Here is a 57,671-nt window from a genome sequence, read left to right as displayed (position 1 = left end):
ATCCCTCCCCCGACTCCGAGGACTATGCGCACGTGACCTCCGTCAACAGCACGTCAGGCGGCAGGTATTACTCTGCAGCTTCGATCGGCGTGGAAACCAGTTTGCCTTCGTTGATCTCGCGCAGTGCGATCGAGAGCGACTTTTCGTTTAGCTTGGTGTCTACCAGCGGGCCGACGTATTCGAAGAGGCCCTCGTGCAGCTGGGCGTAGTAAGCGTTGATCTGCCGAGCACGCTTGGCACCGAAGATCACCAGGCCGTACTTGGAATCTGCTGCCTCGAGCAGCGAATCGATCGGCGGGTTGATGATGCCTTCAAGGTTCGTGGACACGAATTCTCCAAAATTCTAGCGGGCTGACCGTTCCGGCGTCCCGTGCGGATGCGGGGTCAGCCCCATGAGTGAAACAAGCTCGTCCGCTGCCCGGCGAACGTCGTCGTTGATGACGGTATGGTCGAACTCCGGTTCAGCAGCAAGCTCCAGTTTAGCGGTTTCCAGCCGGCGCTGCTGTTCCTCGGGCGTTTCCGTGCCCCGGCCCACGAGGCGGCGGACCATTTCGTCCCAGCTCGGCGGCGCGAGGAAGACAAACTGGGCGTCAGGAACAGCAGCCTTGACCTGGCGCGCACCCTGCAGGTCGATCTCCAGCAACACCGACCGGCCTTCGGCGATGGCCTGGTTCACGGTGCTCTTCAGCGTTCCGTAGGTGTTCTGGCCGTGCACGACTGCCCACTCGAGGAACTCACCTTCGGCGACAAGCCGCTCGAAGTCCTCCTTGGCCTTGAAAAAGTAGTGGACACCGTCAACTTCGCCCGGCCGGGGTGCCCGGGTAGTGGCTGATACGGAAAGCCAAACCTCGGGGTAGTTGTCCCGGATGAAGGTGGACACGGTGCCTTTGCCAACAGCCGTCGGACCAGCGAGGACTGTCAGTCCAGGTTTTTTAGTCACGTATTCCTTTGTGCCGGAGTTCGGGGATAGCGGGGAGGTATCCGCGCTAGTTTTCGTCTATAAAATCTACCAGCGCCCGGCGCTGGTGGACGCCCAGGCCGCGGAGCCTGCGGGAGGCCGCAATGCCCAGTTGCTTCATGATGGCGGCGGCCCGTACTTTGCCAACGCCCGGCAGCGCCTCCAGCAGCTCCGAAACCTTCATCCGCGCCATGGCTTCATCCTCCGTGGCCGATTTGATGATGTCGGCCGCGGATTTGGCGCCGTTCTTGAGGCTTTCCTTGGCAGCCGCCCGGGTTGCCCTGGCTGCTGCCGCCTTGTTCAAGGCCTCAGTTCGTTCCGACGCGGATAAGGGTTTCAGCACCATCGTGGGACACCCCCGGATCTGGGTGGTTACGTCCAAGGGCGGCCGCCGTTGGACATGTCCTGAAACTACCCTTCTGTGCTGCCCGAATCAATGCATCGGAGCGAAACGGCAGCTATTCGCCCCGCAACCCGTCAAGCGTCCGCTGGGCGGCCTCCCGCAAAGCCCGCGGCTGCGGGCCTGCAGAAAGGATGTCCCGGCTGGACGTTCCCAGCACCTGCGGATAGGCGCCACCGAAAGTGGCACGCAGGTGGGCCGGCGTGGCACCCTGCGCTCCCAGGCCCGGCGCCAGGATCGGCCCGCGCATGGCGGCGAGGTCCATATCGAGGTCCGAGAGGGCGGAGCCCACGGTTGCACCCACCACGAGGCCCACTGAGCCGAGTTCCCCCGGGTAGCGGCGGTTTTCCCCTCCGGCTGCCAGGGCGATCCGGCGCGCCACCGAGTCCGCTCCCCCGACGTGCTGTACCGAGGGTCCTTCGGGATTGGACGTCAGGGCAAGGACAAAGACGCCACGTCCCGTGTCGGCTGCCAGGTCAAGGGCCGGACGCAGCGACTCGAAGCCAAGGTAGGGGCTCAGCGTCACCGAGTCAGCGGCCAGCGGCGAACCGTCACGGAGCCAGGCGTCGGCGTAGGCCGCCATGGTGGAGCCGATGTCCCCGCGCTTCGCATCGGCAATGGTGAGCACGCCCTCGTCACGGGCTACGGCAAGAAGTTCCTCCAGCACAGCCATCCCGGCGGAGCCGTGGCGCTCGTAAAGCGCCACCTGCGGCTTCACCGCGGCAGCGAGGGAGGCGACTGCCTCGAGGACTGTCAGGGAGAACGCGCGCAGGCCCTCGACGTCGTCGTTCAACCCCCAGCCGGCCAGCAGGGACGGATGCGGGTCAATGCCCACGCACAAGGGGCCGCGGGCGGCCATGGCGGCGCCGAGCCGGGAGCCAAAGGACTCCCGGCCGGCGCCTGCTACCTGCTCAGGCATGCTGCAGGGCCGCCTTCTGGGACTCGGCAAGGGCTGCGGCGTGCTCCTGCAGGCTGGTGACGGACCATTCGTAGGTGCGCATGGCCTCGATCGCCTGGACGGCGGCGTTGAACTCGGCCACCGTGGTGATGCAGGGGATGCCGATGGACGTGGCTGCGGCACGGAGTTCGTAGCCGTCGCTGCGGGCTTCGCCGCCCGAGGGGGTATTGAAGACCATATCGATCTCCCCTGCGATCACGAGGTCGGCGATGGTGCCTTCACCTTCGGCGCTGCTGCCTTCCGCCACCTTGCGGACCGGGGTGGCCTGGATGCCGTTGCGGCGCAGGACATCGGCGGTGCCGCCGGTGGAGACGATTTCAAAGCCGAGGTCGGAGAGCCGCTTGACGCCCATGATCACAGAACGCTTGTCGCGGTTTGCCACGGAGACGAAGATCTTGCCTTCGGTGGGCAGCGCGTTGTTGGCCGCTGCCTGGCTTTTGGCAAACGCGGTGTCGAAGTGCTTGTCAATGCCCATGACTTCGCCGGTGGAGCGCATTTCCGGTCCGAGCAGGGAGTCAACCACCTTGCCCTCCACGGTGCGGAAGCGGCTGAACGGCAGGACAGCCTCCTTGACGGACACCGGGGCGTCCAGGGGAAGTGTTGAGCCGTCGCCCACCTCGGGCAGCATCTTGTAGGCGCTGCGCAACTGGTTGATGGTGACGCCAGTGCCGATCAGGGCCGCAGCCTTGGCCATCTGCACGCCGGTGGCCTTGGACACGAACGGTACGGTGCGGGAGGCGCGCGGGTTCGCTTCGAGGACGTACAGCACGTCCGAGGCCAAGGCGAACTGGATGTTGATCAGGCCGCGGACACCCACGCCTTCGGCGATGGCCCGGGTTGCCGTCCGCACCCGCTCCAGGACGTTGGTGCCCAGGGTGATGGGCGGCAGGACGCACGCCGAGTCGCCGGAGTGGATGCCGGCTTCCTCGATGTGCTCCATGATGCCACCGAGGTACATGTCCGTGCCGTCGAAGAGGGCGTCGACGTCGATTTCGACGGCGTCCTCCAGGAAGCGGTCGATCAGCACCGGGTGGTCCGGGGTGATTTCCGTGGCGTTGGCGATGTAGCGGGACAGGTTGGGCTCGTCGTAGACGATCTCCATGCCGCGGCCGCCGAGCACGTAGGACGGCCGGACCAGGACGGGGTAGCCGATCTCGTCGGCGATCTTCTTGGCGTCCTCGAAGGACACGGCGGTGCCGTTCTTCGGGGAGATCAGGCCGGCTTTGTCCAGGACCCGCGAGAACGCACCGCGGTGCTCGGCGAGGTCAATGGCTTCCGGGGAGGTGCCAAGGATGGGCACGCCCGCGTCCGCCAGCTGCTGGGCAAGCTTGAGGGGGGTCTGGCCGCCGAGCTGGACGAAGACGCCCATCACTCCGCCGGTGCGTTCCTCGGCCGCGATGACCTCCAGCACGTCCTCGAGCGTCAGCGGCTCAAAGTACAGGCGGGTGGAGACGTCGTAGTCCGTGGACACCGTTTCCGGGTTGCAGTTGACCATCACCGTCTCGTAGCCGGCCTTGCGCAGCGCCATGGAGGCGTGGACGCAGGAGTAGTCGAACTCGATGCCCTGGCCGATGCGGTTGGGCCCGGAGCCGAGGATCAGGATGGACGGCTTGGAGTGCAGCGCAACCTCGTCCTCCTCGTCGTAGGCCGAGTAGTGGTACGGGGTGTAGGCGGCAAATTCCGCGGCGCAGGTGTCCACGGTTTTGTAGACGGGACGGATGCCCAGCGCCTGGCGGACACCGCGGACCACTGCTTCGGAGTTGTGCGTGAGCGCTCCGATCTGCTCGTCGGAGAAACCGTGCCGCTTGGCGCGCTGCAGCATGTCCGCCGTCAATGCCCCGGCCTGGCGGATTTCGCGGGAGATCTCGTTAAGCAGCTGGAGCTGGTCCAGGAACCAGGGGTCGATCTTGGTGGCCTCGAAGAGGTCCTCCACGCTGGCGCCGCCCAGCAGGGCGCGCTGGACCTGGTGCAGCCGGTCCGTCGTGGGGCGCTTTGCCTTTTCGATGAGCTCAGCGACTTCCCATTCCGGGACGGAGCTGAAGTCCAGCTGGGAGCCCTTCTGCTCGAGCGACCGCAGCGCCTTCTGCAGCGCCTCGGTGAAGTTGCGGCCCATGGCCATGGCCTCGCCCACCGACTTCATGGTGGTGGTTAGGGTGTTGTCCGCTGCCGGGAACTTCTCGAAGGCGAAGCGCGGTACCTTCACCACAACGTAGTCCAGCGTCGGTTCGAAGGACGCGGGGGTCTTCTGGGTGATGTCGTTGGGGATCTCGTCCAGCGTGTAGCCCAGGGAGAGCTTGGTGGCGATCTTGGCGATGGCGAAGCCGGTGGCCTTGGAGGCCAGCGCCGAGGAGCGGGACACACGGGGGTTCATCTCGATGACCACCACGCGGCCGGTGGCCGGGTCGATGGCGAACTGGATGTTGCAGCCGCCGGTGTCCACGCCCACTTCGCGGATCACGGCGATGGAGATGTCGCGCAGCCGCTGGTATTCGCGGTCCGTCAGGGTGAGGGCCGGTGCCACTGTGATGGAGTCACCGGTGTGGACGCCTACGGGGTCGAAGTTTTCGATGGAGCAGACCACAACGACGTTGTCGTTCTTGTCCCGCATCATCTCGAGCTCGTATTCCTTCCAGCCGAGGATGCTCTCTTCGAGGAGCACCTCGCTGGTGGGGCTGTACTGCAGGCCCTGGCCCACGATGCGGCGGAGGTCATCCTCGTTGTAGGCAAGGCCCGAGCCCAGGCCGCCCATGGTGAAGGAGGGCCGGACCACCATGGGGTAGCCCAGGTCGTCCGCGGCCTTCAGTGCTTCGTCCATGCTGTGGATGATGTGGCTGCGCGCGGATTCGGCGCCGCAGCGCTCCACCACGCCCTTGAACTTTTCGCGGTCCTCGCCGAGTTCGATCGCGGCGATGTTGGCGCCGATGAGCTCTACGTTGTACTTCTCGAGCACACCGTTCTTGTCCAGCGCGATGGCCGTGTTCAGCGCGGTCTGACCGCCCAGGGTGGGCAGCACGGCGTCCGGGCGTTCCTTGGCGATGATCTTCTCCACCACCTCCGGGGTGATGGGTTCGATGTAGGTGGCATCGGCAAACTCGGGGTCGGTCATGATGGTGGCCGGGTTGGAGTTGACCAGGATGACCCGCAGGCCCTCCTCCTTGAGGACACGCAGCGCCTGGGTGCCGGAGTAGTCGAATTCGGCGGCCTGGCCGATGACGATCGGGCCCGAACCAATGACGAGGACGCTCTTGAGATCTGTACGTTTCGGCATTACTTCTTGTCCTCAGTCTTGTTGTCGTTTTTGTGGTCCGCGACTGCGTTCTCCGCGTTCGCGGGATGCGCAGAGTCCACCGGGTCCTTTGACAGGTTGGCGGTCCTGCCGTCCCGGGTCCCTTCCATCAGGTCGATGAAGCGGTCGAACAGATAGGCGGCGTCGTGCGGGCCGGCTGCTGCCTCGGGGTGGTACTGCACGGAGAAGGCGGGGATGTCCAGGCAGGCGAGGCCTTCCACCACGTCATCGTTCAGGCTGACGTGGCTGACCTCGACGCGGCCGTACCGTTCCTCGGGGGCCTGGGTGGCGCCGTCGAGCGGAGCATCCACCGCGAAGCCGTGGTTCTGGGAGGTGATCTCCACCTTGCCGGTGCGGCGGTCCATCACGGGCTGGTTGATGCCGCGGTGGCCGTAGCGCAGTTTGTACGTGCCGAAGCCAAGCGCGCGTCCCAGGATCTGGTTGCCGAAGCAGATACCAAAGTAGGGCAGTTTCTCGTCCAGCACGGAGCGGAGCAGCGTGACCTGGGCGTCGGCCGTGGCGGGGTCACCGGGGCCGTTGGACATAAAGAAGCCGTCAGGGTTGACGGCCTTAACGTCCTCCAGGGTGGCGGTGGCCGGGAGCACGTGGACGCGGACGCCGCGCTCGGCAAACCGGACGGGGGTCATGGCTTTGATGCCGAGGTCGACGGCGGCGATGCTGAAGCGCGGTTCGCCGTCCCAGCCGTGGTCTCCGGGTTCAACGACGTATGCCTCGTCAACGCTGACTTCCTCGGCCAGCCGTGCACCTTCCATCGGGGCGCTGGCCAACACGGTGTCCACCAGTTCCTTGTCCGTGGCCTGCGCGGCGTCACCGGAGAAGATACCGGCGCGCATGGTCTTGTGTTCGCGCAGGTGGCGGGTGATCGCGCGGGTGTCCACACCCTGGATGCCTACGATGCCGTGCTCCACCAGTTCCTCGTCCAGCGAACGCTCGGAGCGCCAGTTGGACGGGCGGCGGGCGGCGTCGCGGACTACGTAGCCGGCCACCCAGATGCGGCGCGACTCGGCGTCGTCATTGTTTACGCCGGTGTTGCCGATGTGGGGGGCGGTCTGCACCACCAGCTGGCGGGCGTAGGAAGGGTCCGTGATGGTTTCCTGGTAGCCGGTCATGCCGGTGGCAAAGACTGCCTCGCCCAATGCGGTTCCGGTGGCTCCGTAGCTGCTTCCGCGGAAGATGCGGCCGTCTTCGAGGACCAGCGCAGCGGGAACTGATACCGGAGCGGAAACTGGGGCTGTTACTGCTGTATTTGTTGTCACTGTCTTACTTTCCACTATTGGCGTCAGCCGCGGGGGCCGAAGAAATCAATTCCTGAAGTGCTGCGAACAGGACGTTCCTGTCCTCTGCGCGGCGGGTCCGGAAACCGGTGTCCAGCTCGTGGCTGCCGTGCGTCCACGACAGCACCAGCAGGCCGTCCTTCTCTACAAATTTGCCGGCCATGCCGCTGTCCAGACGCACCCCGGTGAGGGACGCGGCGGGAACGTACAGCGCCGGCGCTCCGGCGCGGTCAATGAGGACACCGTGCGGGTACGCCGCCAGCGTGGCATTGGTCCGGATTCCGAGCCCGTGCACCGCGATCCGGTCCAGCCAGTCACCGCCGGTGGTGGACGCGACGTACTGCCCCTCGGCGGTGGTGAGCGGCTCCCCCGGCGCCGCGGGCACCACAGGAAGCTGCTCGACGTCGGCCTGGCGCTTTAGGCGGTTCCGCCAGCCAACCCAGATGAGGCCGAACGCTGCGGCGATGAGCGCCAGCGTAATGACCAGCGAAAGCAGCTGGGTATCCATCAGGCTGCGCCCACCGAAGCGGCGTGCGGGTACGGGGTGTTGAGTTCACCGTCGAGGACAGTGGGGTGTCCCTTGAAGAACGTAGCCACAACCTTGCCGGGCAGTTCCATGCCCTTGAACGGGGAGTTCCGGCCCATCGTTGCCATCTTCGAAGGCTCGACTGTCCAGCGCGCGGCCGGGTCCACCAGGATGACGTTGGCGGGCTCCCCTGCCTCCAGCGGACGGCCCTGGTCTTCGAGGCGGCCGATCCTGGCGGCGGCCGCGGAGGTCACGCGTGCAAAGTCTGCCCAGGTGAACAGGCCGGTTTCGATCATGGTGTGCTGCACCACGGACAGCGCAGTTTCCAGTCCGGTCATGCCCATGGCCGCCTGCGCCCACTCGCATTCCTTGTGTTCGCTGGGGTGCGGCGCATGGTCAGTACCTACGACGTCGATGGTGCCGTCCGCGAGGCCCGCACGCAGGGCCTGGACATCAGCGTCGGTACGCAGCGGCGGGTTGACCTTGTACACGGGATCGTAGCTGCGGACGAGGTCATCGGTGAGCAGCAGGTGGTGCGGGGTGACCTCTGCGGTGACGTTGATGCCGCGCTCCTTGGCCCAGCGGATGATCTCCACCGAGCCTGCCGTGGAGACGTGGCAGACGTGCAGGCGGGAACCGACGTGCTGGGCCAGCAGCACGTCGCGGGCGATGATGCTTTCCTCGGCCACGGCGGGCCACCCTGCGAGTCCAAGCACGGCTGAGACTTCGCCCTCGTTCATCTGGGCGCCGGCGGTCAGCCGGGGTTCCTGCGCGTGCTGGGCCACCACGCCGTCGAACGCCTTGACGTATTCCAGCGCCCTTCGCATGAGGACGGGATCGTGGACGCAGATGCCGTCGTCGGAGAACATCCGCACCCTCGCCCGGGAGTCCGCCATGGCGCCGAGCTCCGCGAGCTGCTCGCCGGCCAGCCCCACTGTCACAGCACCTACGGGGCGCACGTCCACCCAGCCGGCCTTCCGGCCCAGGCTGTACACCTGCTCCACCACTCCGGCGGTATCGGCAACCGGCGTGCTGTTGGCCATGGCGTGGACGGCGGTGTACCCGCCCAAGGCAGCGGCGCGCGTCCCGGTTTCAACTGTTTCCGCGTCCTCGCGGCCGGGCTCGCGGAGGTGCGTGTGCACGTCCACCATGCCGGGCAGCGCCACCAGGCCGGCGGCGTCGATGACGATGGCGCCTTCAGCTGAACCTTCGGCGGTAAGGCCGGTTCCGGTTTCGGCGATGACTCCGTCGCGGATCAGCAGGTCGGCCGGTCCGCCGCCCAGGATCGAGGCCCCGCGGATCAGATAGGTTCCGGTGTTGGCTGACATCAGTTGCTCTCCTTGGTGGATTGGGTGCCGGTGTACGCCAGGGCGGGGGTGGCGGCTGGTTCGCGGGTGTCCCCGGAGAGCAGCAGGTAAAGGGCGGCCATGCGCACGGACACGCCGTTGCGCACCTGGGCCAGGACGGTGGAGCGGGGGGAATCGGCGGCGGCAGCGGAAATTTCCAGGCCCCGGTTCATGGGGCCCGGGTGCATGATGATGGTGTCCTTCATGCCCAGGGTGTCCAGCGCCCGCAGCCGGTTGTCGTCGAAGCCCCACCTTCGGGAGTATTCCCGGGTGCTGGGGAAGAAGGAGGCGTTCATGCGTTCGCCCTGGACGCGGAGCATCATCACGGCGTCAACGCCCTGCGCGATGGTCTCGTCCATGTTGTAGCTGACCTTGCAGGGCCACTTTTCGACGCCGATGGGCAGCAGGGTGGGCGGCGCCACGAGGGTGACGTCGGCACCGAGCGTACGCAGCAGCCAGACGTTGGAGCGGGCGACGCGTGAATGGAGGACGTCGCCGGCGATGGCCACGCGCATTCCTTTGAGGTCTGCGCCCTCGGAGCCGGTTCCGGACAGGCGTGCCCAGTGCCGGCGCATGGTGAACGCGTCCAGCAGTGCCTGCGTGGGGTGTTCGTGGGTGCCGTCACCGGCGTTGATGACGGCGGCGTCGATCCAGTCCGTGGCAGCCAGCCGGTGCGGTGCACCTGAGGCCCAGTGCCGGATCACCACGGCGTCCGCTCCCATCGCGGACAGCGTCTGGGCGGTGTCTTTGAGGGACTCCCCCTTGGAGACTGAGGAGCCCTTGGCGGCGAAGTTGATGACGTCCGCGGACAGGCGTTTGGCGGCAGCTTCAAAGGAGATGCGGGTGCGGGTGGAATCCTCGAAGAAGAGGTTGACCACGGTGCGCCCGCGGAGGGCGGGCAGCTTCTTGACCTCGCGGTCCCCCACGGCAGCCATTTCCTCGGCGGTGTCGAGGATGCGGATGGCGTTGGCCAGGCTGAGGTCTTCAGTGGAGAGCAGGTGCTTCACGAGCGGCCCTCGATCACAACTTCGTTGACGGGGGTGCCGCCGGGGGCGGTGTCGGTTTCCTCGAGCCGGACCCGAACCTTCTCGGCAGATGACGTGGGCAGGTTCTTGCCTACGTGGTCTGCGCGGATGGGCAACTCACGGTGGCCGCGGTCGATCAGCACGGCGAGCCGGACGATACGGGGCCGGCCCAGGTCCACAAGGGCGTCGAGGGCGGCACGGATGGTGCGTCCCGAGTACAGGACGTCATCAATGAGGACAACCACCTTGTTATCGATGCCCGTGCGCGGGAGCTTGGTGGGGTATGGCGGGCGCGTGCCCTGGTGCGAAAGGTCGTCCCTGAACATAGTGACGTCCAGCTGGCCGACAATCGCCGCGGCGTCCACGGTGGGATCTGCGGCGGCAATCTTCCCGGCAAGCCTGACGGCCAGGGGATAGCCGCGGCGGGGAATGCCGAGCAGGACGAGGTCCCGGGAACCTTTGTTGGCTTCGAGGATCTCATGGGCGATACGAGTGAGGGCCCGGTCTATGTCCGCCTGGCTAAGGACTACCCTGGCTGGAACCGGTGCGCTGGTGACAGAAGTCAACGCTCGTCTCCCCTTTCCCCGCCTCACAGGACGGAATTAAAAAAGGATTATGTGCGCTCCAAAATTACCACACGGGCCCGGCGGGACCCGTGCCGGGAAGACGCGTTGATGGTCACACCGCCGAGGCTCGTGCGGGGACTAATTGGACGTGTGGCGGGAGCCACCTAGGCTTTCGGGTATGTCGATGCATCCCCGCTACCCTGCGTCCGGACCACCCGAAGATCCGCTTCGTGGAGCGGGCACACCGCTCCCCCGCGATGCCAACCCGAGCTGGATGGGGCACGTACAGCCGGAGAACTACCGTTCTGCGCCCGGGCACCAGGGCCGCCCCGTGGCTACCGTGGTGCCGCCGCAGTTGCAGGGGACGGTGGTCAAGGCGGGCCGGACCCGCAGCGGCGGGTTGCTGGGACTAACCATCGGCGGCAGTGCCCTGGCTTTCCTCAGCCTTTTCCTGGTGGTCCCGTTCCTGCTCTCGAACACGGGCCCGGCCGGGTTCCTGGTGGGATTCCTGGCCTCGCTCATTCCCCTGTCGGTGGTGCTCCTGGCGGTGTACGTCATCGACAAGTGGGAGCCCGAGCCAAAGCGGCTCCTCTACTTCGCGTTCACTTGGGGCGCTGCGGTGTCCATCGCCGTCACCCTGCTCATCCAGCCGCTTTTTGTGCTGGGCTTCCAGTTATCCGACGGAGCCGACCTGCAGACCTACATGGCCACGGTGCAGGCACCGATTGTTGAGGAGTTCGCCAAGTCGCTGGGGCTGCTGCTGCTGCTCCTGCTGGCCCGGAAGCACTTCGACGGGCCCGTGGACGGGGTGGTCTTTGCGTTCACCATCGCTGGCGGCTTCGCCTTCACCGAAAACATCCTGTACTTCGGCCGGGCAATCGCGGAATCGGCGGACCCGGCCGGCGACTTCGCCCAGGTGTTTTTCCTCCGCGGCGTGATGTCCCCATTCGCCCATGCGATCTTCACGGGCACCACCGGACTGATAATGGGCTTCGCCGCCAGGCGCTGGCACGCGGGGGCGTCGGTAGCCGCTTTCTTTGTGGGGCTGCTCCCGGCCATGTTCCTGCACAACCGCTGGAACAGCATGGGCCAGGGCTTCCTGCTGGATTACATCCTGGTACAGGTTCCCATCTTCGTCCTGGCCGTAGCGGGCATCATCCTCCTGCGCGTGGCGGAGAAGCGGCTGACACGACAGCGCCTGCTCGAATACTCCGCCGCCGGCTGGTTTACCCCTGCCGAGGTGGAGCTCCTCGCCACGTTGGGCGGCCGCCGGACCGCGCTGAACTGGGCGGGCAGCTACGGCAAAAAGCGGCAGATGAAGGAGTTCCTGAAAGCGGCGACGCAGCTGGCCAACACCCGGCAGCGCATCCTCAGTGGCCGCGACGTGCAACTGCACCAGGCTGAGGAGCGCCGGCAGCTGCAGCGGGTGCTGGCCCTGCGGGCCACCGTCGCCGGCTGACCAGGCTGCTTAACTGCGAAAGGGCTGGCCTCCACCGTGGTGGAGGCCAGCCCTTTTTGCGTTTCTGCCAGCTAAGCGAGCAGGGAAGGCTTCAACTGCTGCAGCCGGCCTAGGAGGCCGTTGATGAACTGCGGCGACTCGTCGGTGGAGAGCGTCTTGGCCAGCGCCACTGCTTCGCTCACCGCCACCCCGTCCGGGACGTCGTCGTTGTACAGGAGCTCCCAGGTGCCGATCCTCAGGATGATGCGGTCCACCGAGGGCATCCGCTCAAGGGTCCAGCCCTGTGAGTACGTTTCGAGGAATTCATCGATGGCGGCCTGCTGGGACAGCACACCCTCAACGATTTCCAGGGTGTAGGGATTGACGATCTGGTCCGTCTTCTCCCGGCGTGCCCGGAGTACATCGAACGCTGAAACCGAGCGCTGCTCGGCTTCAAAAAGAACATCCAGCGCCCTGTTACGGGCTTTACCGCGTGCGCTCACTACTCGGTGACCCGGCCGAGGTAGCTGCCGTCACGGGTGTCAACCTTGACCTTGGTGTTGTTCTCGATGAACAGCGGAACCTGGATCTCGTAGCCGGTTTCCAGGGTTGCGGGCTTGGTGCCGGCGGACGAGCGGTCGCCCTGCAGGCCCGGCTCGGTGTAGGTGATCTCAAGGACCACGCTCGGCGGCAGTTCAATGTACAGCGGGTTGCCCTCGTGGATGGCGATGTTGACCATCTGGTTCTCAAGCATGAAGTTGGTGGCGTCGCCAACGGTTGCCCCGGAAACCGTGATCTGGTCGTAGTCCGAAGTGTCCATGAACACGAAGTCCGCGCCGTCCTGGTACAGGTACTGGTAGTCGCGGCGGTCAACGGTAGCAGTCTCGATCTTCAGGCCGGCGTTGAACGTCTTGTCCACGACCTTTCCGGACATCACGTTGCGCATCTTCGTACGCACGAAGGCGCCGCCCTTGCCCGGCTTGACGTGCTGGAATTCGATGATGTTCCAGAGCTGGCCCTCGAGCTTCAGGACCGTTCCGTTCTTGATGTCGTTAGTGGTTGCCACTGGTTTCCTCTGGTTTCTTTGTCTGGTCGCGTTGTCAGACGTTGTATGCCGGGCCGGCCTGCCGAAACGGCCTGCCTGCGCGTGTTTGTCAAAAATCCAAGAACCATTCTACCGGTAAATCGGCATGGCCCTCTGTCCGGTCCCGGAGGACGGCGTCAGCAGGCCAGGTCCAGGACGTCCCGCGCCCGCTGCAGGGCCACCGTTGATGAGTAGATCAGCGACGCGTCAGCTGACTCTGCAACCCGAAGATCCAGGGCCCGGGCGAAGGATTCCACTGCCGCCGAAGTCTGCCCGGCGGCGTACTGGGTCTTTCCCAGGAACTGCAGCACCAGCGCCTCGCGGGGCGTCCCCTGCACTTCAGCGAGCAGCTGGCGGAACAGCTCCACGGCACGGTCCGAGCGGTTGGAGACCCGGAGGACTTCAGCCTCGAACGCGCGCAGCCTAAAGGATTCCGGATCCCTGAACCGCGCTTCGGCCAGCAGCTCAGCCGCTTCGGCGGCATGCCCTTCAACCAGGAGGACAAAAATGTGGTCTGCGGGGTCGGCGGAGACCGCCAGCGCTTCCCTGCAGGCGTCCTCGTTCACGATTTGCGGGAGCAGGGTTTCGGGGTTGATGCGGATTCCGGGGAACCCGGCCTCCGGCCAGTCAGCTGTGCCTTCCATGTCGCCCTGCATCAGGAGGCGATTTCCTGGTAGGCGGCGAACAGCAGCGAGGTGTCCGGGACGTCAAGGATTCCGGGCTTGGCCACTCCGTCGAGGACAACAAAGCGCAGCAGGTCGCCACGGGATTTTTTATCGCGGCGCATGCCGTCCAGCAGGCCCTGCCACCGGTCCCTGCGGTAGGTAACGGGGAGTCCCAGTCCATCGAGGATGGTGCGGTGACGGTCGGCGTCTGCGTCGCTGAGCCTGCCAACGCTCCGGGCGAGTTCGGCGGCAAACATCATGCCCACGGACACGGCCGCGCCGTGGCGCCAGGAGTAGCGTTCCACCAATTCGATGGCGTGGCCAAGCGTATGTCCGTAGTTCAGGATTTCGCGGAGCCCGGATTCCTTGAGGTCTTCGGAGACAACCCTTGCCTTGACCGCGATGGCACGTTCAATGAGTTCCCGGAGGACGGCGGACTGCGGGTCCACTACCCCTTCCGGGTCCTTCTCGATGAGGTCGAGGATGGCGGGATCTGCGATGAAGCCGCACTTGATGACCTCTGCCATTCCGGAGATGATCTCGTTTCTTGGCAGGGTGTTCAGCGTGTCCAGGTCCGCCAGCACGGCCGCGGGCGGATGGAACGCGCCCACCAGGTTCTTGCCTTCGGCGGTGTTGATGCCGGTCTTGCCGCCCACTGAGGCGTCCACCATGCCCAGAAGGCTGGTGGGCATGTGGATGACCTTGATGCCGCGCAGCCAGGTGGCGGCGACGAAACCGGCGAGGTCGGTGACGGCGCCTCCCCCGACGGCCACAATGGCGTCCGAGCGGGTGAAGTCGTTCTGCCCGAGGACCTGCCAGCAGAAGGCTGCCACCTGGATGTGCTTGCCTTCTTCGGCGTCGGGAATTTCGGCAGTGAGGGAGGTGAAACCTGCTGCCGCGAGCTCGTCGCGGACGGTGTCGCCGGTGAGCCGCAGGGCACGCGGGTGGATTACCAGGACCCGCCGGACGCGCTCACCGAGCAGGCCGGGAAGGTCCCCCAGCAGCCCCCGTCCCACCACGACGTCGTAGTTGTTACCGGCGGATTCGCCCGTGACCTTGATGACTGTTGATTCGGCGCTCACTTTTCAACTTCCTGTTTGGCAGCTGCGTAGTCCCGCAGTGCTGCTTCCAGCCGGCGTCCCAGCTCGGAAACCGAGCCGTGGCGCACGTCCAGGGTTATGTCTGCCAGCCGTTCATAGACGGGCTTGCGGGTGGCGAACATGGCCGTCCAGCGGCCCATCGCGTCTCCCGCCAGCAGCGGCCGCCCCGAATTCCGGGCAATGCGGCCCGCAACGGTGCTGGCGTCGCATTCCAGGTACACCACGGTGCACCGGCTGATGAGCTGCTGGGTTCCGGAATCAAGAACTGCACCGCCGCCCAGGGAGATGACTGTGGCCGTGCCTTCCGCTGCCTCGACCACGTCCGCCACCGTCCGCGCCTCTATTTCACGGAATGCGTGTTCGCCGCGGCCGGCGAAGATGTCCGAGATGGATCCGTGGGCTGCCACAATGACGGCGTCGGTGTCCACGAACGGGGCACCGAGCTGGTGGGCCAACTGCAGCCCGATTGCGGATTTGCCTACGGCCATGGGCCCGATGAGAACCACCGGACAGCCCATGGGCGGGGTTTTGTTGCTGTGGGGCACTTACTGGCCGATCGAGTCCAGGGAAGCCGGGATGCTGTCCAGGTAACCCTTGATGTTTCGTGCGGTCTCCGCCACGGAATCACCGCCGAACTTTTCGGTTACCGCTTCGGCCAGGACCAGGGCCACCATGGCTTCTGCCACCACGCCGGCGGCCGGGACGGCACAGACGTCGGACCGCTGGTGGTGTGCCTTCGCGGCTTCTCCGGTGCTGACGTCGATAGTCTTCAGCGCGCGGGGCACCGTGGCTATGGGCTTCATGGCCGCGCGGACGCGCAGGACGTCACCGATGCTCATGCCCCCTTCAATGCCGCCGGCCCGGTTGCTGGTGCGGACAATGCGGCCGTCGGCGTCCCTGACGATTTCGTCATGGGCGGCCGAGCCGCGGCGTGCGGCAGTGAGGAAGCCGTCGCCCACCTCCACGCCCTTGATCGCCTGGATGCCCATCAGGGCCGCGGCGAGCCGGGAGTCCAGCCGGCGGTCCCAGTGGACGTAGCTGCCGAGTCCCGGCGGGAGCCCGTAGGCAAGTACTTCAACCACGCCTCCGAGGGTCTCGCCTTCCTTGTGCGCGGCATCCACTTCGGCCACCATGGCGTTCGAGGTTTCCCGGTCAAAGCAGCGCAACGGATCAGAGTCCAAGGCCAGCACGTCTGTGGGAACAGGCAGCGGGCGCCCTTCGGGCACCGTGACGGTTGCGATGGAGACCGTGTGGCTGACCAGTTCGATGCCCAGGTGCTTCAGGAACTGCGCGGCGACGGTGCCCATGGCCACCCTTGTGGCAGTCTCGCGGGCACTGGCGCGTTCAAGAACGGGGCGGGCTTCGTCGAAGCCGTACTTCTGCATGCCGGTGAAATCGGCATGGCCGGGGCGCGGACGCGTCAGGGGTGCATTGCGGGCCTGGTCGGCAAGCAGTTCGGCGTCAACGGGATCGGCAGACATGATCTGCTCCCATTTGGGCCATTCAGTATTACCCACCTGGATGGCCACGGGACCGCCCTGGGTGAGTCCGTGCCGGACTCCGCCGAGGATGGACACGACATCCTGTTCGAACTTCATGCGTGCGCCGCGGCCATAGCCCAGGCGGCGGCGGGCCAGTGAATCGGCGATGTGCCCGCTGGTGATTTCGACACCGGCGGGGACGCCTTCAATAATTCCCATCAGGGCCGGACCATGGGATTCACCGGCAGTCAACCAACGCAACATATTTTCCATCCTGCCACGTATGGCGGTTACAACGCCCGTCGGGGAAGGCCGACTGCGTCACACATCACATCTATGACGGATGCGTTAACTTCCTTTTCGAGCCGGCTGAACAGGCGCACCTGTTCCACGGCCTGGTACAGCAGCATTTCAAGGCCGGGAACCACCGCGCCGCCGCCGGACTGCCATACAGAGGCGATCAGGCTGGGCCAGGGATCGTAGGCCACGTCCAGCAGAACGCCGGGCGTTGAAGCTTTGAGCGCGGCGATGTCGGCAGCCAGCCCGTCCGCAGCGCGTGGTGGCAGGGTCGAGATCACGACGTCGGCAGCGGCAGTTGGCGCCGCGGCCTCCACCATGGGCCGGATGTCCAGGGAGAAGCCAAGGCGTTCTGCCGCGGCCCGGACTTCGTCGGTACGGGAGGTGTCGCGGACGAAGAGCAGAGCGGAACCGGCCCCGAGTTCTGCCAGGGCTGCAACGGCAGCCCCCGCCGTCCCGCCACCACCGAGGATAACGGGCGCCGCGGGCGTCCGTCCCCCCGCATGGCGTACCGCGTTGACGATTCCCCTGACGTCTGTGTTGAATCCGATGGCCCGAAAGCCGTTCCCGTGCTCCTCAAAGGCCACGGTGTTCACTACCCCCAGGGTCCGGGCCACGCCGCGGACTTCGTCCACTTCCCTGACCATGGCGGTCTTGAGGGGCATGGTGACCGAGAGGCCGCGCCAGCCCGGCTGGTCCCGGAGCTGCCGCATCAGTGAGGGCAGCAATTCTTCGGTGACGTCGATGGCCGTGTAGCTGATGCCGATGCCCAGCTGGCTGTACGCCGCGTGATGCAGTGCCGGCGACTTCGAGTGGCTGATGGGGTGGCCCAGGACGGCTGCCCGCAGGCTCATGTGCAGCGGCCGACGTTTGCCATGCACCAGGCGTTGTACTGGTCAACGTAGCTGTTGTGTTCCGCCAGGGTCCGGGAGAACTTCGTTTCCTTGGTGTCCAGGTTGATGGTCACCCAGTAAAGGAAGTCGTTGGACTTGGGCTTGGCGGCAGCATCGATGGCTGTCTTACCCGGAGAACCGATCGGCCCGGGGGGCAGGCCCGGATTCGCATAGGTGTTGTACGGGTTCGACTTGTCCTGGCGCTGTTCGTCAGTGAAGTTGTAGCTCTTGGTTCCCAGGCCGTAGGTGACAGCCGAGTCCACCTGCAGGAAGCCCCCGGTCTGGTCATTGGGCTTAAGCCGGTTGTAGATTGCCCCGGCCACGTCACCGTACTCGGCCTGGCCCCCTTCGGCCTGCACGATGCTGGCAACAATGACGGCCTCATACTGCTTGGCCGGGTCCGTAATCCCCTGGGACTCAAGTTCGTCAACGGTGGTGGTGACCAGCGATTGGAGGATGTCTTTTGCCGGTGTCCCCAGCGGGTAACGGTGTTCACCCGGGGCGAGGTAGCCTTCCAGGTTCTTGGCCGTTTCGGGAAGGCCGAACTGGGCCGGCTGGTTGCTGAGGGCCTGCAGGTCCTGGATGGACACGCCGGAGCCTTCGGAAATCGCCTGCAGGGACTCACCAATGCGGAGGCCGGCGCTGAGTGCGAAGTAGATGACCTTCGCCTGGTCCTTGCCGAGCAGGACGTTGACGGCGTCGGAGTTCTTCATTTCCGTCTTGAAGGTGTAGTCGCCCGGGGCCAGTACCCCGCCGGACGCGGTGAACTCCTGGAGGAAGGTGTCGGAGTTCGCTACTACGCGTTCGCCCTCCAGCTTGCTGGCCACAGAACGGGTTCCTTCCCCGTTCTCGACCGTTACCAGAACCTCGCCCGAACCCGGGCCCGGGTAGTCGCTGGGCTTGTCGTTGCCAAGCAACGGCTTCAGGAACTGCGCACCGACGGCGACAGCAGTAACAAAAACGGCAAGGGTGAGGGACAACGCCAGCAACCTCCGGCGCCTGCGGACCTTCTTGGACGGTTTGGCCACTACGGGCGTTGCCGCAGCAGGCAGGAACCCGTGGTGCCCGGCGTCGTCGTGCTCATCCTCGTAATGCCCCTGGTCATAGTGTTCCCCGTGATGGAGGGCGTCGTCGTGCACGTCCTCCTGGTAGTGGTGCCCCTCGGTGTAGCGGGCATCGTCGTCGTAGTTCACATAGGCGGCGTGGGGGTGCCCGGCGAGGGCGGGCCCGGGGTGGGAATCCTCAGCGTCCCCGTGGTGAACGCCGTCATGGTGAATCCCGGCATGCTGCACATCGGGACGGCGCTCATCCTCATGATGCACGTCAACGTGCTGCACGTCGGTGTACGCCTCGTTTTCCGGCTGCTGCCCTGTGGACTGCGGCTCGTGAACGTGCTGGATGGACGGCGGACCCTGCGGGGCGGCCGGAACAACCTGCTCTTCCGGCACCGGCGGAACAGGCGATGCGGCGGTTGGCGGCGCGGAGGGCGGCGGCGGAACGTCGTGTCCCGTTTCGTAGGCCTGCTCGGGCACGGCGCCCTGGAGTCCGGTGTCGGAGGTCTTTTCGCGGGCCCGGATTTCCTTGCGGGTCAGCGGCGGCCTCGCTGCCCCGGCGTCCAAGGGGCCGGAGGCGTCGTCAATATTGGCAGGACTCACTGTTGCCTTCCATCATTTGAAGATTGGTCCGTGTCCGGGGTGGCGTGGACGGTTTCTTCCACTTCGCTGAACCCCGGTTCCACGGAAGGGGAGGGCGCGGTCACGCGTCGGCCCACATCCGCTCCCCTGGCTTTCTGCATGTCGAGGGCGTGCTGAAGGATGCCTGCGGCGGCGACCTGATCAACTACTTTACGGTGATTCCGGCTGCTCATGCCAGCTTCATGCAGGTTGCGGTGGGCTGTAACGCTGCTGAGGCGCTCATCCACCAGGTTCACCGGCACGGCCAAAGACCGTGCCGACAGCTCTGCAGCGAGCAGCTCCGCGTACTCCGTGGCCATCCTCGCGGACGCGTGCTCTTCGCCCCTCATGGTCCGGGGCAGGCCCACAAAAACCTGCACCGCCCCCAGTTCCTGCACCAGGTTTGCAATGACCCGGACGTCCGAGTTTTTCCTGGCGTTGCGGTCCAGGGTCTTGTACGGCGTGGCCAGGATCGAGTCGCGGTCGCAGATGGCCACGCCTACCCGGACAGTGCCGACGTCGACCCCCAGTTTAATGCCCTGGGGGCTGGCGCCGGCTGCAGATGGATTGGTCATGGAAGGTTTATCGCCCGGAAATGGCGTCCACAACAGCGGCCAGGGCCGGGGCCACCTTGCCGGCGTCCGTTCCACCGCCTTGGGCAACATCGTCCTTGCCGCCACCGCCGCCCCCGAGGATCCCTGCGGCGACCCGCACCAGGGCGCCGGCTTTGACGCCCGCTTCCCGCGCGGCTTCATTCGTGGCCACCAGGATCACGGGGCGCTCGTTGGCAACGCCGGCAACTGCCACCGTGGCGGCTGCCGAGCCCAGGCGGTTCCGCAGGTCCAGTGCCAGGCCGCGGAGGTCGTCCGCACCGCTGACTTGGCCGGCGTCGTGGGCGATCACACTGACCCCGGCGGCATCCCTGGCACTGCCCAGGAGCTGGGCGGCGGAAGCGGCCAGCTGTTCCTTGCGGAGCCTGTCGAGCTCCTTTTCCGTGGCTTTGAGCTTGGCGAGGGTGCTTGCGATCCTGTCGGCCAGCTGTCCGGACGGGACCTTGAGCAGGTCTGTCAGTTCGGTCACCAGGGCGCGCTCGGCGGCCAGGTGACGGAAGGCGTCCATGCCCACGAAGGCCTCAACGCGCCTGTTTCCTGAGCCCACCGACTGTTCGCCGAGCAGCGAGAGGCTGCCGATCAGCGAGGTGTTGGCCACGTGAGTTCCACCGCACAGCTCACGCGACCAGGCGCCGTCGATCTCCACAACGCGGACTTCACTGCCGTAGTTCTCGCCGAAGAGGGCCATGGCGCCCAGGGCCTTGGCCTCGGCCAGCCCCATCACCTTGGTTTGCACGGAGAAATTGTTTCGGATGGCGAGGTTGGATACTTCCTCAATTTCCGAACGGGTGGCGGTGCTCAAGCCCTCGCCCCAGGCGAAGTCGAAGCGCAGGTAGCCGGCCTTGTTGTAGGACCCGCGCTGGGTGGCCTCCGGCCCGAGGATTTGATGCAGTGCGGCGTGCACAATGTGCGTGCCGGTGTGGGCCTGCTCGGCGGCGTGGCGGCGTTCGCGGTCGACGGCGGCGCGCACCAGTGAGTCGGCGCCGATTTCGCCCTCCCGGACGATCGCCTTGTGGACGCTCAGACCCTTCAGCGGACGCTGGACATCGAGGACCTCGACGACGAACCCGTCGCCGGTGATCAGGCCGGTGTCGGCCGCCTGTCCGCCTGCCTCTGCGTAGAACGGGGTCTCGGAGAGCACGAGCTCGATCTCGTCGCCCGTGGACGCCTGGTGTACCGGCAGTCCTCCGGTGAGGATGCCGCGGACGCGCGCTTCGCCGTCGAGCTCTGTGTAGCCGGTGAAGACGGTCTCACCCTGGGCGAGGATCTCCTGGAAAGCGCTCAGATCGGCGTGGCCGCCCTTTTTGCCCTTCGCGTCGGCCTGGGCACGCTTGCGCTGCTCCTGCATGAGGCTGCGGAACGCTGCCTCATCCACCTGGAGCCCGGCCTCCTCGGCCATTTCCAGCGTGAGGTCAATGGGGAAGCCGTAAGTGTCGTGCAGCGCGAAGGCGTCGGCCCCGGAGAGCGGCTTGTTGGCGGCCTTGGACTCCTTCACGGCGTCCTCCAGCCGGGCTGTGCCGGAGGCGATGGTGCGCAGGAACGCCTTCTCTTCGGCGTAGGCAATGCGGCTGATGCGGGCAAAGTCGGTGTCCACCACCGGGTAAACGCCCTTCATGGCGTCCCGTGAGGCGGGCAGCAGCTCCGGCAGGCAGGCCTGCTCCACGCCCAGGAGGCGCATGGAACGCACCGCACGGCGGATGAGCCGGCGAAGGACGTAGCCGCGGCCCTCGTTGGAGGGAGTCACGCCGTCGGAAATCAGCATCAGTGCCGAGCGGATGTGGTCGCCCACCACACGCATGCGCACGTCGTCGGTGTGGTGCGGATCGTCCGGCGTTTCAGCTGACGTGTATTCCTTCCCCGAGAGCGCGGCGGCCTTGTCGATGACGGGACGGACCTGGTCGGTCTCGTACATGTTTTCGACGCCCTGCAGGATCATGGCCAGGCGCTCCATGCCGAGGCCGGTGTCGATGTTGCGCTTGGGCAGCTCGCCCACAACGTCGAAGTCTTCCTTGGAACGGACGTTCTCGATCTGGTACTGCATAAAAACGAGGTTCCAGATTTCGATGTACCGGGTCTCGTCAGCCAGCGGGCCGCCCTCGATGCCGTAGGCAGGGCCGCGGTCGTAGTAGATCTCCGAGCAGGGACCGGCGGGTCCGGGCTGGCCGGTGTGCCAGTAGTTGTCCGACTTGCCCATTTTCTGGATGCGCCCGGCCGGAACACCGGTGTTCTTGAGCCAGAGTTCCTTGGCTTCGTCGTCCTCTTCGTAAACCGTCACCCACAGCAGTTCAGGCGCGAGGCCGTAGCCGCCGTCGTCCACGCTCTTGGTCAGCAGTTCCCAGGCGAACTTGATGGCGTCTTCCTTGAAGTAGTCGCCAAAGGAAAAGTTTCCGCACATCTGGAAGAAGGTGCCATGCCGGGCAGTTTTGCCCACTTCCTCGATGTCACCGGTGCGGATGCATTTCTGCACGCTGGTGGCGCGGGAGTAGGGTGCTTCCTCGCGCGCGGTGAGGTAGGGAATGAACGGAACCATGCCGGCAACCGTGAACAGCAGCGAGGGGTCGCTGGAGACCAGCGATGCGGAGGGAACCGCGGTGTGGCCCTTGCTGACAAAAAAGTCAACCCAGCGCTTAGTGATCTCCTGCGACTTCATGAGCTGTTTACTTACCCTTCTTGGTCCACGCGAATGCGTGGAAGTTCGTTCGCTTGGCAGTTCCGCAGGCACGGTTGCTGCCGGTTTGGTTCTGACGTGCTGCCAGGCCGGAGTGCGGCCTTGGCTGGTGCCGGTCAGCGGCGGTCCAGTTCTCCGGACTCCACCCCGAGGGCGGCGCGGAGATCCGTTTCCCGTTCCCGCATTCCGTCCCTGATGGCGTCGGCGAAGTCATACACACCGTCAGCGAGCCGGCCTACGGCCCGGTTGAGTCCCTGGGGGCCAAGCGTGGACTGCATGCTGGCCTGCGCTTCGGTGACCTTGCGGAAGGCGATGACTCCGATCGCCACGCCGATTCCCATCCAGACAAGTCGTTTCATTCTAGGTTCTCCGGGGGTTCAGCGGCTGCGGCGGCCGGCAGCGGGTTTTTTGCGGTTGGCCAGTGCGGTGCGAACGCCGTAGCTGAACGCGGCCACCTTGATGAGCGGGGAACCAACGGTGGCGGCAACCAGCGAGGACAGCGCGGACAGGTTCGCGGACGCGTCCGAGACGTTCGAAGAGATGCCGTCCACCTTCTTCAGCTGCTGGTTGGTGGTGGACACCGTGGCGGTGACCTCATCCATGAGGGGCGTGGCGCCGTCGCTGATGGACCTGATGGAGGTGCGGACTTCGTCAAGGACTTTGCCCAGCTTCAGGATGGGCACCGCAAGCAGCAGCACCAAGAGCGCAAATACTCCGGCAGCGATCAGGCCGGCAATATCGCCACCAGACATAGACGTTCATCTCCTAGAAATTCTGTGGTTCGTGCCACCCTGCGGATGCTGTGTGAAGCGCATTCCGCGGATGTCCCCCAAGTACCTTACATACAAAGAAGCCCGCGGCGCTTGCCACGGGCTTCTTTGGATACGCTGCTGAAATCTAGCGTGCGTAGAATTCGACGACGAGCTGCTCTTCGCAGGTCACGGGGACCTCGGAGCGCTTGGGGCGGCGGACCAGGCGTGCCTGGAGGGCCTCCAGCTTGACGTCCAGGTATGCCGGAACGGTGGGCAGGACGTCGCGGTGGGCGCCGGCTGCTGCAACCTGGAGCGGAACCATGGTTTCGCTGCGGGTGTGGACGTGGACCAGCTGGCCCTCGCCGACGCGGAACGACGGGCGGTCAACGCGGACTCCGTCAACCATGATGTGGCGGTGCACAACAAGCTGGCGGGCCTGGGCGATGGTGCGGGCGAAGCCGGCGCGCAGGACCAGGGCGTCAAGGCGCATTTCGAGCAGTTCGATGAGGTTTTCACCGGTCAGGCCCTTGGTGCGGCGGGCCTCTTCGAAGGCGCGGGTCATCTGTGCTTCGCGGATGCCGTACTGGGCGCGCAGGCGCTGCTTTTCGCGCAGACGTACGGCGTAGTCGGAGTCCTGCTTCTTGCGGGCACGGCCATGCTCACCGGGGCCGTACGGGCGGCGCTCCATGTACTTGGCGGCCTTGGGGGTCAGAGCGATGCCGAGGGACCGCGAGAGGCGGGCCTGACGGCGAGCACGAGTGTTGTTAGCCACTTGTGTCCTTCCAATATCTGCGGTGTGTCAGTGTTACTGGCCTCCATCATGGAGAGCATCGGCCAACCGCTGCCTTTTGCTACTGGGTTCAGGGCACAACCAAGCGGATAAACTCCAGTGATTGGGCGCCCGGACCTTGCCAGACAAACATCAATCCTAGCACGGGGCTTACTTGCCCCGGACGATCTTCCGCAGCCGCTCCAACCGCACCGCGATGTCCCGCTCCGCGCCGTTGCCGGTGGGCTGGTAATAGTCCTTCCCCACCAGGTCGTCCGGCGGGTACTGCTGGGCTGCCACGCCGTGGGGAGCGTCGTGCGCGTACTTGTAGCCGAGGCCGTGGCCCAGCTGCTTCGAACCCGGATAGTGCGCGTCCCGCAGGTGGGCGGGAATACCGTTCCCCAGCCCTGCGCGGACATCGGCGATGGCCTTGTTGATGCCCATGTAGGCGGCGTTGGATTTCGGCGCCGTGGCCAGGTGCACCACAGCCTCGGCCAGGATAATCCGCCCCTCGGGCATCCCTATAAGCTGCACGGCCTGGGCTGCCGCCACGGCCGTCTGCAGGGCGGTGGGATCAGCCATTCCCACATCCTCGGCCGCCGAGATCACGATCCGGCGGGCGACGAAACGCGGGTCCTCCCCCGCTTCGAGCATCCGCGCCAGGTAATGGAGGGCGGCGTCCACGTCGGATCCGCGGATGGACTTGATGAAGGCGCTGGCCACGTCATAGTGCTGGTCTCCGGCGCGGTCGTAACGGACCGCGGCCACGTCAAGGGCCCGCTCGGTGTGCTTCAGCTCCACCTTCACCAGGCCGTCGCCGGCGTCGTCCGCATCCCCGAACGCTACGCCGGCAGCGGCCTCCAGCGCCGTCAGGGCCCGCCGGGCGTCACCGCCGGAGAGCCGGACAAGGTGCGCCAGGGATTCGTCGTCGAGCTCCACCTTGCCGCCGAGCCCGCGGGAGTCCGCCACCGCCCGCAGCAGCAGCCCCTCGACGTCGGCGTCGGTCAGGGGCCTGAGGGTCAGCAGCAGGGAACGGGACAGCAGCGGCGAGACCACGGAGAACGACGGGTTCTCGGTGGTGGCAGCCACCAGGACCACCCACCGGTTCTCGACGCCCGGCAGGAGGGCGTCCTGCTGCGCCTTATTGAAGCGATGGATCTCGTCCAGGAACAGGACGGTGGTGGTTTTATAGAGGTCGCGTGCAGTCAGGGCATCATCCATCACCCGCCGCACATCCTTGACCCCGGCGGTGATGGCGGAGAGTTCCACGAATTTCCGGCCCGGCCCCCGGGCGATAACGTGCGCCAGGGTGGTCTTCCCTGTGCCGGGAGGGCCCCAAAGGATCAGCGAACTGGGCCCGGCGGGTCCGGCAGCGTCCACCCCCGCTGCCAGTTGGCGCAATGGTGAGCCCTGGCCGAGCAGGTGCTGCTGCCCCACCACCTCGTCGAGGGTGCGCGGCCGCATCCGGACCGCCAGCGGGCTCCGCTGCTTCGCACCCCCGGTGGAGGGGGCGCTGCTTACGGCAACGGGACCGTCGTCGTCGTCATCATTGCCGGGCCCATGCCCGAAGAGATCTTCCACATAGATAGGCTACTTCCAGTTCACCTGCCGGCTTCCGCACGGAGGCTGCCGCCGTTCAGCGAAGGATCCCGCATGTCCGCACGTACCGCCGCCGGCGGGCAGCAACCCTCCTCCGTCCGCACCGCCTTCGTCCCGGGCAGCCGCCTGGGCGGCTGGGCGGAGAGGTTCGGCGCGGGGCACGGCGGTTTCCAGGTGCGGGATGGCGACGACGGCCTGCACCTTCTGGCGGACGACGGCGCCGAGGCACTCCTGCAGGCGCCCTGGCCCAGCGATGGCCGGCCGGGCCGCGGTGCGGACGCGCTGGAACGGCTCGCCTCCCTCGCGTCGCAGCCGCGCCGGCTCGGCCTTTTGCTGGTCCGGCGTGGAGGTTATGGCGTGGCGGTGGTCAGTGAAGGAGTGGTGCTGGCGTCGAAAGTCGGCACCACCTATGTGCAGTCCCGGACGGCAGCGGGCGGCCAGTCCCAGCAGCGGTTTGCCCGGCGGCGGTCCAACCAGGCGGACGCATTGGTGGAAACCGTGGCGGAGCAGGCGCTTCGGGTGTTCAGCGGCGGGTCCTTTGAATACGTGGTTCCCGGCGGGGACAGGGCGCTGGCGGGCTTTGTCCTTGAGCACCCGGCCCTGAAGGACTACGGCGCCCTGCCGCGGCTGGCATACCTCGACGTTCCGGACCCCAAAGCAGCGGTGGTGAAAAAGGCGGCCGCGGACGCGTGCTCAGTGCGGATCCAGGTGACGGATGCGCCGTCCTAACTCAAATTTCGTGCCGCCGTCAGCCCGATTCGACGATTCCCTGCGGGTACGGTGTTGCGCAACGTCGAGTGGGCACGGAACCGTCGAAACGGCCCAAGGGGTTCGCGATCAGCAGCCAGTCAGCGCACGCCGCGGCCGCTGCTGGCGGTAGAGGTAGCGGCCCGACTCCGTGAACCCGGCCTGGGCGTACAACCCGAACGCGGCGTGGTTGGCTGCGGTAACCAGCAACCAGAAGCTGTCCAGGCCGCGGGCTGTTCCCTCGGACAGGAGCGCCTGCAGCACCAGCGAAGCGTGACCACGCCGGCGGTGGGACGGAGACGTGGCCATGCAGTAGATTCCGCCGGTTCCGTCCACCATGGCGAGGCGCCCGACGGCGGCCGGCCCGCCGTCGTCGTCCCTCACCAGGGCATAGAGCGAAGGGCACCCGGCCAGGATGCTGCGTGCAGTCTCCCGTTCTGCCGCGCCGCCCCGGCCCTCGACGCTCCACCACAGGTCCAGCCAGTCGTCGCCCGGGCTGTCCAGGATTTCAACCTTGGCAGCCACGGGGGGCACCCGTTCCAGCCCCGCCGGCCGTGCCATGATCAGCGTCTCCGACTGGCGGCCGAAGCCCTGTTCGTCCAGGAAGGCGTTCAGGCCGGAGTTGGCGGGCGTGTCCGTGATCTGGAAGATCAGCGGCAACCGCCGCTGCCGGTACCACTGGACAGCCCCGCGCAGTGAGTCCAGGGGGTCCGCTGCCGTACCCCGGGGCCACACCGAGTTTGCCCGCTGGGTGACACCTCCGGCGGCACGAAGGACCCACTCCCCCGTGTCATGACGCTCGACGGCGGGCCAGGCCTCGTCCATCAGCGTTTCGTAGGCGCAGCCCTGCGAATCCGGAAGCCTGTGCACCAGGGGGTCTCCTGTCTGCGGAAAAACCTGAAGGCCCTCCCTGGCGGGAGAGCCTTCAGGACAAATGGGTGGGCCCTACTTGCCTTGTGCGGGCTTGGCTTCCGGCTTGAAGTCAACGCCGGCTTCCTTGCGCTGCTGCGGCGTGATGGGGGCCGGGGCCGCAGTCAGGGGATCATAACCGTTGCCGGTCTTCGGGAAGGCGATGACGTCGCGGATCGACTCAACACCAGCCAGCAGTGCCACCACACGGTCCCAGCCGAAGGCGATGCCGCCGTGCGGAGGGGCGCCGTACTTGAAGCCTTCGAGCAGGAAGCCGAACTTGGTCTGGGCGTCCGCCCGGTCGAGGCCCATCAGTTCGAAGACCCGCTCCTGGACATCGCGCTCGTGGATACGGATGGAACCGCCACCGATTTCATTGCCGTTGCAGACGATGTCGTAGGCGTAGGACAGGGCCGACTCAGGGTCCTGGTCGAACGTGTCCAGGAACTCGGGCTTGGGCGAGGTGAACGCGTGGTGGACAGCCGTCCACTTGCCGGCACCGACGGCCACATCCCCGGATGCCACCGCTGCGGCTGCCGGCTCGAACATTGGTGCGTCCACTACCCAGCAGAAGGCCCAGTCGCTGGGGTCGATCAGGCCGGTGCGGTGGCCGATTTCGACGCGGGCAGCACCGAGGAGGGCGCGGGCAGCGGACTTCTCGCCTGCAGCGAAGAATATGCAGTCACCCGGCTTGGCGCCTACGGCATCCGCCAGGCCTGCGCGCTCCGTGTCCGTCAGGTTCTTGGCAACCGGACCGGCGAGCTCGCCGTCTTCCTTGAACAGGACATACGCAAGGCCCTTGTGCCCGCGCTGCTTGGCGAATTCCTGCCAGCCGTCCAGGGTGCGGCGGGGCTGGGAGGCACCGCCCGGCATCACCACAGCACCGACATACGGAGCCTTGAAAACGCCGAAATTGGTGTCCTTGAAGAACTCGGTGAGCTCAGTCAGCTCCACGCCAAAGCGCAGATCGGGCTTGTCCGAGCCGTACCGCGCCATGGCGTCCGCGTAGGTAATGCGCTGGATGGGCGTGGGGATTTCGACGTCGATCAGCTTCCACAGTGCCTGCACGATGCTTTCGCCGAGCGAAATAATGTCGTCCTGGTCCACGAAGCTGGCCTCAATGTCCAGCTGGGTGAATTCCGGTTGGCGGTCGGCGCGGAAGTCCTCATCGCGGTAGCAGCGCGCGATCTGGTAATACTTCTCGAAGCCGCCCACCTGCAGAAGCTGCTTGAAAAGCTGGGGGGACTGCGGCAGCGCGTACCAGGAACCCGGGGCCAGGCGGGCGGGGACCACAAAGTCACGGGCGCCTTCCGGCGTCGAACGCGTCAGCGTGGGGGTTTCCACCTCCACGAAGCCATCCTGGTGCAGCAGCTCGCGGGCCACGCGGTTTGCCTCCGAGCGAAGGCGAAGGTTGCGGGCCGGGCCGGGCCTGCGCAGGTCCAGGTAGCGGTGCTTCAGGCGTGCTTCCTCGCCCACTTCTACGTGCTCGTCAATCTGGAACGGAAGCGCCTCGGACGTGTTGAGGATGACCACCTTGTCCGCCATGACCTCGATCTCGCCGGTGCCGAGGGCGGGGTTCTCATTGCCCTCCGGCCGCTTGGAGACGGTGCCGGTGATCTGCAGGACATACTCATTGCGCAGGCCGTGGAAGACTTCCTCCTCGCGGACCACAACCTGTGCCACGCCCGAAGCGTCGCGCAGGTCAACGAAGGCGACGCCACCGTGGTCACGTCGGCGGCCCACCCAGCCAGCGAGGGTTACGGTTTGTCCAATGTGCTCGGAACGAAGGGATCCGAGGTCATGTGTGCGCAGCACAGCACGCCTTTCTGCGGGGTAACAGCGGGAAGATAACAGCGAAGTTAAATAGGATCGTTCGGGAAACGATTCCGTTCGAGTTTACCCGCTGCAAAGGGACTGTCACCGCATGAGCGCGCACCAGCAACTGCAACGAAGGCTAGGCACCTTCGATGCCACCGTTATCGGCCTCGGCTCCATGCTGGGCGCCGGCGTGTTCGTGGTCTTCGCGCCGGCGGCCGCACTGGCCGGGAACTTGCTGGTACTTTCGGTGGTTCTGGCGGGGCTCGTCGCATACTGCAATGCCGTGGCGTCTGCGGCCCTCGCCGCGAAATATCCCACCAGCGGAGGAACTTACGTTTATGGCCGCAAACAGCTCGGAGAATGGCCGGGGTTCCTGGCCGGCTGGGGCTTTGTTACCGGCAAAACGGCTTCGTGCGCGGCGATGGCGTTGACGTTCGGCACTTATGCAGCCGGTGACTTTGCGGTCCCGGTGGCCATCGCAGCGGTGGTGGCATTGACCGTCGTTAACCTGCTGGGCATCACCCGGACGGCCCTGCTGACCCGGGTCCTGCTGTGCGTTGTACTGGCCACCCTGGTGTTTGTCGCCGCCGCGGCCATTATTGGGCCGCACGCGGGCACCGGCCCGGGTGCGGCGTCCCAGGGTGGACCGGCAGGCGTGCTGCCCGCCGCCGGCCTGATGTTTTTCGCGTTCGCCGGCTACGCCAGGATCGCCACCCTGGGCGAGGAAGTGAAAAACCCGTCCCGCTCCATCCCCCGGGCGATCCTTGCCGCACTGGCCTCCGCCTTCGCCATCTACCTGGCGCTTGCGCTGTTGCTCCTCAACCACCTTCCCGGCGGACAGCTGGCGGCCGCAGAGACCCCGCTGCTCGAGGCTGTGCTCCAGTCCCGGTTGGCGGCAGGCGCGCCGCTGGTCCAGGCAGGTGCTGCTGCGGCGTGCCTGGGGGCGCTCCTTGCCCTCATCACGGGCGTTGGCCGGACCACTCTGGCAATGGCCCGGGAACGAGACCTTCCGCACCCGCTGGCCAGGATCGGCGGCAAGCAAACGGTTCCGTACGTTGCAGAACTGGCCGTGGCCGCCGTCGTCATCCTGCTCCTGCTGACCACCGATGTGATGACCGTAGTGGGCTTCTCAAGTTTTGGCGTGTTGGTCTACTACGCCGTGTCGAACGCCTCCGCGTACACTTTGGTGCGGCACCCGGGGTATGCCCCCAAGTGGCTGAACGCTGCGGGCTTCGTTGCCTGCCTGCTGCTGGCCTTCACGCTGCCGCCGGCCTCTGTACTGACCATGACGGCAGTGCTGGCCGCCGGGGTGGCGGGGCGGTGGCTGGTGCTGCGCTTCCGCCACTAGTACCGCGTGCTGGCGACTGTTCCTTTGCGGCGCTAACCCGGGCGTTGGTACGACGGCGGCTGGCTGGCTTCCAACGGACGCGTCGCCAATCCGGGCGGTTTGCCGTGCGCCTCGGAGCGGTTTATCCACATAGGGCTGGGGGTCCGTGTCCTTCCTTGCCGTGTTGGAAACAAGCCGCCGCCGGTGTCCCGGCCGATGAAGCCGACGCCGTACGCAGCCGTCGTCGTCAGAACCGGGACCGTACCAAAGCACTTAACGTGCCCGCTTCAAACGACCAGTCGTGACGTAATCAGCAGATGCAACCCCGCACCAGGCCAAGTGCGCGCCCTATGAAGCGACCGTTGCCACTTGGCCGGACGCGGCCACCTGCACTGAGAGGTCCTCCAGCGACGGAGTCCAGGTTTCCGGGAATGCCACGACCTGCTCGCCGGTGCGGATGTCCTTGACCTGGTGGGTGCCGTCGTCGTCGGTGAACCAGACGAACGGGATGCCGCGGCGGTCGGCAAACTTGATCTGCTTGCCGAACTTTTCCGCTTTCGCCGCCACTTCCGTGGGAATCCCGCGGCTCCGAAGCTGCGCGGCCACATCCTGTGCCGCACTCCAGCTGTCATCGTGTGTGAGGGCAATCAGGACGGCAGTCGGGACGGAGCGCGACGCCTTGGCCAGGTCCTGGCTGAGGATACGGGACACCAGTCGGGTGACGCCGATGGAAAGGCCCACACCCGGGAATTTCCGGTTGCCCTTCGAGGCCAGTGCGTCATAACGGCCTCCGGAGCAGATGGACCCGAGCTGCTCGTGGCCCACCAGGACGGTTTCCACCACGGTACCCGTGTAGTAGTCCAGGCCGCGGGCGATGCTGAGGTCAGCGACCACCTTGCCCGGGGCGCGCTGGACGGCTGCTTCGATGACCTGTTCCAGCTCGTTCAGGCCTTCGTCCAGCAATTCATTGCTGACCCCCAGCGCCCGAACCTGTGCCACAAAGGAAGTGTCCTCCGTGCGAATCGCAGCCAACTGCAGCGCTTTTTGCGCCTGCTCATCGGTGGCCCCCAGCTCCGCTTTCAGCAGCTCAGCCACCTTATCCGGGCCGATCTTTTCAAGTTTGTCGATGCTCCGCAGCACACCGGCCGTATCCTCCAGGCCGATACCACGGTAAAAGCCTTCCGCGAGTTTGCGGTTGTTGATCCGCAGGCGGAAGTCCGGTATGGGAAGGGCACTCAGGGCCTCGGCAATCACCAGCGCGATCTCGACGTCATACCGGAAAGGCAGGTCGCCGTCCCCCACCACGTCAATGTCCGCCTGGGTGAACTCGCGGGCGCGGCCCTCCTGGGGACGCTCACCGCGCCACACCTTCTGGATCTGGTAGCGGCGGAACGGGAAGGCGAGGTAGCCGGCGTTCTCCACCACGTACCGGGCGAACGGGACGGTGAGGTCAAAGTGCAGGGCAAGTGCGTGCGGATCGGCTTTCCCTCCCTTGACAGGGTTTTCGCTGTCGTCCTCCTGCAGCCGGCTAAGACCGTAAACTTCCTTGTCGATTTCACCCTTGCGCAGCAACTGCCCGACTGTTTCCACGGCCCGGGTCTCGATGGAACCGAAACCGTGCAGCTCGAATATCCGGCGCAGCGTGTCCAGCACATGAAGCTCCACCAGCCGTTCCTCGGGAAGCCACTCGGGGAATCCGGACAGGGAGGCGGTGCGTGCCATGGTGGATTTTCTCCTCTTGGGTGAAGTGCTTGGGACTTGCCCGGAATCCCGAAACGGGCCAGGAACCGCGGCAGTCCAGCCAGTCATGCATAAACTATGTGCGGCAGTCAGTTTATGCGTCATCCGCCGGCATCTCTAATGCGGCGGACCGGCAGGGCTCGGCCGTCAGACAACACGCCCGGGGCTTCACGCCACGCCGTGCAGCAGCCCGACAATAAGGAGGAGCCTTGGCGGCCAGTTCACGCAGCGCCCGCGAAGCAAAGCGTCGCATCCAGCAGATGGAAGCCAAACGCGAGCTGCGGCGGGACCAGGAGAAGCGGCGCAGGCGTGACAACGTCGTCGCCGCCGGTGCGGGAACCGCCGCCGTGGTGCTCGCCGTCGTACTCCAGTTGACCGCCTTCGCCGGGAACCCGACCGAGGAGGAGTTCGCCGCCGCCGAGGCCGGGCTGATCAGCCCTTCGGCTTCAGCATCTGCAAGCCCGACTTCCCAGCCAACCAACGGCCCGAATATTCCGGCTGCAGATACCGCCGCCGGCAAGACCTTCACCGGTGAACTGGTCCTCAACGGGGCCGCCCTCGCTGTGGAGCTTGACGGGACCAAGGCCCCGCAAGCCGCCGCGGTTTTCAAGTCCCTCAGTGACGAGGGCTTCTACAACGGAAAGTCGTGCCACCGCCTCACTACAGGCGAGACTTTCGGGCTGTTGCAGTGCGGCGCGTCGGGCCCTGAGGGCCAGGGCGATCCTGACTACACGTGGGGACCCCTCGAGAACACCCCGGCTGACAATACTTATCCGGCGGGAACTGTCGCCGTCGCCCGAACGGGCAACAACGCGTTTGGCAACGGGACACAATTCTTCATCGTCTACAAGGACACGGCCATCCCGTCCGACACCGCCGGCGGTTACACGGTGGTTGGAAGGGTGACATCCGGCCTCGAAGTGGTGTCGAATATGGCTGCTGCCGGAATTACGCCGGGCAGCAGCGACACGGACGGCGCACCTGTGGAACCAGTCACGATAGACTCGTTTTCTCTGAAGTAGGAAGCCCGGCCCCGGAGCTGCGGCGCAGGACCTGAGTATTTCCCTCCAAGCGAAAGACTTTTAGCGGTGACAGACAGTCAGAAATCCGACGAAACAGCAACAGACCTGACCGAGACGGCGGCACCCGCCGCCGGCGAGGAAGTCTCTGTTGCAGCTACCACCCCGGCAGCCGAAGCTCCCGCGGACAACGCCCCGGAAGACAGCACTCCGGCAGCCGAAGCCCCCGCGGAGAACACCTCAGAACGTAGCGCACCCGCCCCGGCGCCCCGCCCGGCACCCTCCCCGGCCGCTTTTGCCTCCCGTCCCAAGCCTGCTGCCGCACCAGCGGCGGCACCGGTCGCCGCAGTCCCCTCCACCTCCCTTGCGGAAGCCTCAAAGTGGGGACGCGTTGAAGGCGACGGGCACGTCTTCCTGACCATCGACGGCGGCGAGCACCCAGTGGGCCAGTACCCGGACGTCAGCGGTGACGAAGCCCTGGCGTACTTTGCCCGGAAGTACGACGACGTAGTGGCCCAGATTGTGCTGCTGGAGCAACGCGTCAGCTCCAAGGCTCCCAGCACCGACATGCAGAAGACCGTTACGCACCTCCGCGAGCAGCTCGCTGAACGGAACATGGTGGGCGACCTGAGGTCGGCCGAGGCGCGCCTCGACGAGCTTTCCACCCAGATCGCTGAACTGGAAAAAACGGAAAAGGCTGAGCACGACGCCGTCCGCGCATCCGAGCTCGCCGCACGCGAGGCGATCGTAGCCGAAGCCGAGCAGATTTCCGGCCAGGATCCGGCCCAGACGCAGTGGAAGACTTCCAGCTCCCGGATGAACGAACTCTTCGAGAGCTGGAAGGCTGCCCAGAAGAGCGGAGTCCGCTTGGGCCGCAGCAACGAAGACGCCCTGTGGAAGCGCTTCCGCGCCGCCCGCACCGTCTTCGATCGCCACCGCCGTGCCTACTTCTCGCAGTTGGACAGCAACAACTCTGCTGCCAAGTCCGTCAAAGAGAAGCTGATCTCCGAAGCGGAAGCACTGTCCAGCTCCACGGACTGGGGTTTCGCCGCCGGCGAGTACCGCCGCCTGATGGACCAGTGGAAGGCCTCCCCGCGTGCCAGCCGCAAGGACGACGACGCCCTGTGGGCACGGTTCCGCGCGGCCCAGGATGTCTTCTTCACCAACCGACAGGCCGCCAATGACGAGATCGACCAGGAATACGCGGCTAACCTCACGGTCAAGGAAACCCTCCTGATCGAGGCCAACGCGATCCTTCCCGTCAAGGACCTGGCAGCTGCCAAGAAGGCCCTGCAGTCCGTTCGTGACCGCTGGGAAGAGGCCGGCAAGGTCCCCCGCGGTGACATGGGACGCATCGAGGCCGGACTGCGGAAGGTTGAGGATGCAGTCCGCCACGCTGAAGAAGAACAGTGGCAGCGCTCCAACCCCGAGCGGAAGGCACGCACGAACAGTGCCCTCTCCCAGCTCGAATCCGCCATTGCAGGCCTGCAGGACGACCTCGCTACGGCCGAGAAGACAGGCGACCAGCTCAAGATCAACGCTGCCCGGGAAGCCTTGGAAGCACGCCAGGCATGGCTCGACCAGATCCAGCGCTCGGCCAGCGAGCTGTCCTAGCTCTACCGCCTGGCATGTCCAGGCCGCCGACCATCGCAGGCCCGGTTCCGGTTATCCACATATCCGGAACCGGGCCTGTGCCTGTTAACGGCAGGGGCGGCAGGATGGGTGGATGGCGATTCCCTCACCTCCTTCCTCCGCCGTCCACGGCAAGGACCCTATCCAGGGCGGAGAAGCAGCACCTCGTTTTCCGGAGCTGTATGCCCCGGGCATGCCTTTTGCCTCGCCCGAGCTACAGGCCCTGGCTTCGGATGGCCTGCTGGAACGTTTTCATCAGCACGGCTATATGGTCCCGGGGGGCACGGCTTCACCACAGCTGCGTGCGCGCGCAGCAGCGGCGGTCGTACCTGCGGCTGTCCGCCAGCGCGTCGTTGCCGGCCGTATGACGGCTGCGTGGATCTACGGCTGCGCCGCTGAACCGGACCGGCTGGCACTCCTGGTCGACACCAAACGGCGTGTTTCGAGTCTCCGGAACACCAGGGGCTGCAGCCTGCACGAGGTGAAGCTCGGACCCTTCGACGTCGTCAGCCTCGGCGGCCTGATGGTGTCCAGTCCCCTAAGGACCGCGCTCGATGTCGCCCTGCACGTGGAGGCCGAACGCGCCATCCCCACGCTGGAGCGGCTGCTCGACCGCCCCCAGAATGATGTGCGCCTGCGTTTACTGGTTCTTGCCATCGAGGCCACCCCCCGTGTTCCGCACAAGAAAGCGGCGCTGGAGAAGTTGGCCAGGCTAGCTCCGGCGCTTGTTCCCGGTGGTGCGGTAGACGTCGAAAACACCATCGATGCGGCGGACGGCGCTGAGGACGTGGTGGAGGTACTTGGGGTCCCCCATCTCGAAAGCGAACTTTGAGATGGCCACCCTGTCAGTGGACGTATGGACGCTGGCCGCCAGGATGTTGACGTGGTTTTCAGACAGCACGCGTGTGACGTCCGAGAGCAGCGATTTGCGGTCCAGCGCTTCCACCTGGATTTCCACCAGGAACACGCTGGACTGGGTGGGGGCCCAGTCCACATCGACGATTCTGTCCGGCTGGTCCTTCAGGTCCGAGATGTTGGTGCAGTCGGTGCGGTGTACCGATACCCCTGAGCCCCTGGTCACGAATCCCAGGATGGGATCCGGCGGCACCGGAGTACAGCAGCGGGCAAGCTTTACCCATACGTCACCGACGCCCCGGACCACAACACCGGAATCGGAGAACCGTGCCTTCGTGACCTGGGTGGGGACGCTGACTTCGGTGATGTCGTCGTCGGTGCTTTCATTCCCGCCGAGGCTTTCGACGAGCTTCTCCATCACCGACTGTGCCGAGGTATGTCCGTCCCCCACGCCGGCGTAGAGGCCGGAGATGTCAACGTACTTGAAGTCCTCGGCCACTGCGGCGAGGGCCTCGTGCGTCATCAGGCGCTGCAAGGGAAGATTCTGCTTGCGCATGGCGCGGGTCAGGAGTTCCTTGCCGCGGTCGATCGCCTCTTCGCGGCGTTCCTTGCTGAACCACTGCCGGATCTTGTTGCGGGCCCTGGCGCTCTTAACGAAGTGCTGCCAGTCCTGGCTTGGCCCGGCGCCCTCGGCCTTGGAGGTGAAGATTTCCACCCAGTCGCCGTGGTTCAGCTCGCTGTTCAGCGGCACCAGTTTCCCGTTGACCCGGGCACCGATGGTCCGGTGTCCCACCTCGGTGTGCACGGCATAGGCGAAGTCCACGGGGGTGGAACCGGCCGGAAGGGCCATGACCTCACCCTTGGGGGTGAACACGAATACCTCGCGGGCATTGATCTCGAACCGCAGCGAGTCAAGGAACTCTCCGGGATCGGAAGTTTCCTGCTGCCAGTCCACCAGGGACCGCAGCCACCCCATGTCGCCGTCGCGGGGGCTGCCGGGTCCAACAGCGGTGCGGTTGGGCTGGTCCTTGTACTTCCAGTGTGCTGCGACGCCGTACTCGGCGCGGCGGTGCATCTCGTGGGTCCGGATCTGGATTTCCACCGGCTTGCCGCCGGGTCCGATCACCGTGGTGTGCAGCGACTGGTACATGTTGAATTTGGGCATCGCGATGTAGTCCTTGAACCTGCCGGGCAGCGGGTTCCAGCGCGAGTGCATGGTTCCGAGTGCCGCGTAACAGTCCCGGACGGAGTCCACCAGGACACGGACGCCCATGAGGTCATTGATGTCGTCGAAGTCCTTGTCGCGGACGACCATCTTCTGGTAGATCGAGTAGTAGTGCTTGGGCCGGCCCGTGATGGTTGCCTTGATCCTGGCGGTGCGGAGATCCTCCGTGATCTGGTCACGGATGACGCTGAGGCTCTTCTCCCGCTCGGGCGTCCGGTCCCCCACCATGCGGACAATCTCTTCGTACACCTTCGGGTAGAGGGCCGCGAAGGAGAGGTCCTCGAGTTCCCACTTAATGGTGTTCATACCCAGGCGGTGGGCCAGCGGGGCGAAGATTTCCAGCGTTTCCCTGGCCTTGCGGGCCGAAGACTCTGCTGAGACAAAGCGCCACGTGCGGGCGTTGTGAAGCCTGTCCGCCAGTTTGATCATCAGCACGCGGATGTCTTTGGCCATGGCCACAACCATCTTGCGTACTGTCTCTGATTGGGCGGCTTCCCCGAAACTGACCTTGTCCAGTTTGGTCACGCCGTCTACAAGCATGGCCACTTCAGGACCAAAGTCCCGCTTCAGGTCTGCGAGTGTATAGGGGGTGTCTTCCACGGTGTCGTGCAGGAGGGCCGCCGCCAGGGTTGTCCCGCTCAGACCAAGTTCGGCGAGGATGGTGGCCACGGCCACCGGGTGGGTGATGTAGGGATCGCCGCTTTTGCGCTTTTGCCCCCGGTGGCTTTGTTCCGCGACATCGAAAGCACGCTGGATCAGGTCGAAATCCTCTTTGGGATTGTTGGCCCTGACCGTTCTCAGCAGCGGCTCGAGGATGGGCGAATAACTTGCCGCGCCGCGCCCGGTCAGACGGGCGAGCCTGGAGCGGGTGCGTTCCCGTCGGCCGGGGAATGTGGGGCGGGAACCCGAGCTGTCCACGGGGACCAGCGAACCTGATCGCGCGGAAGCGGCCGCGCCGGTCTGCAGACCGGCAGGACTTTGATCTCCCTGTGCCGTTGGCGCAGACGCCGAACGTTCTTCCAATGAAGCACCCCTCACCACCGTTTAATTACTTCAGTCTATTCCCCAGCCCTCGGACTTCTTAAACCGGCGATTAAAGAGAACGGGCCGGGCAGCGTCAAGGTTTTGACACTGCCCGGCCCCCTCGGCGGCGGCTCAGGGTTGGGCCGGCTCCACAATCGATGATCCGGACCTCGGTGAAGCCTCCGCCCGGCGGTGCTCCACGCGCTTGGCCTGCCTGACCAGGTCGGGTTCGTTCTGGCGCAACCAGGCGTACATGGGAGCTGCGACGAAGATCGTGGCTGCAGTTCCGATGAGGATGCCCACGAAGAGCGCCAGCGAGAGGTCGCGCAGTGTTCCCGCACCCAACAGGCCCGCGCCAATGAACAGGATGGCGCCTACGGGGAGGATTGCAACCATCATGGTGTTGATCGAGCGGACCAGGGTCTGGTTCACTGCCAGGTTGACTTCCTCAGCGAACGTTCGCCGGGTTGATGCGTCCAGGTCAGCGGTGTTTTCGCGGATCTTGTCGAAGACCACCACTGTGTCGTACAGCGAGTAGCTCAGGACGGTGAGGAACCCGATGATGGCGGACGGGGTGACCTCGAAGTCGCTGAGGGCATAGACCCCGGCGGTGACGAACATCGTGACGGCCATACCGGCAATAGCCGAGAGCGACATCTTCCAGGTGCGGAAGTACACGGCCATCAGAACCGCGGCCAGAAGCACAAAGATCACCAGGCCAATCAGTGCCTGCTTGGTAACATCTGCACCCCAGGTTGGACCCACAAATGTCGACGTCACCTCGTTGTCCGTGACGCCATAGGCCGACGTGAGGCCCTCCTTGATCCGGAGGGTCTCATCATCGGTGAGCTTGTCGGTCTGGATCCGCATGGTGGTTCCAGCCACGTTGGCTACGCGCGGAACGCTGCCCTCCACCACGTCGGTGACGGCCTTTTCACCCAGGGCTGCATCAGTGGTCTTCACGTTCGAGACCGTAAACTCGGATCCGCCGCGGAACTCGATCCCGAGGTTGAACCCGCCCTTGGCCAGCGGAATCAGGATGGAAAGGGCCACGGCAACCGCCGCAACAATGAACCAGATCTTCTTGGCGCCCACAAAGTTGTAAGAGCGTTTGCCCGTGTAGAGCTCATTGCCGAAATTCGCGAAGCTAGGCATTACTTGTTCTCCTTCGCTGCAGACTTCGAGGAGCCTGCAAGCTGCTCCTGTTTCTGCGCCATACGGCGTTCGGCAATGGTCATCCGGCGTTCTGCCTCGGCTGCGGCTCCGGCGTTCTTGGCCCGGACCACGGCGGCAGGCTTTTCTTCGGGAGTACGGATGCGGCCGGCGCCCCGGTACAGCGGTACCGCGCCCAGGCGCTTGGGATCAAGGCCGGAGAACCGGTGGCCCTCACCAAAGAACTTCGTACGCGCCAACAGCTGCAACGTCGGATGCGTGAACATAAACACCACGATGAGGTCGGCCAGGGCCGTGAGACCAAGCGTGAAGGCGAAGCCACGAACGTTGCCCACGGCCACGAAGTACAGGACCAGGGCAGCAAGCAGGTTGACGGCCTTGGAGGCCAGGACCGTCCGCTTGGCCCGCTTCCAGCCGTTTTCGACGGCGGACACCAGGCCGCGTCCCTCCCGGAGCTCATCGCGGATGCGTTCGAAGTAGACGATGAAGGAGTCTGCTGTCTGACCGATGGCGACGATGATGCCAGCCACGCCGGCCAGGGACAACCGGTAGTTTTCGGTCCAGCCCAGGATGGCGATGGCGAGATAGGTCAGGATGCCGGCCACCACCAGCGAGGCGATGGTCACGAATCCGAGGACCCGGTATTGGAAGAGGGAGTACACCACCACCAGCAGCAAACCGATGACGCCTGCAAGAAGGCCCATCCGCAGCTGTTCGCCACCGAGGGTGGCAGAGATCTGCTGTTCGCTCTGGATCTCGAAGCTGATGGGCAATGCGCCGAACCGGAGCTGATCAGACAGGGCTTTGGCGCTCTGTTCCGTGAAGCCGCCCGTGATCTGGGGCCGGCCGTCCGTAATGACGGCAAGCGAGCGGGGTGCGGAGATGACCTGGTCGTCCAGCACAATGGCGAACTGGGCCTTGGGGTCGTTGCCAGCGTCACCGCCGGCCGCCACGTAGAACTGGTTCAGGCGTTCGGTGACCTCTTTGAACTTGGCTGTGCCTTCGTCGTCGAACTGGATGTTGACTGCCCACTCGTTCGTGACGGCGCCCTGCGCGCCCTGCTGGAGCTGGAAGGAGGACGTAACGATGTTGCTGCCCTTTACCTCCACCGGTCCCAGGATGTATTTGATGGCAGGGTTGGTTTCCGTTGCAGGCTCACAGGTCACCAGTGGCTTGGCCGGATCCGACCGTTCCTGCTCATCCTGGGACGGGTTGTCACAGTCAAGGGCTTCGAACTGCCGGTAGACGTCAGGCGTGATCCAGTTCGTGTCGCTGCCGTTGGTGGGTTCCGCCGTCGGTTTGGGCAGCTGGTCCTCTGGAGCCCGCGACTCCTCCGGTACGGGTGCGCCTGCTCCGTTGAGGAGGACCGGACGGAAATTCATGTCGGCGGAAGCTTGGATCAGGTCGCGCGTCTGTGTTGACGGGGTGCCGGGAAGGCTGACCACCACGTTGCGCCCGGACTGGGTGCTGATTTCAGCTTCAGCGACGCCGGAACCATCGACGCGCTGGCGGATGATCGCCACAGCCTGGTTGAGCTGTTCTTCATTGATGTCCGAACCGCCCTCCACCTTGGGCGCCAGGATCATCTGGGTGCCGCCTTCGAGGTCCAGCGCCAGCTTGGGCGCCCAGCTCGCTTGGCCGGCCATGGTGCCGCCCGCCAGGACAGCAGTCAGCACGGCGAGGATTACGCCCAGCCAGACCAGGACCCTGAGGCCTGGTTTCTTAGAACCAGTTCGTGCCATTGTTGATCTTTCTCTTATTCACGGAGGAACCGCCGGTGCATGCTTGGTGCCGGCACCGGCGGCGTTCCGCAGCCGTAGAGGTGTTGTAAGGAACCAGCGGGACTAGTTGTCCTTCTTGCCCTCGTCATTGAGGCGCTTCAGGGTCTCGTCCGGCGTCTCTGCCGTGGTGGCGGAGCTGCCGGTTTCCTGGGCGGTGAGGGACGAAGCGTCATCCGGCACTGCGGGGGAAACGGCTTCCGGCGCTGCTGCCGGCTCTACGATCTTGGTGACGGACTGGCGGTGCACGGTGGCCAGGTTCCCCGGTGAGAGTTCCAGGGTGACCTTGTTCTCCTCATCGTCGATGGCGACGATCCGGCCGAACAGGCCAAAGCTGGTCATCACCTCAACCCCCGGGGCGAACTGGGACTGGAGGGTCGCCTGCTGCTGCTGGGTCTTCTTGTTACGCCGAAACATCATAAAAATGAAGACGCCGAGCATAACGAACAGCAGGATCGACATGATGTCAATGCCGCCGCCGGGCTGCGTAGTGGTGGTCTGGGCAGTGATATGTCCGAACACGGGGAAGTTCCATTCTGTACATGCGTAGAGCTGATTGACAGCGCCGTCCGCTTTGAACGTGTGGCCTGGCGCGAACTTGCGCCATCCGTCCACGGGCTGCTGGTGATGCTGCCTGCGGGAACAAAGACCCGAACGTGCCGAGCGTCATACCAGTCTAAAGGGAAAAACTGAAGGGAGCCTGTTATTGGCTTTGCGGAGCCCAGTCTTCAGTACCATCGGTTTCCCCGCCGGCAGGTTCGAAGAGGTCCAGGGGCTCCTGCGCGAAGACGCCGGCGGGGATGGCGTAGCCAAGGTGGGTCCACGCCGGAGCCATGGCGATCCGGCCCCGCGGAGTGCGGCCCAGGAGCCCCTCCCGGACCAGGAAGGGCTCGGCAACGGTTTCCACGGTTTCGGTTTCTTCCCCGACGGCGATCGCCAGGGTGGAGAGCCCCACAGGGCCGCCGCCGAACTTGGTGATCAGCGCCTCCAGGACCGACCGGTCCAGCCGGTCCAGTCCCCTTTTGTCCACTTCATACATGTCCAGCGCAGCGGACGCCGCCCGCGCGTCGATCTGTTCGATGCCGTGGACCAGTGCCCAGTCGCGAACCCGCCGCAGCAGGCGGTTGGCGATGCGGGGTGTGCCCCGTGAACGTCCGGCGATTTCGCTGAACCCGGCGGAGTTGACCTTGAGGTCCAGCAACCCCGCGGAGCGGCGCAGGACAAGCTCAAGCTCGGCAACGGAATAGAACTCCAGGTGCCCGGTGAAGCCGAACCGGTCGCGCAGCGGGCCCGGGAGCAGGCCTGCCCGGGTAGTGGCCCCCACCAGGGTGAACGGCGGAAGCTCCAGCGGAATTGCCGTGGCACCTGCTCCCTTGCCCACCACGATGTCCACACGGAAATCCTCCATGGCCATGTAGAGCATTTCTTCTGCAGGCCGTGACATGCGGTGGATTTCGTCCAGGAACAGGACCTCGCCCTCCGACAGGGAGGACAGGATGGCGGCCAGGTCTCCGGCGTGCTGGATGGCGGGGCCGCTGCTGATCCGCAGCGGAGCGTTCATCTCGGAGGCAACAATCATGGCCAGTGTGGTCTTGCCCAGGCCCGGCGGACCGGAAAAGAGCACGTGGTCCGCGCTCCGTCCGCGCATCCGGGAAGCCTGCAGCACCAGGGACAGCTGCTTGCGGACCCGGTGCTGGCCCACGAAGTCATGCAGGTTCTTGGGCCGGAGCGCTGCCTCGATGGCCCGTTCCTCCGGTTCCTCCCCCGCGGCCACCACGGACGGTTCAGCCACGGGTGCCTACGCGGTTACCGGCGCGTGCCCCGTCCTGGCCCAGCCAGCGAAGGGTGGTCCGCAGGATCTCCGGCACGTTGCCGCGGAAGGAAACTTCGGGCTCGTCAGCCAATGCCTTGTCAATACTTGCCGAAGCGTCCTTCTCGGACCAGCCGAGGCTGGTCATGGCGGCAACTACCTGAGGCTTCCAGGCAGCCTCGGCGGCGGTAGGCGCGCCGGCTGAACCGGCGGTGCCATGCGGAACCAGCTTCCCGGCGAGCTCCAGGACGATCCGGCCAGCCACCTTGGGGCCGATGCCCGGCACTTTAGTGAAGGTTTTGCTGTCCTCTGTGTGCGCCGCCACCCGGATGGCCTCCGGATCATGCACGGCGAGCACCGCCAGGGCCAGACGCGGACCCACCCCGCTGACACTGAGCAGGACATCGAAAACTTCGCGTTCGTCGTCGGACGCAAAGCCGAAGAGGGTGAGCGAGTCCTCGCGGACGATCAGGGACGTGAACAGCTGGCCCTCCTCTCCCGTGCGGAGCCGGCTGAGGGTCTGCGGCGTGGCGTTGACGCTCATTCCCGCGCCGTTCAGATCAATGACGGCCGTGGACAGCCCAACGTGCGCTACGGTTCCGCGAAGGAAACTGATCAAGGGCCTGGCTCCTGGTGTACCGCCGGACTGCACCTGTAAAGAGGGCCGGACCGGCTATCCGAACATATCTACGAATACCCTAGCAAGCAGCCAGGACAATCAGCGTGCGCGCCGCACCTTCGCTTCGGCCTCAGCCCACGCCCTCTGGGCCGGAGTCAGCGAAGAACTCCCCGGCCCGGTGGTGGCAACGGCTGCTCCGCTGCCTGCCCGCCAGGCATGCGTGATGGCCAGCGCCAAGGCATCCGCCGCGTCGGCCGGGCGGGGCGGCGCGTCCAGCCGAAGGATCTTGGTGACCAGCTTGGTCACCGCTTCCTTGTTGGAGTTGCCGCTGCCGGTGACGGCGGCTTTGACTTCCGACGGCGTGTGCAGCGCCACCGGAATCCCCCGGCGGGCGGCGGCGGCAATCACCACGCCGGACGCCTGGGCAACACCCATCACCGTGCTGACGTTGAGCTGGGAAAAGACCCGCTCGACGGCGAGGACCTGGGGCTCGTAGCGTTCGAGCCACTCGTCGATGGCCAACGCGATCACCAGGAGGCGCTGGTCCAGCGTTTCCTCCGGGGAGGTCCCCACGACGCCGACGGCCACCATGGTGGCGCGCCTGTTCCGTTCGACGTCCACCACCCCGATGCCGCAGCGGGTCAACCCGGGGTCAACCCCGAGTACGCGCAGCGTCACGGGCGCCCTCGTTTCAGTGGGCACCCGGAGTTCGGCGGGCAAGCCGGGTTCAGCAGGCAAGGCCGGGCGTCACTCGGATTCCAGGGCGGCCTGGACTTCGTCGCTGAGGTCGGCGTTGCTGTAGACGTTCTGGACGTCGTCGAGATCCTCCAGTGCGTCCACGAGCTTCATGAACTTCCTGGCGGCATCCAGGTCCAGGGGCACTTCCATGGACGGGACGAACTCGGCCTCGTCGGTGTCGTACTCGATCCCTGCATCCTTAAGGGCATCGCGGACAGCCTGGAGGTCTTTCGGATCCGAGTGGATTTCGAACGCCTCGCCGTTGTCCTTCACTTCCTCGGCGCCGGCATCGAGGACGGCCATCAGCACGTCATCCTCGGTGAGGTCCTTCTTCGGCAAAGTAACCACACCCTTGCGGCTGAAGAGGTAGCTCACCGAACCGGGGTCGGCGATGGTGCCGCCGTTGCGGGAGATCGCCAGGCGGACTTCCGAGGCTGCGCGGTTCTTGTTGTCGGTCAGGCACTCGATCAGCAGCGCAGAGCCCTGCGGGCCGCGGCATTCGTACATGATCTCGGTGTAGTCAACCACTTCACCGGTCAGCCCGGCGCCGCGCTTGATGGCGCGGTCGATGTTGTCAGCCGGAACGGAGGTCTTCTTGGCCTTGGTCACGGCGAGCTCGAGGCCCGGGTTGCCGGAGAGGTCCGGGCCACCCATGCGGGCGGCGACTTCGATGTTCTTGATCAGTTTGGCGAATGACTTGGCACGGCGGCTATCGAGAATGGCCTTCTTGTGCTTGGTCGTTGCCCATTTGGAGTGGCCTGACATGCTTTACGCTTCTCCTCTGATCATGCGGATAAAAAGTTCGTGTACGCGTTTTTCCCCAGTCACTTCCGGGTGGAAGGAGGTGGCCAGCAGGTGGCCGGAACGCACTGCAACAATTCTAGCCGTCCCCGGCAGCGGGACCGCGTGGGACGCGTGCTCCGGATCCGCCGGTTCCACCTGGGCCAGGATCTCCACGTCCGGGCCTACGCGCTCCACCCAAGGGCCCCGAATAAAGACCGCGTGGACAGGAGCTACGCCGGATTCGGTGGCGCTGAAATCCAGTCCCTTGAAGTCCAGGTCCGTTTCGAAGGACTCGCGCTGCCGGCCGAAGGCGTTGCGGCGCACAGTGATGTCCAGCCCGCCGAAGGTCTGCTGCGGCGCTCCGGAGAGGTCGGTAGCGGGGTCGGCGATGTCCGCGGCGAGCAGAATCATGCCGGCGCAGGAGCCATATACCGGCATGCCCGCGGCGATGCGTTCCCTGAGGGGCTCCGCCAGTTCGAAAGCCCGTGCGAGCTTGTCGATCGCGGTGGATTCGCCGCCGGGAATGATCAGCCCGTCCAGACCGTCCAGTTCCTTCGGACGGCGGATCCCTGCGCTCTCGGCTCCGGTTTCCTCAATGGCGCGCAGGTGCTCGCGGAAGTCACCTTGAAGCGCCAGGACGCCGATCCGCAGGCCGGAGCCAAGGCGCGCCGAAGGAGCTGAAGGGGATTTTGTCATCCGTCCAGCATACGGGGCGCGGCATTCCCCGGCCGCCGGGCAGCCCCCGCCGGCGGCAGGTCCATGCCTTGGCTGGGATATATTCGAATAATGCTCTATATCAGTGTTCCGCTCGGCAAGCTGGTCCGCCGGGTGTCCCGGCTACGGGGCGGCGGTTCCGCCCTGCCCGGGCTGGTGGTCGAAAAAATTGATCCCGGCTTTATGCGGCGGACGCTCACCACGCTCCCCCACGGCGTTGCCGTGGTCAGTGGCACCAACGGCAAAACCACCACCACCAAAATGGTGGTGGAGCTGCTCGAGAGCCAGGGGCTGAAAGTATTTACCAACCGCACAGGCAGCAATTTCACCCGGGGCGTTGCCGCGGCGCTGCTGGGCGAAGTGGACTGGCGTGGCCGGCTCGATGCGGACGTCGCTGTCCTGGAACTGGACGAGGCCCACGCCGTGCACTTCGTGAACAGCGTCCCTCCCCGCTACTGCCTGCTCCTGAACGTCCTCAGGGACCAGCTGGACCGGTTCGGCGAGATCGACAAGACGGCACAGCTGCTCCAGCACATCGCCGCCAAAACCACCGGGACTGTGGTGCTGAACCGGGAGGACCCGAGGGTTGCCCGGATCGCAGGCACCCTCACCGGGCAGGACGTCCAGTACTTTGGCCTGGACGATTCACTGCTGGACACCTTCCCCAACGACGACGACATGCGCGCCGCCCCCGGAAGTCCCGCCCCGGCGGCCCTGACGGAGAAGCCCGCTGCCGACGTCGTGCTCCGCAAAGTAGGCGCGGACAGCGCCGAATTTGAGTACGACGGCGTCACGGTCGCCACCGGGATGAAGCTGCGCGGCGTCTACAACATCTTCAATGCTGCCGCGGCGCTGACCCTCGCCCGGAGCATCTGCGGCGGCGGTGCCGCCACTGCTGACCACAACACACTGCTGGCAGCACTCGCGCAGGTTGCGCCGGCCTTCGGACGCGGTGAAAGCCTTACCGTGGACGGGCAACCGCTGGACCTCGTCCTGGTCAAAAACCCCAGCGGGTTCCGGCTCGGCCTGAAGTCCTTCCCGGCCGGCGGCTACGCCACCATGATCGCCATCAATGACAACTACGCCGACGGCCGCGACATGTCCTGGCTGTGGGATGTCGAATTCGACTCCCTTCGCGAAGGCGGAGTGGACCAGTTGACCGGCTCCCGTGCCTACGACATGGCCTTGCGCCTGCAGTACGACGACGTGCGGATCGGTGGGGTTGAGACCGACATTGCGCCCGCCCTTGCCGCCTTCATCCGGGAAGCCCAGGGGAAGCCAAAACGCATCTTCTGCACGTACACCGCCATGCTGGCGATTCGCCGCGAGCTGTCCAAAATCACCACCGTGGAGGTCGTCTCTTGAGCCAGGCAGGCGTGGATTCCGCGCAGGAAAGCAAGGGCACCATCCGGGTGGTGCAGCTTTACCCGCGCGACATGAACATCTACGGCGACTGGGGCAACGCCCTGGTCATTCAGCAGCGCATCCGGTGGCACGGCTACACTCCGGAGCTGCTCGAATACAACGTGGGCGATCCCTTCCCCGAAGACGTGGACATTATCGTGGGCGGTGGTGGCCAGGACAGCGGACAGCTGGTGATCCAGGATGACCTGCAGGCCCGCGCAGGAGTGTTGAAGGATTTGGCCGAGGACGGCGCCCCGATGCTGCTGATCTGCGGGCTGTATCAGCTTTTCGGCCGGTTCTTCAAAACGCGCACCGGAGCGGTGATTCCCGGGATCGGCGTCCTTGATGTCGAAACCCAAGGCACTGACGAGCGCCTGATCGGCAACGTCAAGGTGGCCACGCCCGAGTTCGGCGAAGTCCTGGGCTACGAGAACCACAGCGGCCAGACCACCCTCGGCAGCGGCGTCCGCCCCCTGGGCACCGTGGCCAAGGGCACCGGAAACAACAGCAGCGACGGCCACGAAGGTGCCCGCTACCGCAACATCGTGGCGAGCTACCTGCACGGATCACTGCTGCCGAAGAATCCGGCCATAGCCGACTTCCTGATCCGGACGGCTGCTGAGCGTAAGTTTGGGTCCTTCGACCCCGGCCAGCCGAACGACCGGTTCGCCGAACTCGCCAGGGAACACGCGGCCCGCCGCCCGCGCTGACCGGCACAGGGTCCAGCAGCCGACGGCGGCACTCCCCCTTCAGTGCGGACTTACGGTTCGCGGGTGATCAGTAACTCGCGGGCACCTGCCGCGCCCGCACCCCGCGATTCAACCACGGTGCGGGTCCGCTGCCTGGTGGCTGCGTCCGCATCCGGCCCGGCACACTGCCCCTGCGGGGCGTCGGCGCCTACCGAACACCAGCGGTAAGGATCGCGGACAATGACCGACGGCGCCCAGGCAAGATCGGTCGCGGACCATTTTCCGGAAGGGTCCTGGCCGAATTGCACCCTCACCAGCAGTCCCTCGTTGTTGACCACATACCAGGGAGACAGTTCGGTGACGCTGTTTCCCAGGCTGTACACAATCCAGGTGCCTTTGTAGTTTTCGATGGGCTGCACTGAGTGGGTGTGGTGCCCGTAGACCAGGTTGAACTGCCCACTGTCCACCAAGGCCCGCGCCACCTCCTGCTGCTGGGCGTTCGGCTCGCTGGCATATTCATCCCCGGCGTGCATCGCGGCCAGGACGATGTCCGCCCCCGCTGCCCGCGCCTTTTCGGCTTTGGCAATCATGGCTGGGGCGTCCAGCATGTCCACCTGCCAGGGATATTCGGGGAGAAGGCCGTTGAGCCCGTAGGTGGCCTGGATGACGGCAATTTTCGCTGCAGGTGTCTGCATCATGAGGATGCCGTGGGACTCATTCTCGGTGCGGTAGGAGCCGGTGTGCTTCAGGCCTGCCGCATCGAGGGCGTCGAGGGTGCGCAGCAGCCCGTCCGTGCCGCGGTCGATGGTGTGGTTGCTGCCCGTGGTGCATGCCTGGTAGCCCACTTGCTTGGTTGCGGGAATGATCTGGGGCGGGACGTTGAACGACGGGTACGAAGAGAAGGGGCCATCCGGGCCGGCCACCGGCGTCTCCTGGTGGCAGATGGCAAGGTCGCTGTTGTTGATGTACCGGCGTTGGCCCTCCAGGAGGGGCCCGAAGTCCATGCCCGGTGCGCCTGATACTGCGGCGTCCTGCTGGGCCTGCTGCCACAGTTCGTCATGGACAAGCATGTCCCCGGTGACCAGGACCGTGGTGCACCGGACAGCCGGGCAGCCTGGACCCTTGCCGGGCGTGGGTGTGGGACTCGCGGCACGCGCGGTGGCTGGGGCTGACGCGGGGCCGGAGCCAGGGCTTTGCGAAGCAGACCCGGCGGACCGCGGTGCCTGGCCGTCCTGCTCAGCAACCAGGCCGCAGCCGGCCAGCACCACAGCTGCGAGCAAGGCCCAGAGAGTGGCCCCGGCGCGCGGGGCAGCACCGCCCCTACTAATCCCCATAGCCGTCATTGTAGGTAAAGTCCCGGGCCGCCACGAGTATTTGGGGGTCGTTGAGAAGGCGTGGCCTCTATGGAAGATTTGCGTCATGACAAACCCCCTGCTCACTCCCAGCACGCTACCGTTCGCCCTGACACCGTTCGCGGACATTAAGCCTTCCCACTACGCAGAGGCGGCAGAGGCAGGATTCACGGAGCATCTGGCAGAAGTCCAGGCCATCACGGAGAACCCTGATCCCGCCACCTTCGACAACACGGCTGTGGCGATGGAGCGCTCCGGCCAGTTGCTCCAAAGAGCAGCTGCGGCGTTCTTCACGCTCGTTTCCGCCGACGCCCCGGAGGAGATCCAGGCCCTGGAAACCCAGCTTTCGCCGCGCTTTTCGGCCCACGACGACGAAGTGTTCCTCAACAGGGCACTCTACGAACGCTTCGCCGCGATCGAGGTGGCCGGCCTGGATCCGGAGTCGGAACGGCTGGTGGAGGAGTACCTGAAGGAGTTCCGGCAGTCCGGCATCCAACTTGGTGGGCCCGGGCAGGGGCGGCTTCGGGAGCTCAACGCGGAACTCTCCCGGCTGGGAACTGAATTCGGCCAGCGGGTCAAAGAGGGCATGAAGTCCGCCGCCCTCCTGCTCGAGGACCCCGCAGACCTGGCCGGGTTGCCGGCCGACGACGTTGCCGGCGCCGCTGCAGCCGCCCGCGCCGCCGGGCATGAGGGAAAATTCCTCCTGACGCTGATCCAGCCCAGCAACCAGCCAGCCCTCGCCGCCCTCGAAAACCGGAACATTCGGCGTCGGCTGTTTGAGGCATCCGTTGCGCGCGGCAGCAGCGGCGGGAACCTCGACGTACTCGAACTGGCCCGGTCAATGGCCGGCCTGCGCGCCGAAAAAGCTGCCCTGCTGGGTTTTGCCAACTACGCCGAGCTCGTGGTGGACCGCCAAACGGCGCCGGACTTCGAGTCGGTCCAGTCGATGCTGAACCGGATGGCACCCGCGGCGGTCCGCAACGCCGACCGTGAAGCCGCGGCTCTTGCCGAGGCTGCCGGGCACCCCCTGGAGCCGTGGGACTGGGCGTTCTATTCCGCCAAGGTCCGGCGCGAAAAATACGAAGTGGACGAGCAGGCGCTCCGGCCCTACTTCGAATTGGACCGGGTCCTCACTGACGGGGTCTTCTTCGCCGCCACATCCCTCTTCGGCATCACTTTCCATGAGCGGGGGGACCTGACCGGCTACCACCCGGATGTGCGCGTCTGGGAGGTCCGGAATGAGGATGGCAACGCTCTGGGGTTGTTCCTCGGTGACTACTACACACGCGAGACGAAGCGGGGCGGTGCCTGGATGAACTCCCTCGTGGATCAGTCCGCGTTGCTGGGAACCAAGCCTGTGGTCATCAACAACCTCAACATTTCCAAGCCGCCCGCGGGCGAACCCACGCTGCTGACCCTGGATGAACTGCGCACCACTTTCCACGAGTTCGGACATGCCCTGCACGGGCTGTTTTCCAACGTCACCTATCCGCGGTTTTCGGGCACTTCGGTTCCCCGGGACTTTGTGGAGTACCCGTCCCAGGTCAACGAGATGTGGATCATGTGGCCGGAAGTGCTGGCCAATTACGCGAACCACCACGCCACCGGTGAACCGCTCCCGCAGGACATCGTGGACAAGCTGAATGAATCCCGGCTCTGGGGTGAGGGGTTTGCCACCACTGAGTACCTGGGGGCAGCGCTGCTGGACCTGGCCTGGCATGTCCTGGGCAGCAGCGAGGTCCCGGAGGACGCCCTGGCTTTCGAGGACAAGTCCCTGGCTGCTGCGGGGATCGCCCATGCCCTGATACCGCCGCGCTACCGCACCGGCTACTTCCAGCACGTCTTCGCCGGGGCCGGCTACGCAGCCGGGTACTACTCCTACATCTGGAGCGAAGTCCTGGACGCCGAGACGGTGGACTGGTTCACCGAAAACGGCGGCCTCAACCGGACCAACGGCGAACGCTTCCGCCAGGAGCTGCTGTCCCGGGGAAACAGCCGCGACCCCCTCGAGTCCTTCAAGACCCTCCGGGGTCGCGAAGCCAAACTGGAGCCCCTGCTAAAGCGCCGCGGCCTCGACTAAAGCGGCACAGCCCCCAATTGAAGAAGTACGACGCCGGTCCCCACCAAAGCAGGTGAGGAACCGGCGTCGTCATCACTCAGGCGAAGCGACCCGCAGCGACAGGCGGGGGTGATCCGGCAGCTTGCGTAAAAGGGGCCCCGCGCCCAGGCTCGCCGCGAAGCGGCTTAGCAGGGCGCGGGGAATAGCAAGCAGAGGATCAGCGCCGCCAGGCGCCCCAAAGCCGCGAAGAGCGAGTTACCAGCCGCGCTCGGCGAGGCGGTGCGGCTGGGGGATCTCGTCGACGTTGATGCCCACCATGGCTTCGCCCAGGCCGCGGGAGGCCTTGGCGATGACGTCGGGGTCATCAAAGAAGGTGGTGGCCTTCACAACGGCGGCGGCGCGCTGGGCGGGGTTGCCGGACTTGAAGATGCCGGAGCCGACGAACACGCCGTCAGCGCCGAGCTGCATCATCATGGCGGCGTCGGCCGGGGTGGCGATGCCGCCGGCGGTGAACAGCACCACGGGAAGCTTGCCGGCAGCGGCAACTTCCTTGACCAGTTCGTACGGTGCCTGCAGTTCCTTGGCGGCGACGTACAGCTCGTCCTCGGGCAGGGCAGCGAGCTTGGCGATTTCGGCGCGGATCTGGCGCATGTGGCCGGTGGCGTTGGAGACGTCGCCGGTGCCGGCCTCGCCCTTGGACCGGATCATCGCCGCGCCCTCGTTGATGCGGCGCAGCGCCTCACCAAGGTTGGTGGCGCCACAGACGAAGGGAACCTTGAACTTCCACTTGTCGATGTGGTTGACGTAGTCGGCCGGGGTCAGGACCTCGGACTCGTCAATGTAGTCCACGCCCAGGGACTGCAGGACCTGGGCCTCCACGAAGTGGCCGATCCGGGCCTTGGCCATGACCGGCACGGACACGGCGTCGATGATCTTGTCGATCATGTCAGGATCGGACATGCGGGACACGCCGCCCTGGGCACGGATATCGGCCGGAACGCGTTCCAGCGCCATCACAGCAACGGCACCGGCGTCTTCGGCGATGCGGGCCTGTTCGACGTTGACGACGTCCATGATGACGCCGCCCTTGAGCATCTCAGCCATGCCCCGCTTCACGCGGCTGCTGCCCGTGACGCTGTTCGCGGACGAACCGGCTTCGCTGCTTACATCAGGTGTAGACACAAAAACCCCTATGGGTAGATAGATGACCTTCGCCGGGCGTGCAGGGCGGCAGGAAGATGCCATCTGTGCACACACCGGGTTGCCGGATCCATTGACCGGGCAGTCCTAATACTAGTCTCACCGCGCCCGGCGGGCTTAATTCGTGTTAATCGGCCGGGGAGGGTTCCGCAAGGGCCTGGCGGCGTACCGACACCACGCGCTGGACCACCGTGATGAAGCTGGCGAGGGCGAGCAGCACAAGCGTCACCAGCAGTACCACCTGCGGCAGTCCGAGGCCGGTAAATCCGGTGACAACCAGCACGGACACGAGGCGTTCGGCGCGTTCTGCTATGCCGATGTTGGCGGTGAACCCCAGGGACTCCGCCTTCGCCCGGGCGTAGGAGACCACCATGCCCAGGACCAGGCAGACGACGGCGGCCACGGCGATGGGCGTATTGGCACCGCCGGTGAAGAACCAGACAGCCAGCCCGGCAAAAAGGGCGCCGTCCGCGATCCGGTCCAGGGTGGAGTCAAGGAAGTTGCCCCAGCGGCCGCCCACCGCCTGCATCCTGGCCATGATGCCGTCCAGGACGTCGGAAAAGATGAACGCGGTGATGAACAGTGTCCCCCACCAGAGCTGCCCGAGGGGGTAGAAGACAAGGGCTCCCACCACCACACCGGCCGTGCCGATGATGGTCACCGCATCCGGTGAGACCCCGATCCGAAGGAGCCAGCGGGCGAGCGGGGTGAACAGCGCGGTGAAGAACCCGCGGGCGTGCCGGTTAAGCATCCGTTTCCCCGGGCCAGGCGTCGGCGACCTGTTGGCGGACCTCGTCAAGGGTCTGCGTAATCGCCTTGGTCTGGGCGATGATGGGGAAAAAGTTCCCGTCACCGCCCCAGCGCGGAACGATGTGCTGGTGCAGGTGCGCGGCGATGCCGGCGCCGCCCACAACCCCCTGGTTCATGCCGAGGTTGAATCCGCCGGGGTTTGATACTTTCCGCAGGACCCGCATGGCCGTCTGGGTCAGCTCGGCGAATTCCGCGGTCTCCTCGACGGTCAGGTCCGTGTAGTCGGGGATGTGGCGGTACGGGCAGACCAGAAGATGCCCCGGGTTGTACGGAAACAGGTTCAGCACAACGTAGCAGGTCTTCCCCCGGTACACGATCAGCGCATCCTCATCGGTCCGGCCCGGACCGATGCAGAAGGGGCAGTCGTTTTCGTTCTTGAACTGGTGCTGGCCGCCTTTGATATAGGCCATGCGGTGCGGAGTCCACAGGCGCTGGAAGGCGTCCGGGACACCGGCGAGGTCAAAGTCGTCGGTAACGCCGGCATCCCCTGGATATCCTGCGCCTGTGTTCTCCTGCACGGTGCTGTTCCGTTTCCGCTAGCTGGTCCGGTTACGGACGGCTTCCGTGATCCGCTTGACTGCCTCTGCCACGGGCACGCCGTTGTCCTGGCTACCGTCACGGAAGCGGAAGGATACAGCGCCTGCCTCGGCGTCGTCGCCGCCGGCGATCAGCACGAACGGAATCTTGTCCTTGCTGGCGGTGCGGATTTTCTTGGGGAACCTGTCCGAGGTGGTGTCCACCTCGGCCCGGATGCCTGCCGCCTTAAGCTGGTCGACGACGTCGAACATGTACTCGTTGAACGTCTCCGCAACGGGGATGCCCACCACCTGGACAGGAGAGAGCCAGGCGGGGAAGGCGCCGGCGTAGTGCTCGGTGAGGACGCCCATGAAGCGTTCGATCGAGCCGAACAGTGCCCGGTGGATCATCACTGGACGCTGGCGGGTACCGTCCGCGGCCTGGAATTCCAGTTCGAACCGCTCAGGAAGGTTGAAGTCCAGCTGGATGGTGGACATCTGCCAGGTGCGGCCAAGCGCGTCCTTGGCCTGAACGGAGATCTTCGGACCGTAAAACGCCGCGCCGCCCGGATCCGCGACCAGCTCAAGGCCGGATTCCTCTGCCACCTCGGCGAGGGTCCGGGTGGCTTCCTCCCAGGCTGCGTCCTCGCCGACGTACTTCTCCGGGTCCTTGGTGGAGAGCTCCAGGTAGAAGTCGTTCAGCCCGTAGTCCTTCAGGAGCTCCAGCACAAACGTCAGGGTCTTGGTGAGTTCTTCCTTCATCTGCTCGCGGGTGCAGTAGATGTGGGCGTCGTCCTGTGTCATGCCGCGGACACGGGTGAGGCCGTGCACCACGCCGGACTTCTCGTACCGGTAGACCGAACCGAACTCGAACAGCCGCAGGGGCAGTTCGCGGTAGGAGCGTCCGCGGGACCGGAAAATGAGGTTGTGCATGGGGCAGTTCATCGGCTTCAGGTAGTAATCCTGTGCCGGCTTGCGGATGGTGCCGTCGGCGTTGAGTTCCTCATCCACGCGCATGGCGGGGAACATGCCGTCCTTGTACCAGTCCAGGTGGCCGGAAACCTCGTACAGGTGGCCCTTGGTGATGTGCGGGGTGTAGACGAACTCGTAGCCGGCGTCGACGTGGCGCTGCCGCGAGTAGTCCTCCATCTCCTTGCGGATGATGCCGCCCTTGGGGTGGAACACAGGCAGGCCCGAGCCGAGTTCATCCGGGAAGGAAAAGAGGTCCAATTCGACGCCGAGCTTGCGGTGGTCACGCCGCTCTGCTTCGGCGAGGCGTTCCTGGTACGCCTTGAGTGCGTCCTTGGTGGGCCATGCCGTGCCGTAGATCCGCTGCAGCTGCTGGTTCTTCTGGTTGCCCAGCCAGTAGGCGGAGGATGACCGGGTAAGGGCGAAGGCGTTGGAGATGAGTTTGGTGTTGGGCAGGTGCGGGCCGCGGCAGAGGTCGCACCAGACGGTGGTGCCCTCCTTGCGCTCCACGTTGTCGTAGATGGTGATGTCGCCGGCGCCAACCTCTACGTTGACGCCTTCACCGGCTTCGGCGGCGTCGTTTTTCCTGCCCAGCAGTTCGAGCTTGTAGGGCTCGTTCTTCATCGCTTCGCGGGCCTCGTCCTCGGAGACCACGCGCCGGACGAACTTCTGGTTCTGGTTGACGATTTTGAGCATCATCTTTTCGAGGGTCTTGAGGTCCTCGGGGGTGAACGGCTCAGCGACGTCGAAGTCGAAGTAGAAGCCGTCGGTGATGTACGGACCGATGCCCAGCTTGGCGTCCGGGCGCAGTTGCTGGACGGCCTGGGCCATCACGTGGGCGGTGGAGTGCCGGAGAACGTTCAGGCCGTCGGGGGAATCGATGGTGACGCCTTCGACGTCGGCGCCCTCCGGAAGTTCCTGGTCCAGGTCCTTCAGCTCGCCATTGACACGGGCTACAACAACATCACGGCGCTCAAAGAAGAGTTCCGCACCGGTTGTCCCGGTAGTCACCTTGGTCTCTTCGCCATCGACGATGAGGGTGATCTGCTGGGCATCTGACACGGGTGTCTCCTATTCAAAGTTTCAGGCTTCATAGCTTGCGGCATACGGGGACCACAGCCAGCCATCGTCAATGCTATCGGTTCCGCGAGAGGCCGACCAACGCGGCGCACGGCAGGCTCACCCGTTGAACCCAGTGATGGCCAGGCTCCTGCTGATTCCGTCCAGGGGATGCGGGCCATCCGAAGCCAGGGCCTCCGAATCCGGGAAGGGCAGGGTTTCGGGATGGCTGAGGTCCCAGGCCATGCTCGCGCTGAGGCTGATTCCCCGGGGCCCTGTCCTCCTGGTGGTGCCGCGGATCAGCAGCAGCCTGGTTCCGAACAGGAGCAACCCGGCATTTTCCTGGGCCTCGTGGAAGAAGACCGAATCAATGCAGCCGGTGCCGTCGTCGATGCTGATGAACACCACCCTCCTGCCCCCGCGCATGGGTGGCGTCTGGGTGGCTACCCGCACTCCGGCCACCAGCACTTCCGTCCCGTTGCGCAGGCCCAGGAGCTTGTCCGCGGTGATAACTCCCAGCCGGTCCAGCATGGGCCGGTGGCTGTCCATAAGGTGGCTGCTGACGTCCACAGCCATCAGGTCCAGCTCTGCACGCACGTTCTCGATGAGGGTAGGTTCCGGGAGCCCGGGCTTCACGTTGCGCAGTTCCACATCCCCCAGGGGCAGGGACATCTGCCCCTCAAGGACCTCGATGCCTTTCCGCCCGCTGCCGGCGTTTTGAAGCTGCTGCAGGTGCTGGACCAGGTCTGCCCGGTTGGCCACCCCGCCGGCCTCGCGGTGCAGGGAATCAAAAGCCCCCAGCTGGGCCAGGCGTTTGATGCTTGGCTTGCTGAGCCGCGAGCGCGCACGAAGGTCTGCCAGGGAGTCATAGGGCTGGCCTGCCACAATCCTCTTCAGTTCCGTGGCAGACAGCCCGTAGATTCCGTTCAGGCTCAGACGGATGCCCAGCTTTCCGGCATCGGGACCCTGCCCGACGCGTTCCACCCGGTACTCCCCCCTGCTGCGGTTGATATCCAACGGAAGGATGGGGATGCCCAGCCTCCTGGCTTCCGCCACCAGCAACCGCTTGGGGTACATGCCGGGATCGTGTTCCCACAGGCCGGCCAGGAAGGCTTCGGGGTGATGCGTCTTCAGCCAGGCAGATTGATAGGTGGGTACGGCGAAAGCGGCTCCGTGGGCTTTGCAGAAGCCGAAGCTGCCAAAGGCCTTCAGGGTCCCCCAGACGTTATCCACTACTTCCGGGGAATAGCCCTTCTTCCGGGCTTCCCTGCGGAAGAACTCCTCAACACTCAATTCCAGGACTTCGTTGCCCAGGGCCCGGCGGAATTCGTCCGCCCTGGCCAGGCCGCAGCCGGTCATCACGTTGAACGTTTTCAGGATCTGTTCATGGAAAACGGTCACCCCGTGGGTTTCGGCCAGGACGGGCTTGAGGTCCGGGTGGGGGTACACCTCGGGTGCGAAACCGTGCCGGTGTTCCAGGAAGGGCCGCACCATGTCCGATTTCATGGGCCCGGGCCGGAACAGCGAAATGTCGATGATGAGGTCATTGAACTCCCTTGGTGCCATTTTGCCGATCAGCTCGCGCTGGCCGGGAGACTCGATCTGGAAGCAGCCCAGGGTGTGGGTGCTCCGGATGAGTTCAAAGGTGGCTTCATCATCCAGGGGGATGGCGTTGAGGTCGATGAGACCGTTTTCGGCGATGTAGTCCGGGCCTGACCCGTCCTGGCCGGCAGCATGTCTCCCGGCGGCCACCACTTCCTGTTTTGAAGGATGGATGCGGATGACTTCCCGGACCGCAAACGCCATGGCGCTTTGCATCCTGACCCCCAGAACATCGAGCTTGAGCATGCCCATGGGGTCCATGTCGTGTTTATCGAACTGGCTCATGGGCAGTCCCAGGCCGCTGGGCTGGACCGGGGTGCGGTCCAGCAGGGTTGCGTCGCCCAGGATCACGCCGCAGGGATGCATCGAAATATGCCGCGGCAACCGGTCAAGGCGTTCCGTCAGGTCCACCAGCAGGTCCAACTGCTGGTTGCCGTGGGCATCGCGCTGCTCTACCCGGCCAGCGAACTGCCGCAGTTCAGGCTTTTCCTGCAAGGCCTCCCTGAATTTGCGCGCTGAGAACCGCCACAGCTGTTTGGCGATATCCCCCACGTCCCCGTCATCCATACCCAAAGCCATACCGGCGTCGCGCACTGCGCCCCTTGCCCGGTAGCCGTTCTGCATGCTCATCAACGTGACCCGCTCGGCGCCGAAGCGCTCGAAGATCCGCCGGTAGACGTTATGCCGTTCGGCGCTTTCGACGTCGATGTCA

At 65.4% G+C, this 57,671-nt stretch carries 52 protein-coding genes (2 of these 52 only partly in view); 9 read left to right on the top strand and 43 right to left on the bottom strand.

Annotated features, from left to right (window positions below; all coding sequences use genetic code 11):
* The 11 genes from coaBC to pyrR form a co-directional block, all read right to left on the bottom strand.
* Positions 1–32, bottom strand: partial view of a bifunctional phosphopantothenoylcysteine decarboxylase/phosphopantothenate--cysteine ligase CoaBC gene (gene coaBC, locus ACFVYC_RS04100; RefSeq protein WP_387546874.1) — the start only. The gene continues 1,210 nt to the left of window position 1, outside the view; 32 of the gene's 1,242 nt are visible here — the first part of the coding sequence; it begins with the start codon at positions 30–32; the stop codon falls past the left edge of the window.
* A 35-nt stretch (positions 33–67) separates the two neighbouring features.
* Positions 68–328 (bottom strand): DNA-directed RNA polymerase subunit omega, encoded by a 261-nt coding sequence (gene rpoZ / locus ACFVYC_RS04095; protein WP_003800778.1) that lies wholly within the window; start codon positions 326–328, stop codon positions 68–70.
* 15 nt (positions 329–343) lie between these two features.
* Positions 344–940, bottom strand: coding sequence for a guanylate kinase (gene gmk, locus ACFVYC_RS04090; RefSeq protein WP_387546872.1), 597 nt, complete (start codon positions 938–940; stop codon positions 344–346).
* 46 nt (positions 941–986) lie between these two features.
* On the bottom strand, positions 987–1,304 hold the full coding sequence (mihF, locus tag ACFVYC_RS04085; protein ID WP_387546870.1) for an integration host factor, actinobacterial type: 318 nt from the start codon (positions 1,302–1,304) through the stop codon (positions 987–989).
* 112 nt (positions 1,305–1,416) lie between these two features.
* On the bottom strand, positions 1,417–2,277 hold the full coding sequence (gene pyrF, locus ACFVYC_RS04080) for an orotidine-5'-phosphate decarboxylase (RefSeq protein WP_387546867.1): 861 nt from the start codon (positions 2,275–2,277) through the stop codon (positions 1,417–1,419).
* The gene (carB, locus tag ACFVYC_RS04075) at positions 2,270–5,584 is read right to left on the bottom strand and encodes a carbamoyl-phosphate synthase large subunit (protein ID WP_387546865.1); all 3,315 of its coding nucleotides are present in this window, start codon (positions 5,582–5,584) and stop codon (positions 2,270–2,272) included. The genes pyrF and carB overlap by 8 nt, the downstream gene beginning before the upstream one ends.
* The gene (gene carA / locus ACFVYC_RS04070; protein ID WP_387546863.1) at positions 5,584–6,879 is read right to left on the bottom strand and encodes a glutamine-hydrolyzing carbamoyl-phosphate synthase small subunit; all 1,296 of its coding nucleotides are present in this window, start codon (positions 6,877–6,879) and stop codon (positions 5,584–5,586) included. Before carA ends, carB begins: the two co-directional genes overlap by 1 nt.
* A 4-nt stretch (positions 6,880–6,883) precedes the next feature.
* Positions 6,884–7,405, bottom strand: a complete 522-nt coding sequence (locus tag ACFVYC_RS04065) for a hypothetical protein (RefSeq protein WP_387546861.1) — start codon at positions 7,403–7,405, stop codon at positions 6,884–6,886.
* A complete protein-coding gene (locus ACFVYC_RS04060; RefSeq protein ID WP_387546858.1) occupies positions 7,405–8,751 on the bottom strand; it encodes a dihydroorotase in 1,347 nt (448 codons plus the stop codon). Before ACFVYC_RS04060 ends, ACFVYC_RS04065 begins: the two co-directional genes overlap by 1 nt.
* The gene (locus ACFVYC_RS04055) at positions 8,751–9,776 is read right to left on the bottom strand and encodes an aspartate carbamoyltransferase catalytic subunit (RefSeq protein ID WP_387546856.1); all 1,026 of its coding nucleotides are present in this window, start codon (positions 9,774–9,776) and stop codon (positions 8,751–8,753) included. Before ACFVYC_RS04055 ends, ACFVYC_RS04060 begins: the two co-directional genes overlap by 1 nt.
* A complete protein-coding gene (pyrR, locus tag ACFVYC_RS04050; RefSeq protein WP_387546853.1) occupies positions 9,773–10,360 on the bottom strand; it encodes a bifunctional pyr operon transcriptional regulator/uracil phosphoribosyltransferase PyrR in 588 nt (195 codons plus the stop codon). The genes ACFVYC_RS04055 and pyrR overlap by 4 nt, the downstream gene beginning before the upstream one ends.
* Before the next feature lie 178 nt (positions 10,361–10,538).
* Here pyrR and ACFVYC_RS04045 point away from each other — a divergent pair, with 178 nt between their 5' ends.
* Positions 10,539–11,819 carry a PrsW family intramembrane metalloprotease gene (locus ACFVYC_RS04045; protein WP_387546850.1) on the top strand — a complete coding sequence of 427 codons (1,281 nt, stop codon included), beginning with the start codon at positions 10,539–10,541 and terminating at the stop codon, positions 11,817–11,819.
* 71 nt (positions 11,820–11,890) lie between these two features.
* Here ACFVYC_RS04045 and nusB read toward each other — a convergent pair whose 3' ends face one another.
* The 14 genes from nusB to ACFVYC_RS03975 form a co-directional block, all read right to left on the bottom strand.
* Positions 11,891–12,301 (bottom strand): transcription antitermination factor NusB, encoded by a 411-nt coding sequence (nusB, locus tag ACFVYC_RS04040; RefSeq protein WP_387546847.1) that lies wholly within the window; start codon positions 12,299–12,301, stop codon positions 11,891–11,893.
* Positions 12,301–12,864 (bottom strand): elongation factor P, encoded by a 564-nt coding sequence (efp, locus tag ACFVYC_RS04035; protein WP_066276200.1) that lies wholly within the window; start codon positions 12,862–12,864, stop codon positions 12,301–12,303. Before efp ends, nusB begins: the two co-directional genes overlap by 1 nt.
* A gap of 155 nt (positions 12,865–13,019) precedes the next feature.
* Positions 13,020–13,538 (bottom strand): tetratricopeptide repeat protein, encoded by a 519-nt coding sequence (locus ACFVYC_RS04030; protein ID WP_387546843.1) that lies wholly within the window; start codon positions 13,536–13,538, stop codon positions 13,020–13,022.
* Positions 13,538–14,629 (bottom strand): 3-dehydroquinate synthase, encoded by a 1,092-nt coding sequence (gene aroB / locus ACFVYC_RS04025; protein WP_387546840.1) that lies wholly within the window; start codon positions 14,627–14,629, stop codon positions 13,538–13,540. The genes ACFVYC_RS04030 and aroB overlap by 1 nt, the downstream gene beginning before the upstream one ends.
* Complete coding sequence (locus ACFVYC_RS04020) at positions 14,626–15,135, bottom strand: shikimate kinase (RefSeq protein WP_387546837.1); 510 nt, start codon at positions 15,133–15,135, stop codon at positions 14,626–14,628. Before ACFVYC_RS04020 ends, aroB begins: the two co-directional genes overlap by 4 nt.
* Positions 15,136–15,192: 57 nt before the next feature.
* On the bottom strand, positions 15,193–16,392 hold the full coding sequence (aroC, locus tag ACFVYC_RS04015) for a chorismate synthase (protein ID WP_387546834.1): 1,200 nt from the start codon (positions 16,390–16,392) through the stop codon (positions 15,193–15,195).
* A gap of 26 nt (positions 16,393–16,418) precedes the next feature.
* Positions 16,419–17,279: a shikimate dehydrogenase gene (locus tag ACFVYC_RS04010; RefSeq protein ID WP_387546832.1), complete on the bottom strand. Its 861-nt coding sequence runs from the start codon at positions 17,277–17,279 to the stop codon at positions 16,419–16,421.
* Complete coding sequence (gene mltG / locus ACFVYC_RS04005) at positions 17,276–18,973, bottom strand: endolytic transglycosylase MltG (protein WP_387546829.1); 1,698 nt, start codon at positions 18,971–18,973, stop codon at positions 17,276–17,278. Before mltG ends, ACFVYC_RS04010 begins: the two co-directional genes overlap by 4 nt.
* A complete protein-coding gene (ruvX, locus tag ACFVYC_RS04000) occupies positions 18,970–19,566 on the bottom strand; it encodes a Holliday junction resolvase RuvX (RefSeq protein ID WP_387546826.1) in 597 nt (198 codons plus the stop codon). The genes mltG and ruvX overlap by 4 nt, the downstream gene beginning before the upstream one ends.
* Positions 19,567–19,573: 7 nt before the next feature.
* Positions 19,574–22,252, bottom strand: a complete 2,679-nt coding sequence (alaS, locus tag ACFVYC_RS03995) for an alanine--tRNA ligase (RefSeq protein ID WP_387546823.1) — start codon at positions 22,250–22,252, stop codon at positions 19,574–19,576.
* A gap of 134 nt (positions 22,253–22,386) precedes the next feature.
* Entirely contained in the window at positions 22,387–22,629 is a 243-nt protein-coding gene (locus ACFVYC_RS03990) for a hypothetical protein (protein ID WP_387546820.1), read from the bottom strand.
* Positions 22,630–22,647: 18 nt separating this feature from the next.
* Positions 22,648–23,022, bottom strand: coding sequence for a DUF948 domain-containing protein (locus ACFVYC_RS03985; protein ID WP_307094946.1), 375 nt, complete (start codon positions 23,020–23,022; stop codon positions 22,648–22,650).
* Positions 23,023–23,167: 145 nt separating this feature from the next.
* Positions 23,168–23,794: a 30S ribosomal protein S4 gene (gene rpsD, locus ACFVYC_RS03980; protein ID WP_104044550.1), complete on the bottom strand. Its 627-nt coding sequence runs from the start codon at positions 23,792–23,794 to the stop codon at positions 23,168–23,170.
* Positions 23,795–23,962: 168 nt separating this feature from the next.
* Positions 23,963–25,372: a replication-associated recombination protein A gene (locus ACFVYC_RS03975; protein WP_387546815.1), complete on the bottom strand. Its 1,410-nt coding sequence runs from the start codon at positions 25,370–25,372 to the stop codon at positions 23,963–23,965.
* Positions 25,373–25,444: 72 nt separating this feature from the next.
* Here ACFVYC_RS03975 and ACFVYC_RS03970 point away from each other — a divergent pair, with 72 nt between their 5' ends.
* Positions 25,445–26,119 carry an acVLRF1 family peptidyl-tRNA hydrolase gene (locus tag ACFVYC_RS03970; protein ID WP_387546812.1) on the top strand — a complete coding sequence of 225 codons (675 nt, stop codon included), beginning with the start codon at positions 25,445–25,447 and terminating at the stop codon, positions 26,117–26,119.
* 108 nt (positions 26,120–26,227) lie between these two features.
* On the opposite strand, the gene ACFVYC_RS03965 is transcribed toward ACFVYC_RS03970, so the two are convergent.
* Together ACFVYC_RS03965 and aspS are read right to left on the bottom strand one after the other, a co-directional pair.
* A complete protein-coding gene (locus tag ACFVYC_RS03965; RefSeq protein WP_387547144.1) occupies positions 26,228–26,962 on the bottom strand; it encodes a GNAT family N-acetyltransferase in 735 nt (244 codons plus the stop codon).
* A gap of 120 nt (positions 26,963–27,082) precedes the next feature.
* On the bottom strand, positions 27,083–28,861 hold the full coding sequence (gene aspS, locus ACFVYC_RS03960; protein ID WP_387546810.1) for an aspartate--tRNA ligase: 1,779 nt from the start codon (positions 28,859–28,861) through the stop codon (positions 27,083–27,085).
* A gap of 109 nt (positions 28,862–28,970) precedes the next feature.
* On the opposite strand from aspS, the gene ACFVYC_RS03955 reads away from it, so the two are divergent.
* The gene (locus ACFVYC_RS03955) at positions 28,971–30,212 is read left to right on the top strand and encodes an APC family permease (protein WP_387546807.1); all 1,242 of its coding nucleotides are present in this window, start codon (positions 28,971–28,973) and stop codon (positions 30,210–30,212) included.
* Between the two features lie 327 nt (positions 30,213–30,539).
* Here ACFVYC_RS03955 and hisS read toward each other — a convergent pair whose 3' ends face one another.
* Positions 30,540–31,913 carry a histidine--tRNA ligase gene (gene hisS, locus ACFVYC_RS03950; RefSeq protein ID WP_387546804.1) on the bottom strand — a complete coding sequence of 458 codons (1,374 nt, stop codon included), beginning with the start codon at positions 31,911–31,913 and terminating at the stop codon, positions 30,540–30,542.
* A gap of 227 nt (positions 31,914–32,140) precedes the next feature.
* Between hisS and ACFVYC_RS03945 the strand changes: the two genes are divergently transcribed.
* The 3 genes from ACFVYC_RS03945 to ACFVYC_RS03935 all read left to right on the top strand — a co-directional run bounded on the left by ACFVYC_RS03945 (position 32,141) and on the right by ACFVYC_RS03935 (position 35,414).
* Positions 32,141–32,953: a peptidylprolyl isomerase gene (locus ACFVYC_RS03945; RefSeq protein ID WP_387546801.1), complete on the top strand. Its 813-nt coding sequence runs from the start codon at positions 32,141–32,143 to the stop codon at positions 32,951–32,953.
* Between the two features lie 66 nt (positions 32,954–33,019).
* A complete protein-coding gene (locus ACFVYC_RS03940) occupies positions 33,020–34,564 on the top strand; it encodes a DUF349 domain-containing protein (protein ID WP_387546798.1) in 1,545 nt (514 codons plus the stop codon).
* A 112-nt stretch (positions 34,565–34,676) separates the two neighbouring features.
* On the top strand, positions 34,677–35,414 hold the full coding sequence (locus ACFVYC_RS03935) for a hypothetical protein (RefSeq protein ID WP_387546795.1): 738 nt from the start codon (positions 34,677–34,679) through the stop codon (positions 35,412–35,414).
* Here ACFVYC_RS03935 and ACFVYC_RS03930 read toward each other — a convergent pair.
* From ACFVYC_RS03930 to pdxT, 9 genes are all read right to left on the bottom strand, one after another.
* Entirely contained in the window at positions 35,295–37,685 is a 2,391-nt protein-coding gene (locus ACFVYC_RS03930) for a RelA/SpoT family protein (protein WP_387546792.1), read from the bottom strand. The two genes, ACFVYC_RS03935 and ACFVYC_RS03930, sit on opposite strands and share 120 nt — an antisense overlap.
* Positions 37,686–37,817: 132 nt before the next feature.
* Positions 37,818–38,840: a protein translocase subunit SecF gene (gene secF / locus ACFVYC_RS03925; RefSeq protein ID WP_387546790.1), complete on the bottom strand. Its 1,023-nt coding sequence runs from the start codon at positions 38,838–38,840 to the stop codon at positions 37,818–37,820.
* Positions 38,840–40,600 carry a protein translocase subunit SecD gene (gene secD, locus ACFVYC_RS03920; RefSeq protein ID WP_387546787.1) on the bottom strand — a complete coding sequence of 587 codons (1,761 nt, stop codon included), beginning with the start codon at positions 40,598–40,600 and terminating at the stop codon, positions 38,840–38,842. Before secD ends, secF begins: the two co-directional genes overlap by 1 nt.
* A gap of 102 nt (positions 40,601–40,702) precedes the next feature.
* Positions 40,703–41,098 carry a preprotein translocase subunit YajC gene (yajC, locus tag ACFVYC_RS03915; protein WP_387547141.1) on the bottom strand — a complete coding sequence of 132 codons (396 nt, stop codon included), beginning with the start codon at positions 41,096–41,098 and terminating at the stop codon, positions 40,703–40,705.
* A 241-nt stretch (positions 41,099–41,339) separates the two neighbouring features.
* Entirely contained in the window at positions 41,340–42,428 is a 1,089-nt protein-coding gene (ruvB, locus tag ACFVYC_RS03910) for a Holliday junction branch migration DNA helicase RuvB (protein ID WP_387546784.1), read from the bottom strand.
* Positions 42,421–43,065, bottom strand: coding sequence for a Holliday junction branch migration protein RuvA (gene ruvA, locus ACFVYC_RS03905; RefSeq protein WP_387546781.1), 645 nt, complete (start codon positions 43,063–43,065; stop codon positions 42,421–42,423). Before ruvA ends, ruvB begins: the two co-directional genes overlap by 8 nt.
* A 99-nt stretch (positions 43,066–43,164) precedes the next feature.
* Complete coding sequence (ruvC, locus tag ACFVYC_RS03900; RefSeq protein WP_387546779.1) at positions 43,165–43,743, bottom strand: crossover junction endodeoxyribonuclease RuvC; 579 nt, start codon at positions 43,741–43,743, stop codon at positions 43,165–43,167.
* Positions 43,744–43,812: 69 nt separating this feature from the next.
* Positions 43,813–44,568, bottom strand: a complete 756-nt coding sequence (locus tag ACFVYC_RS03895; protein ID WP_387546776.1) for a YebC/PmpR family DNA-binding transcriptional regulator — start codon at positions 44,566–44,568, stop codon at positions 43,813–43,815.
* 3 nt (positions 44,569–44,571) lie between these two features.
* The gene (pdxT, locus tag ACFVYC_RS03890) at positions 44,572–45,282 is read right to left on the bottom strand and encodes a pyridoxal 5'-phosphate synthase glutaminase subunit PdxT (RefSeq protein WP_387546773.1); all 711 of its coding nucleotides are present in this window, start codon (positions 45,280–45,282) and stop codon (positions 44,572–44,574) included.
* 90 nt (positions 45,283–45,372) lie between these two features.
* Between pdxT and ACFVYC_RS03885 the strand changes: the two genes are divergently transcribed.
* Positions 45,373–46,665: a MurT ligase domain-containing protein gene (locus ACFVYC_RS03885; RefSeq protein WP_387546770.1), complete on the top strand. Its 1,293-nt coding sequence runs from the start codon at positions 45,373–45,375 to the stop codon at positions 46,663–46,665.
* Positions 46,662–47,414 carry a type 1 glutamine amidotransferase gene (locus ACFVYC_RS03880; RefSeq protein WP_387546767.1) on the top strand — a complete coding sequence of 251 codons (753 nt, stop codon included), beginning with the start codon at positions 46,662–46,664 and terminating at the stop codon, positions 47,412–47,414. Before ACFVYC_RS03885 ends, ACFVYC_RS03880 begins: the two co-directional genes overlap by 4 nt.
* A gap of 50 nt (positions 47,415–47,464) precedes the next feature.
* Here ACFVYC_RS03880 and ACFVYC_RS03875 read toward each other — a convergent pair whose 3' ends face one another.
* Complete coding sequence (locus tag ACFVYC_RS03875) at positions 47,465–48,727, bottom strand: CapA family protein (protein ID WP_387546764.1); 1,263 nt, start codon at positions 48,725–48,727, stop codon at positions 47,465–47,467.
* Between the two features lie 85 nt (positions 48,728–48,812).
* Between ACFVYC_RS03875 and ACFVYC_RS03870 the strand changes: the two genes are divergently transcribed.
* Entirely contained in the window at positions 48,813–50,825 is a 2,013-nt protein-coding gene (locus ACFVYC_RS03870; protein ID WP_387546761.1) for a M3 family metallopeptidase, read from the top strand.
* 234 nt (positions 50,826–51,059) lie between these two features.
* On the opposite strand, the gene pdxS is transcribed toward ACFVYC_RS03870, so the two are convergent.
* The 5 genes from pdxS to ACFVYC_RS03845 form a co-directional block, all read right to left on the bottom strand.
* Positions 51,060–51,986 carry a pyridoxal 5'-phosphate synthase lyase subunit PdxS gene (gene pdxS, locus ACFVYC_RS03865; protein ID WP_387546758.1) on the bottom strand — a complete coding sequence of 309 codons (927 nt, stop codon included), beginning with the start codon at positions 51,984–51,986 and terminating at the stop codon, positions 51,060–51,062.
* Positions 51,987–52,131: 145 nt separating this feature from the next.
* Complete coding sequence (gene pgsA, locus ACFVYC_RS03860; protein ID WP_387546756.1) at positions 52,132–52,755, bottom strand: phosphatidylinositol phosphate synthase; 624 nt, start codon at positions 52,753–52,755, stop codon at positions 52,132–52,134.
* The gene (locus ACFVYC_RS03855) at positions 52,748–53,332 is read right to left on the bottom strand and encodes an HIT family protein (RefSeq protein ID WP_387546753.1); all 585 of its coding nucleotides are present in this window, start codon (positions 53,330–53,332) and stop codon (positions 52,748–52,750) included. The genes pgsA and ACFVYC_RS03855 overlap by 8 nt, the downstream gene beginning before the upstream one ends.
* An 18-nt stretch (positions 53,333–53,350) precedes the next feature.
* A complete protein-coding gene (gene thrS / locus ACFVYC_RS03850; RefSeq protein WP_387546750.1) occupies positions 53,351–55,360 on the bottom strand; it encodes a threonine--tRNA ligase in 2,010 nt (669 codons plus the stop codon).
* A 117-nt stretch (positions 55,361–55,477) separates the two neighbouring features.
* Positions 55,478–57,671: the 3' portion of a DNA polymerase III subunit alpha gene (locus tag ACFVYC_RS03845; RefSeq protein ID WP_387546747.1), read on the bottom strand. 1,295 nt of this gene lie beyond the right edge of the window; only the last 2,194 of its 3,489 coding nucleotides appear in the window; the start codon falls outside the window, past its right edge; its stop codon occupies positions 55,478–55,480.

Origin of the sequence: Pseudarthrobacter sp. NPDC058329 (genome assembly GCF_042879835.1) — a bacterium.
In the GTDB taxonomy this organism is placed as follows: domain Bacteria; phylum Actinomycetota; class Actinomycetes; order Actinomycetales; family Micrococcaceae; genus Arthrobacter.
The sequence above is the reverse complement of the archived record's forward strand: the minus strand, read 5'-3'. Positions and strand labels throughout refer to the sequence as shown.

What these genes read in the sequence shown, in the direction of transcription:
- carB (WP_387546865.1), bottom strand. Translation starts at nt 5,584, where the DNA reads ATGCCGAAACGTACAGATCTCAAGAGCGTCCTCGTCATTGGTTCGGGC.
- ruvX (WP_387546826.1), bottom strand. Translation starts at nt 19,566, where the DNA reads ATGACCAATCCATCTGCAGCCGGCGCCAGCCCCCAGGGCATTAAACTG.
- ACFVYC_RS04030 (WP_387546843.1), bottom strand. Translation starts at nt 13,538, where the DNA reads ATGCAGGGCGACATGGAAGGCACAGCTGACTGGCCGGAGGCCGGGTTC.
- mihF (WP_387546870.1), bottom strand. Translation starts at nt 1,304, where the DNA reads ATGGTGCTGAAACCCTTATCCGCGTCGGAACGAACTGAGGCCTTGAAC.
- ACFVYC_RS03875 (WP_387546764.1), bottom strand. Translation starts at nt 48,727, where the DNA reads ATGGGGATTAGTAGGGGCGGTGCTGCCCCGCGCGCCGGGGCCACTCTC.
- pdxT (WP_387546773.1), bottom strand. Translation starts at nt 45,282, where the DNA reads ATGACAAAATCCCCTTCAGCTCCTTCGGCGCGCCTTGGCTCCGGCCTG.
- ACFVYC_RS03955 (WP_387546807.1), top strand. Translation starts at nt 28,971, where the DNA reads ATGAGCGCGCACCAGCAACTGCAACGAAGGCTAGGCACCTTCGATGCC.
- alaS (WP_387546823.1), bottom strand. Translation starts at nt 22,252, where the DNA reads ATGAAGTCGCAGGAGATCACTAAGCGCTGGGTTGACTTTTTTGTCAGC.
- ACFVYC_RS04045 (WP_387546850.1), top strand. Translation starts at nt 10,539, where the DNA reads ATGTCGATGCATCCCCGCTACCCTGCGTCCGGACCACCCGAAGATCCG.
- ACFVYC_RS03965 (WP_387547144.1), bottom strand. Translation starts at nt 26,962, where the DNA reads ATGGACGAGGCCTGGCCCGCCGTCGAGCGTCATGACACGGGGGAGTGG.
- ACFVYC_RS03990 (WP_387546820.1), bottom strand. Translation starts at nt 22,629, where the DNA reads ATGAAACGACTTGTCTGGATGGGAATCGGCGTGGCGATCGGAGTCATC.
- ACFVYC_RS03870 (WP_387546761.1), top strand. Translation starts at nt 48,813, where the DNA reads ATGACAAACCCCCTGCTCACTCCCAGCACGCTACCGTTCGCCCTGACA.
- ACFVYC_RS03985 (WP_307094946.1), bottom strand. Translation starts at nt 23,022, where the DNA reads ATGTCTGGTGGCGATATTGCCGGCCTGATCGCTGCCGGAGTATTTGCG.
- ACFVYC_RS04065 (WP_387546861.1), bottom strand. Translation starts at nt 7,405, where the DNA reads ATGGATACCCAGCTGCTTTCGCTGGTCATTACGCTGGCGCTCATCGCC.
- secF (WP_387546790.1), bottom strand. Translation starts at nt 38,840, where the DNA reads ATGCCTAGCTTCGCGAATTTCGGCAATGAGCTCTACACGGGCAAACGC.
- ACFVYC_RS04060 (WP_387546858.1), bottom strand. Translation starts at nt 8,751, where the DNA reads ATGTCAGCCAACACCGGAACCTATCTGATCCGCGGGGCCTCGATCCTG.
- ACFVYC_RS03885 (WP_387546770.1), top strand. Translation starts at nt 45,373, where the DNA reads ATGCTCTATATCAGTGTTCCGCTCGGCAAGCTGGTCCGCCGGGTGTCC.
- pgsA (WP_387546756.1), bottom strand. Translation starts at nt 52,755, where the DNA reads ATGCTTAACCGGCACGCCCGCGGGTTCTTCACCGCGCTGTTCACCCCG.
- hisS (WP_387546804.1), bottom strand. Translation starts at nt 31,913, where the DNA reads ATGGCACGCACCGCCTCCCTGTCCGGATTCCCCGAGTGGCTTCCCGAG.
- aroC (WP_387546834.1), bottom strand. Translation starts at nt 16,392, where the DNA reads ATGTTGCGTTGGTTGACTGCCGGTGAATCCCATGGTCCGGCCCTGATG.
- ACFVYC_RS03970 (WP_387546812.1), top strand. Translation starts at nt 25,445, where the DNA reads ATGTCCGCACGTACCGCCGCCGGCGGGCAGCAACCCTCCTCCGTCCGC.
- ACFVYC_RS03895 (WP_387546776.1), bottom strand. Translation starts at nt 44,568, where the DNA reads ATGTCAGGCCACTCCAAATGGGCAACGACCAAGCACAAGAAGGCCATT.
- ACFVYC_RS03935 (WP_387546795.1), top strand. Translation starts at nt 34,677, where the DNA reads ATGGCGATTCCCTCACCTCCTTCCTCCGCCGTCCACGGCAAGGACCCT.
- yajC (WP_387547141.1), bottom strand. Translation starts at nt 41,098, where the DNA reads ATGTCGATCCTGCTGTTCGTTATGCTCGGCGTCTTCATTTTTATGATG.
- ACFVYC_RS04010 (WP_387546832.1), bottom strand. Translation starts at nt 17,279, where the DNA reads ATGAGCCTGCGGGCAGCCGTCCTGGGCCACCCCATCAGCCACTCGAAG.
- ACFVYC_RS04020 (WP_387546837.1), bottom strand. Translation starts at nt 15,135, where the DNA reads ATGGCCGTAGGCAAATCCGCAATCGGGCTGCAGTTGGCCCACCAGCTC.
- pyrF (WP_387546867.1), bottom strand. Translation starts at nt 2,277, where the DNA reads ATGCCTGAGCAGGTAGCAGGCGCCGGCCGGGAGTCCTTTGGCTCCCGG.
- secD (WP_387546787.1), bottom strand. Translation starts at nt 40,600, where the DNA reads ATGGCACGAACTGGTTCTAAGAAACCAGGCCTCAGGGTCCTGGTCTGG.